This is a genomic window from Rothia sp. 11254D007BW (assembly GCF_053548195.1).
This window is the reverse complement of sequence record NZ_JBPWPK010000001.1, coordinates 1,376,626-1,434,030: the sequence shown is the minus strand read 5'-3', so window position 1 is coordinate 1,434,030 and position 57,405 is coordinate 1,376,626. Positions and strand designations below refer to the sequence as shown.

At 58.9% G+C, this 57,405-nt stretch carries 54 protein-coding genes and 1 tRNA gene (2 of these 55 cut by a window edge); 45 read left to right on the top strand and 10 right to left on the bottom strand.

The features are described 5' to 3' along the window. Both trpS and ACEE43_RS06430 read left to right on the top strand, forming a co-directional pair. A protein-coding gene (gene trpS / locus ACEE43_RS06435; protein WP_423817327.1) for a tryptophan--tRNA ligase crosses the window boundary here: on the top strand, window positions 1–927 show its 3' portion. It extends 141 nt beyond the left edge of the window; 927 of the gene's 1,068 nt are visible here — the last part of the coding sequence; its start codon lies beyond the left edge, outside the window; its stop codon occupies window positions 925–927. A gap of 19 nt (window positions 928–946) precedes the next feature. Continuing rightward, window positions 947–1,477, top strand: coding sequence for a 2'-5' RNA ligase family protein (locus ACEE43_RS06430; RefSeq protein ID WP_449108068.1), 531 nt, complete (start codon window positions 947–949; stop codon window positions 1,475–1,477). Between the two features lie 61 nt (window positions 1,478–1,538). Here the strand turns inward: ACEE43_RS06430 and ACEE43_RS06425 are convergent, their stop codons facing one another. Next, a complete protein-coding gene (locus tag ACEE43_RS06425) occupies window positions 1,539–2,879 on the bottom strand; it encodes a hypothetical protein (protein WP_449108069.1) in 1,341 nt (446 codons plus the stop codon). A gap of 100 nt (window positions 2,880–2,979) precedes the next feature. Further along, window positions 2,980–4,089 carry a mannose-1-phosphate guanylyltransferase gene (locus ACEE43_RS06420; RefSeq protein WP_237187243.1) on the bottom strand — a complete coding sequence of 370 codons (1,110 nt, stop codon included), beginning with the start codon at window positions 4,087–4,089 and terminating at the stop codon, window positions 2,980–2,982. 315 nt (window positions 4,090–4,404) lie between these two features. On the opposite strand from ACEE43_RS06420, the gene sdhC reads away from it, so the two are divergent. The 16 genes from sdhC (at window position 4,405) to ACEE43_RS06340 (ending at window position 23,337) form a co-directional block, all read left to right on the top strand. Then, entirely contained in the window at window positions 4,405–4,785 is a 381-nt protein-coding gene (gene sdhC / locus ACEE43_RS06415; RefSeq protein WP_237196975.1) for a succinate dehydrogenase, cytochrome b556 subunit, read from the top strand. Window positions 4,786–4,788: 3 nt separating this feature from the next. After that, a complete protein-coding gene (locus tag ACEE43_RS06410) occupies window positions 4,789–5,274 on the top strand; it encodes a succinate dehydrogenase hydrophobic membrane anchor subunit (protein ID WP_237196973.1) in 486 nt (161 codons plus the stop codon). 40 nt (window positions 5,275–5,314) lie between these two features. Further along, window positions 5,315–7,078: a succinate dehydrogenase flavoprotein subunit gene (sdhA, locus tag ACEE43_RS06405; RefSeq protein WP_135011169.1), complete on the top strand. Its 1,764-nt coding sequence runs from the start codon at window positions 5,315–5,317 to the stop codon at window positions 7,076–7,078. Window position 7,079: 1 nt separating this feature from the next. Next, window positions 7,080–7,865 carry a succinate dehydrogenase iron-sulfur subunit gene (locus ACEE43_RS06400; RefSeq protein ID WP_135011168.1) on the top strand — a complete coding sequence of 262 codons (786 nt, stop codon included), beginning with the start codon at window positions 7,080–7,082 and terminating at the stop codon, window positions 7,863–7,865. Between the two features lie 72 nt (window positions 7,866–7,937). Then, the gene (locus tag ACEE43_RS06395; RefSeq protein WP_449108070.1) at window positions 7,938–9,161 is read left to right on the top strand and encodes an amidohydrolase; all 1,224 of its coding nucleotides are present in this window, start codon (window positions 7,938–7,940) and stop codon (window positions 9,159–9,161) included. A 305-nt stretch (window positions 9,162–9,466) separates the two neighbouring features. Continuing rightward, complete coding sequence (locus ACEE43_RS06390; RefSeq protein WP_449108071.1) at window positions 9,467–10,564, top strand: BMP family lipoprotein; 1,098 nt, start codon at window positions 9,467–9,469, stop codon at window positions 10,562–10,564. A gap of 207 nt (window positions 10,565–10,771) precedes the next feature. Next, on the top strand, window positions 10,772–12,388 hold the full coding sequence (locus tag ACEE43_RS06385; protein WP_449108072.1) for an ABC transporter ATP-binding protein: 1,617 nt from the start codon (window positions 10,772–10,774) through the stop codon (window positions 12,386–12,388). Beyond that, entirely contained in the window at window positions 12,375–13,673 is a 1,299-nt protein-coding gene (locus tag ACEE43_RS06380; RefSeq protein ID WP_449108073.1) for an ABC transporter permease, read from the top strand. Before ACEE43_RS06385 ends, ACEE43_RS06380 begins: the two co-directional genes overlap by 14 nt. 2 nt (window positions 13,674–13,675) lie before the next feature. Continuing rightward, on the top strand, window positions 13,676–14,968 hold the full coding sequence (locus tag ACEE43_RS06375) for an ABC transporter permease (protein ID WP_449108074.1): 1,293 nt from the start codon (window positions 13,676–13,678) through the stop codon (window positions 14,966–14,968). A 287-nt stretch (window positions 14,969–15,255) separates the two neighbouring features. Beyond that, on the top strand, window positions 15,256–15,657 hold the full coding sequence (locus tag ACEE43_RS06370; RefSeq protein ID WP_449108075.1) for a cytidine deaminase: 402 nt from the start codon (window positions 15,256–15,258) through the stop codon (window positions 15,655–15,657). Between the two features lie 139 nt (window positions 15,658–15,796). Further along, complete coding sequence (locus ACEE43_RS06365) at window positions 15,797–17,095, top strand: thymidine phosphorylase (RefSeq protein WP_449108076.1); 1,299 nt, start codon at window positions 15,797–15,799, stop codon at window positions 17,093–17,095. Window positions 17,096–17,130: 35 nt separating this feature from the next. Beyond that, on the top strand, window positions 17,131–18,819 hold the full coding sequence (locus tag ACEE43_RS06360; protein ID WP_449108077.1) for a hypothetical protein: 1,689 nt from the start codon (window positions 17,131–17,133) through the stop codon (window positions 18,817–18,819). A gap of 86 nt (window positions 18,820–18,905) precedes the next feature. After that, complete coding sequence (locus tag ACEE43_RS06355) at window positions 18,906–20,135, top strand: adenosine deaminase (protein ID WP_449108078.1); 1,230 nt, start codon at window positions 18,906–18,908, stop codon at window positions 20,133–20,135. Beyond that, on the top strand, window positions 20,132–20,839 hold the full coding sequence (locus tag ACEE43_RS06350) for a MazG nucleotide pyrophosphohydrolase domain-containing protein (RefSeq protein WP_449108079.1): 708 nt from the start codon (window positions 20,132–20,134) through the stop codon (window positions 20,837–20,839). Before ACEE43_RS06355 ends, ACEE43_RS06350 begins: the two co-directional genes overlap by 4 nt. Before the next feature lie 225 nt (window positions 20,840–21,064). Continuing rightward, window positions 21,065–22,345 (top strand): phosphopyruvate hydratase, encoded by a 1,281-nt coding sequence (eno, locus tag ACEE43_RS06345; RefSeq protein WP_135013140.1) that lies wholly within the window; start codon window positions 21,065–21,067, stop codon window positions 22,343–22,345. A 566-nt stretch (window positions 22,346–22,911) separates the two neighbouring features. Beyond that, window positions 22,912–23,337 carry a lactococcin 972 family bacteriocin gene (locus ACEE43_RS06340; RefSeq protein WP_449122306.1) on the top strand — a complete coding sequence of 142 codons (426 nt, stop codon included), beginning with the start codon at window positions 22,912–22,914 and terminating at the stop codon, window positions 23,335–23,337. Here the strand turns inward: ACEE43_RS06340 and ACEE43_RS06335 are convergent. Next, on the bottom strand, window positions 23,241–24,017 hold the full coding sequence (locus tag ACEE43_RS06335; protein ID WP_449122295.1) for a transposase family protein: 777 nt from the start codon (window positions 24,015–24,017) through the stop codon (window positions 23,241–23,243). The two genes, ACEE43_RS06340 and ACEE43_RS06335, sit on opposite strands and share 97 nt — an antisense overlap. Before the next feature lie 293 nt (window positions 24,018–24,310). On the opposite strand from ACEE43_RS06335, the gene ACEE43_RS06330 reads away from it, so the two are divergent. The 14 genes from ACEE43_RS06330 (at window position 24,311) to ilvA (ending at window position 38,427) form a co-directional block, all read left to right on the top strand. Next, window positions 24,311–26,302, top strand: coding sequence for a hypothetical protein (locus ACEE43_RS06330; protein WP_449108256.1), 1,992 nt, complete (start codon window positions 24,311–24,313; stop codon window positions 26,300–26,302). Continuing rightward, window positions 26,299–26,925, top strand: a complete 627-nt coding sequence (locus ACEE43_RS06325) for an ABC transporter ATP-binding protein (protein WP_237205934.1) — start codon at window positions 26,299–26,301, stop codon at window positions 26,923–26,925. Before ACEE43_RS06330 ends, ACEE43_RS06325 begins: the two co-directional genes overlap by 4 nt. 195 nt (window positions 26,926–27,120) lie before the next feature. Continuing rightward, window positions 27,121–27,771, top strand: coding sequence for an FtsB family cell division protein (locus ACEE43_RS06320; protein ID WP_449108255.1), 651 nt, complete (start codon window positions 27,121–27,123; stop codon window positions 27,769–27,771). 43 nt (window positions 27,772–27,814) lie between these two features. Beyond that, window positions 27,815–28,396: a DUF501 domain-containing protein gene (locus ACEE43_RS06315; RefSeq protein WP_449108254.1), complete on the top strand. Its 582-nt coding sequence runs from the start codon at window positions 27,815–27,817 to the stop codon at window positions 28,394–28,396. A 64-nt stretch (window positions 28,397–28,460) separates the two neighbouring features. Then, entirely contained in the window at window positions 28,461–29,417 is a 957-nt protein-coding gene (locus ACEE43_RS06310) for a Ppx/GppA phosphatase family protein (RefSeq protein ID WP_449108253.1), read from the top strand. 9 nt (window positions 29,418–29,426) lie between these two features. Next, window positions 29,427–30,857 (top strand): S8 family peptidase, encoded by a 1,431-nt coding sequence (locus ACEE43_RS06305; RefSeq protein ID WP_449108252.1) that lies wholly within the window; start codon window positions 29,427–29,429, stop codon window positions 30,855–30,857. Window positions 30,858–31,048: 191 nt separating this feature from the next. Beyond that, window positions 31,049–32,434, top strand: a complete 1,386-nt coding sequence (locus ACEE43_RS06300) for an NAD(P)/FAD-dependent oxidoreductase (protein WP_237187226.1) — start codon at window positions 31,049–31,051, stop codon at window positions 32,432–32,434. Window positions 32,435–32,502: 68 nt separating this feature from the next. Then, window positions 32,503–32,576, top strand: a tRNA-Leu gene (locus ACEE43_RS06295). 220 nt (window positions 32,577–32,796) lie between these two features. Then, window positions 32,797–33,339, top strand: coding sequence for a DUF2975 domain-containing protein (locus ACEE43_RS06290; RefSeq protein ID WP_449108251.1), 543 nt, complete (start codon window positions 32,797–32,799; stop codon window positions 33,337–33,339). Next, complete coding sequence (locus tag ACEE43_RS06285; protein ID WP_237187224.1) at window positions 33,326–33,559, top strand: helix-turn-helix domain-containing protein; 234 nt, start codon at window positions 33,326–33,328, stop codon at window positions 33,557–33,559. The genes ACEE43_RS06290 and ACEE43_RS06285 overlap by 14 nt, the downstream gene beginning before the upstream one ends. 213 nt (window positions 33,560–33,772) lie before the next feature. Beyond that, complete coding sequence (locus tag ACEE43_RS06280; RefSeq protein ID WP_449108250.1) at window positions 33,773–34,651, top strand: HAD hydrolase family protein; 879 nt, start codon at window positions 33,773–33,775, stop codon at window positions 34,649–34,651. A 113-nt stretch (window positions 34,652–34,764) separates the two neighbouring features. Next, the gene (locus ACEE43_RS06275; RefSeq protein WP_449108249.1) at window positions 34,765–35,667 is read left to right on the top strand and encodes a Bax inhibitor-1/YccA family protein; all 903 of its coding nucleotides are present in this window, start codon (window positions 34,765–34,767) and stop codon (window positions 35,665–35,667) included. Window positions 35,668–35,894: 227 nt separating this feature from the next. Beyond that, window positions 35,895–37,148 (top strand): AI-2E family transporter, encoded by a 1,254-nt coding sequence (locus tag ACEE43_RS06270; RefSeq protein WP_449108248.1) that lies wholly within the window; start codon window positions 35,895–35,897, stop codon window positions 37,146–37,148. A 19-nt stretch (window positions 37,149–37,167) separates the two neighbouring features. Continuing rightward, window positions 37,168–38,427: a threonine ammonia-lyase gene (gene ilvA, locus ACEE43_RS06265; protein ID WP_449108247.1), complete on the top strand. Its 1,260-nt coding sequence runs from the start codon at window positions 37,168–37,170 to the stop codon at window positions 38,425–38,427. Between the two features lie 213 nt (window positions 38,428–38,640). Here the strand turns inward: ilvA and greA are convergent, their stop codons facing one another. Both greA and ACEE43_RS06255 read right to left on the bottom strand, forming a co-directional pair. Beyond that, window positions 38,641–39,141 carry a transcription elongation factor GreA gene (gene greA, locus ACEE43_RS06260; RefSeq protein ID WP_237199323.1) on the bottom strand — a complete coding sequence of 167 codons (501 nt, stop codon included), beginning with the start codon at window positions 39,139–39,141 and terminating at the stop codon, window positions 38,641–38,643. A 155-nt stretch (window positions 39,142–39,296) separates the two neighbouring features. Next, the gene (locus ACEE43_RS06255) at window positions 39,297–39,707 is read right to left on the bottom strand and encodes a DUF4307 domain-containing protein (RefSeq protein ID WP_449108246.1); all 411 of its coding nucleotides are present in this window, start codon (window positions 39,705–39,707) and stop codon (window positions 39,297–39,299) included. A gap of 151 nt (window positions 39,708–39,858) precedes the next feature. Between ACEE43_RS06255 and mca the strand changes: the two genes are divergently transcribed. Next, window positions 39,859–40,818 (top strand): mycothiol conjugate amidase Mca, encoded by a 960-nt coding sequence (gene mca, locus ACEE43_RS06250; RefSeq protein ID WP_449108245.1) that lies wholly within the window; start codon window positions 39,859–39,861, stop codon window positions 40,816–40,818. A 94-nt stretch (window positions 40,819–40,912) separates the two neighbouring features. Beyond that, entirely contained in the window at window positions 40,913–41,251 is a 339-nt protein-coding gene (locus ACEE43_RS06245) for a hypothetical protein (protein WP_449108244.1), read from the top strand. Window positions 41,252–41,331: 80 nt separating this feature from the next. On the opposite strand, the gene trhA is transcribed toward ACEE43_RS06245, so the two are convergent. Next, a complete protein-coding gene (gene trhA, locus ACEE43_RS06240; protein ID WP_449108243.1) occupies window positions 41,332–42,072 on the bottom strand; it encodes a PAQR family membrane homeostasis protein TrhA in 741 nt (246 codons plus the stop codon). 189 nt (window positions 42,073–42,261) lie between these two features. Between trhA and ACEE43_RS06235 the strand changes: the two genes are divergently transcribed. From ACEE43_RS06235 to ACEE43_RS06225, 3 genes are all read left to right on the top strand, one after another. Continuing rightward, window positions 42,262–43,023, top strand: a complete 762-nt coding sequence (locus ACEE43_RS06235; protein ID WP_449108257.1) for an isoprenyl transferase — start codon at window positions 42,262–42,264, stop codon at window positions 43,021–43,023. 17 nt (window positions 43,024–43,040) lie between these two features. Continuing rightward, entirely contained in the window at window positions 43,041–43,577 is a 537-nt protein-coding gene (locus tag ACEE43_RS06230) for a prepilin peptidase (protein WP_449108242.1), read from the top strand. A gap of 63 nt (window positions 43,578–43,640) precedes the next feature. Beyond that, a complete protein-coding gene (locus ACEE43_RS06225) occupies window positions 43,641–44,123 on the top strand; it encodes an NUDIX hydrolase (RefSeq protein ID WP_449108241.1) in 483 nt (160 codons plus the stop codon). Here ACEE43_RS06225 and ACEE43_RS06220 read toward each other — a convergent pair whose 3' ends face one another. Together ACEE43_RS06220 and ACEE43_RS06215 are read right to left on the bottom strand one after the other, a co-directional pair. Continuing rightward, window positions 44,124–44,627: a MarR family winged helix-turn-helix transcriptional regulator gene (locus ACEE43_RS06220; RefSeq protein ID WP_449108240.1), complete on the bottom strand. Its 504-nt coding sequence runs from the start codon at window positions 44,625–44,627 to the stop codon at window positions 44,124–44,126. It lies immediately after the preceding gene. A gap of 157 nt (window positions 44,628–44,784) precedes the next feature. Beyond that, window positions 44,785–46,374, bottom strand: a complete 1,590-nt coding sequence (locus ACEE43_RS06215) for a GntP family permease (protein WP_449108239.1) — start codon at window positions 46,372–46,374, stop codon at window positions 44,785–44,787. 445 nt (window positions 46,375–46,819) lie between these two features. On the opposite strand from ACEE43_RS06215, the gene ACEE43_RS06210 reads away from it, so the two are divergent. Genes ACEE43_RS06210 through ACEE43_RS06185 form a run of 6 tightly spaced genes read left to right on the top strand, consistent with a single transcriptional unit; the run spans window position 46,820 to window position 52,716 of the window. After that, window positions 46,820–48,031, top strand: a complete 1,212-nt coding sequence (locus ACEE43_RS06210; protein ID WP_237199333.1) for a homogentisate 1,2-dioxygenase — start codon at window positions 46,820–46,822, stop codon at window positions 48,029–48,031. Continuing rightward, complete coding sequence (locus ACEE43_RS06205; RefSeq protein WP_449108238.1) at window positions 48,031–48,888, top strand: hypothetical protein; 858 nt, start codon at window positions 48,031–48,033, stop codon at window positions 48,886–48,888. The genes ACEE43_RS06210 and ACEE43_RS06205 overlap by 1 nt, the downstream gene beginning before the upstream one ends. A 5-nt stretch (window positions 48,889–48,893) precedes the next feature. Further along, the gene (locus ACEE43_RS06200; RefSeq protein WP_237242403.1) at window positions 48,894–50,126 is read left to right on the top strand and encodes a fumarylacetoacetate hydrolase family protein; all 1,233 of its coding nucleotides are present in this window, start codon (window positions 48,894–48,896) and stop codon (window positions 50,124–50,126) included. 11 nt (window positions 50,127–50,137) lie between these two features. Continuing rightward, a complete protein-coding gene (locus tag ACEE43_RS06195; RefSeq protein WP_449108237.1) occupies window positions 50,138–50,875 on the top strand; it encodes a CoA transferase subunit A in 738 nt (245 codons plus the stop codon). 1 nt (window position 50,876) lies between these two features. Next, a complete protein-coding gene (locus tag ACEE43_RS06190; protein ID WP_449108236.1) occupies window positions 50,877–51,530 on the top strand; it encodes a CoA transferase subunit B in 654 nt (217 codons plus the stop codon). Further along, window positions 51,520–52,716 carry an acetyl-CoA C-acyltransferase gene (locus ACEE43_RS06185; protein WP_449108235.1) on the top strand — a complete coding sequence of 399 codons (1,197 nt, stop codon included), beginning with the start codon at window positions 51,520–51,522 and terminating at the stop codon, window positions 52,714–52,716. The genes ACEE43_RS06190 and ACEE43_RS06185 overlap by 11 nt, the downstream gene beginning before the upstream one ends. Before the next feature lie 86 nt (window positions 52,717–52,802). On the opposite strand, the gene ACEE43_RS06180 is transcribed toward ACEE43_RS06185, so the two are convergent. After that, the gene (locus ACEE43_RS06180) at window positions 52,803–54,557 is read right to left on the bottom strand and encodes a pyruvate dehydrogenase (protein ID WP_449108234.1); all 1,755 of its coding nucleotides are present in this window, start codon (window positions 54,555–54,557) and stop codon (window positions 52,803–52,805) included. Between the two features lie 205 nt (window positions 54,558–54,762). Continuing rightward, window positions 54,763–56,169, bottom strand: coding sequence for a class II fumarate hydratase (locus ACEE43_RS06175; protein WP_237187209.1), 1,407 nt, complete (start codon window positions 56,167–56,169; stop codon window positions 54,763–54,765). Between the two features lie 164 nt (window positions 56,170–56,333). Between ACEE43_RS06175 and ACEE43_RS06170 the strand changes: the two genes are divergently transcribed. Both ACEE43_RS06170 and ACEE43_RS06165 read left to right on the top strand, forming a co-directional pair. Beyond that, window positions 56,334–57,134: an SAR2788 family putative toxin gene (locus ACEE43_RS06170; RefSeq protein ID WP_449108233.1), complete on the top strand. Its 801-nt coding sequence runs from the start codon at window positions 56,334–56,336 to the stop codon at window positions 57,132–57,134. A 23-nt stretch (window positions 57,135–57,157) separates the two neighbouring features. Next, window positions 57,158–57,405, top strand: the 5' portion of a protein-coding gene (locus ACEE43_RS06165; RefSeq protein ID WP_449108232.1) for a hypothetical protein. The gene runs 148 nt beyond the window's last position; only the first 248 of its 396 coding nucleotides appear in the window; its start codon is at window positions 57,158–57,160; its stop codon lies beyond the right edge, outside the window.

Genomic DNA, 57,405 nt, shown 5'->3' with positions numbered 1-57,405 from the left:
AATAACTGGGTTGACCTGCAGAAAGACCACGAGTGCCTCTACTTTATTCCCGATATGCACTCGATTACCGTGCCCCAGGACCCTGCGGTTCTGCTGGAGCGCACCCGCAAGACCGCGGCCCAGTACATCGCAGCCGGTATCGACCCCGAGAAGACCCCGCTCTTCGTGCAGTCGCATGTGCCCGAGCACGCCCAGCTGGCCTGGGTGCTCAACTGCATTACCGGCTACGGTGAAGCTGCCCGTATGACCCAGTTCAAGGACAAGGCCGCCAAGCAGGGCACCGACAACGCCTCGGTGGGGCTTTTCACCTACCCCGTCCTTATGGCCGCAGATATCCTGCTCTACCAGGCCGATGTGGTGCCGGTGGGGGAAGACCAGCGCCAGCACCTGGAGCTGACCCGCAACCTGGCCCAGCGCTTCAACTCCCGCTTCGGTGATACCTTTGTGGTGCCTGAGCCGGTCATTCTCAAAGAGACTGCCAAGATTTACGACCTGCAGACTCCCGACTCCAAGATGAGCAAGTCAGCCACCACCGATAAGGGCATTATCTGGCTGCTTGATGACCCCAAGAAGACCGCCAAGAAGATTAAGTCGGCGGTAACTGACGCGGGCACTGATATCTCTTACGACCGCGAGAACAAGCCCGGTGTTTCTAACCTGCTGTCCATCTACTCGGCGGTGACAGGTAAGGCTATTGACGACATCGTCGCCGACTACGAGGGCAAGATGTACGGCCACCTCAAGGTAGACCTAGCTGAGATCGTGGTTGAGGAGCTGACCCCCATTCGGGAACGCGCCCTGGAACTCATGGACGACCCCGCTGAGCTCGACCGCCTGCTGGCCATCGGTGCCGGTAAGGCTCGTGAGATTGCTTCTGTGACCGTGAAGAATGTGTATGACGCGGTTGGCTTCCTGCCTGCCCTCTAAGAGTTAGACACCTGGCCCGGTGGTTTCTTCACCCACGATAGACCCCGACCGCAGGTACCTCAGCATTGTCGCTGAGGTACCTGCGGCGGTGGCCGAGCACCTGGTCTCTTGGCGGGCGAGCCAGGGGCTGGTGGGCCCCGCTGCTCAAAGCTGCCACATCACGATTTTGATTAGTGAGGACGCCGGCGGCGACCCCCTGCGCTCCATTGAGCAGGTGGTGGCCGGCATCGGCCCCGTGCAGGTGGATCTGGGCCCGGCCGCAACCTTTGAGCCGGTTACCCCCGTAACCTATCTCCCCGTTGTCGCCGGGGCAGATAGGCTCACTCTGATTCATGCAGCCTGCCAGCAGGCGGTAGGGGAGTCAGCGTCACCTTTTCCCTACGAGCCGCACCTCACCCTAGCCAACCATGCCCCGGCCCCTGCCCTGGCGACGTCCTTGCGCGATTTTGCGACCCTACCACCCGCGCTTGCCCATTTCACCGTGAACCGGCTGACAGTCTACCGATTCAGTGCAGGCAGCTGGCAGCAGCTGGGAACAGTAAAGCTATAGCAAAAGGCCCTGCTTCTCCGCTCATAGTGCGAAGAGGCAGGGCCTTTTGAGTGAGCTGTTTTTAGTGGTCAGAGTCCACTTCGGTGGTAGTGACCAGTTCGGCGGTGCGAGAGATACCGTTGATTTCGTTGGGTACCTCGGGCAGGTCGATGCTGGCAAATACCTCGGCGGTGCCGTCCGCAATCTTCGCCAGGGAAACAACGTGTAGCTTCTTGGTGACGGGGTCGGTGACGTAGGCGGTTTCGCCGTCAACCCAGATGGCGGGGCGGGGGTCCTGCCAGATTTCTGACTCGGTCCAGGAGTCCATGATATCTACGGAGCCCAGTTCGGTGCCGTCCTCAGCCCAGAAGCGGAGCTTGCCGTCGGTTGTTAGCAGCAGGTGGGAGCCTTCGGGGCCGCGGGCCAGTGAACGGAAGGTGTAGGAGACGCCTTCGGGTAGGGCGATTTTAGTGCGTTCCTTGGTGATGGTGTTGATGAGGGCGAACTGTTCGGGGCGTTCGAGCTCGGCGTCCTGGTCGGTTTTGTAGTCGGCAAGCACGATAGCTGAATCAGCTGAGCCGGCCTGGTTGCCGGAGCGGGAGTAGGGGTCTTCGGGGTTGGTTACCTTGGTAAAAGTGCCGTTTGCGTAGATAAGGGCGCCGTCCTGACAGCCGACGGTGAAGGTGTCGTTAGCGGCGATCGCTTCGCCGTGAATGCCGGGGCAGTCGAGGTTTTCGGTGACAACCGAGCCGTCTGCATTGATGACGGCTGCGCCGGTGCGGGCGTCCTCGGTGCCTACCGATACCAGGTACTGGTTGTTCTCGAGGGGGATGGCCAGGCCGTGGTGGGCATCGGGCAGGGTAATGGTTTCGGTGCTGACGCTGGTGGCGGTGTACTGGTCAGCACCTGTCAGGTCGGCGGGGGAGTAGACCTCGATGGTGCCGGTGTTGTCGGCGAACATGGCTGAGCGGCCGTAGTCGGTGATGACGTGGCCTGTGCCGTCCGCTGCGAAGGACAGGGAGGTGAGGGTGGGGGTGGTGGTGTAGTAGTGGTCGTGGTCGCCGTGGGCCTGGGTCCAGGCGCCCATGTCGAGCATGGTGTAGGAGGCGCCGTCGGCTACGACCAGGTGACGGTTGTCGCCAGCGGGCTGCAGGCGTAGGAAGCCTTCTTTTTCGATGGTTTCGATGACCTCAAAGGTCTTGCCATCCACAATCATGATTCCGCCGTCGTAGGTGAGGGCGATACGGGCTGAGGGGGTGGAGGCTTCGGTGATGGCTGCGCGTTCTGCGGTTGCGGTTGCGGTGGCGCTGGCCTGGTCGCTGCTTGAGGTGGCGGAGGGGGCGGACGCTGCCCCGCAGCCTGCAAGGGCAAGGGCGAGGGTGGCGCTGATGAGGGTGAAAAGAGGACGAGAGGTGTTGTGCATGCCCACCAGTCTAAACTAAATGAGAATCATTTGCATAACGTGAGTGTCAAAAAGGCCCGCACCGGGAAAACGGTGCGGGCCTTTGTGTAACTCTGATGGGCTAGAGCAGGTTGTCCTGGCCCAGTTCTTTCAGGGTGTTGACGGTGTTTTTCACGCTCTGGGCGTCGTCGCGCACGGTGACAAGCAGGGCATCTGCGGTGTCAACGATAACAACATCTTCGATACCGATGACCGAAATCTTACGGCCGGTGTTGTTGACGACGATACCGGTGGATTCTTCGCTGATGACGCTGGACTTGTCGCCCAGTACGAAGAGGTCGTCACCGCTCTTTTCGATGTTGAGGCGGGCTACGGCGTCAAAGTCGCCTACGTCGTCCCAGCTGAAACGACCGGGAACCATGGCTACGTCACCGGCTGCTGCGGCAGGCTCAGCTACTGCATAGTCGATGGCGGTCTTGGGTAGGGTCTCCCAGAGACGGTTCATGCAGGCTTCACGTGCGGGGGTATCCCAGGCGCGGGCGATTTCCATGATGCCGGCGTAGAGTTCCGGCTCGTTGGCTTCGAGGTGCTGCAGCATGAGGGCTGCAGGGGCCACGAACATGCCGGCGTTCCAGGTGTAGTCGCCGCTGGCTACGTACTCGGTTGCGGTGGCCTCATTGGGCTTTTCGACAAACTGTTCAACAGCAAGGACGCTGGGGGCGTCTTCCAGCCCCAGGTTCTGGGTGGCCTTGATGTAGCCGAAGGCGGTGGAAGGTTCGGTGGGTTCGATGCCGATGGTGACGATCTTGCCGGAGGCCGCGGCGTGTACGGCCTCGCGTACTACGGCCTGGAATTCTTCGACCGGGCTGATGATGTGGTCAGCGGCGAAGGAGCCAATGATGGCCTCGGGGTCGCGCTCGTGCAGAATAGCGCAGGCAAGGCCAATGGCTGCTGCGGAGTCGCGAGGTGAGGGTTCGAGTACCAAATCGGACCCGCGCAGCTCTGAGAGCTGCTGGGTGACGGCATTGGCGTGGGCCTGGCCGGTGACGACAAGGACGCCATCAGCTGCGAGGTCAACCAAGCGATCGTAGGTAGCACGAAGGAGGGAAGAACCTGTCCCGGTCAGGTCAAGCAGAAATTTAGGTTCTACGGCGCGAGAGAGAGGCCATAGGCGGGACCCTACGCCGCCGGCCGGAATGAGGGGGTAGAACCGTTCAAGTGGTGTTCTCATTGTTCCTACAGTGTACCGAGATTTGAAGTCATAATGATGAAATCTTTTCCTTAAGCTGTACGACGCCGGTCACTTTTGATGTAAAACTTTGCGGCGCCTTCCGCATGATAGCGCCGATAGCTGGCTTAAGGGCATTAAAATCTTCTCTATTTCCCGTGAATGAAGGCCTAAGAGATGGTGACACGGTGTAAGTAAGTGACCTCAAAACCTGATAATCTTGCTGTTGAGTAGAACACACAATACGTATGTTGCGTGGGCGCACAGATGGGCTCAATCTATCGGTGTGTCGTCTCGCATCACACAGGAGGTTATTCAGTGCCGAATACATCCAAGGGCACGCTGTACCGCGGCCGTGAAGGTATGTGGTCGTGGGTTGCCCACCGCATTACCGGTATCGCCATTTTCTTCTTCTTGCTGGTTCACGTGCTTGATACCGCCGTTGTCCGCGTCTCTCCCGAGGCCTACAACGCCGTCATGCACATCTACAAGAACCCCATCATGGGTCTGGGTGAAGCTGTTCTGGTAGCAGCTATTGTTTACCATGCCTTTAACGGTATCCGCATTATCCTGGTGGACTTCTGGAAGAACGGTGCCAAGAACCAGAAGGCTATGCTCTGGGGCGTCCTGGTGCTCTGGGCCGTCGTCATGGTTCCCTTCCTCGTCCGTCACTTCATGCTCGTCTTTGGGGGTCACTAAGACATGGCAACTCCTCTGAAAACCAAGATTTCGGTTCCCCGCAGCCGCGACAACACCGTATCGGGTGTCAAATACAACCGAGCCTCGTCCAAGCGCAACAACTTTGAGATGTTCGCCTGGCTTTACATGCGTGTCTCCGGTGTTCTGCTGGTCATTCTGATTTTCGGTCACCTCTTCGTCAACCTCATGATGGGCGAAGGCGTACACCGCATCGACTTCGGTTTTGTTGGCGGTAAGCTGGCTAACCCCTTCTGGCAGGTCTGGGATCTTCTGCTCCTGTGGCTGGCTATGCTGCACGGCGCTAACGGCATCCGCGTCATCATCGACGATTACGCAGAAAAGGATGGCGTGCGCTTCGCCCTGAAGGTAGCCCTCTTCCTTGCCACCGCTTTCGTGATTCTTCTGGGCACCCTGGTCATCTTCACCTTTGACCCCTGCCCCGCCGGTGCAGCCGCAGACCTTCTGCCTTCCTTCTGCACCGCCCCGTAAGCTATTGGCGCTCTAGATTTTAGAAAGAAGCATTCACACAATGCAGGTACATAAGTACGATGTCGTTATCATCGGCGCAGGCGGCGCAGGTATGCGAGCCGCTATCGAAGCTGGCCAGCGCGTCCGCACCGCTGTGCTCACCAAGCTCTACCCCACCCGCTCCCACACCGGTGCTGCCCAGGGCGGCATGTGTGCGGCTCTGGCTAACGTTGAAGAGGACAACTGGGAGTGGCATACCTTTGACACCATCAAGGGCGGCGACTACCTGGTAGACCAGGACTCAGCTGAGGTCATGGCTAAGGAAGCCATCGATGCCGTTCTCGATCTTGAGAAGATGGGTCTTCCCTTTAACCGCACTCCCGAGGGCCGTATTGACCAGCGCCGTTTCGGCGGCCACACCCGCGACCACGGTAAGGCTCCTGTACGCCGCGCCTGCTACGCAGCAGACCGCACCGGCCACATGATTCTGCAGACCCTCTACCAGAACTGCGTCAAGCACAACGTAGAGTTCTACAACGAGTACTACGTTCTTGATCTGGTTATGGTTGAGGACGAGGACGGCGTCCGCCGCCCCGCAGGTGTTGTCTCCTATGATCTGGCTACCGGCGACGTCCACGTCTTCCAGGCCAAGAGCGTTATCTTCGCCTCCGGCGGCTGTGGCAAGATCTTCAAGACCACCTCCAACGCCCACACCCTGACCGGTGACGGCATGGCAATTGCCCTGCGCAACGGTATTCCGCTGGAAGACATGGAGTTCGTGCAGTTCCACCCCACCGGCCTTGCAGGCCTGGGCATCCTGGTTTCTGAGGCTGCCCGCGGTGAAGGCGGTATTCTGCGTAACTCCGACGGTGAACGCTTCATGGAACGTTACGCCCCCACCATTAAAGACCTGGCCCCCCGCGATATTGTGGCCCGTTCCATGGCGAACGAGGTTCGTGAAGGCCGAGGCTGTGGCCCCAACAAGGACTACGTCCTTCTGGACCTCACCCACCTCGAACCCTCCCACATCGACGAGAAGCTCCCCGACATCACCGAGTTCGCTCGCACCTACCTGGGCGTTGAACCCTACACCGAGCCCGTCCCGGTTTTCCCCACCGCCCACTACGCCATGGGCGGCATCCCCACCAACATCAAGGCAGAGGTACACTCCAACTCCGAGGACATCATCCCCGGCCTCTACGCTGCCGGTGAGGTTGCCTGCGTATCGGTCCACGGCTCCAACCGTCTGGGTACCAACTCCCTGCTCGATATCAACGTCTTCGGTAAGCGCGCCGGTATCTACGCGGCAGAATACGCAGCCTCAGCTGATTTCCTGCCCGTCCCCGACGACGCCGCAGACGCCACCCTGGAACTGCTCAACCAGATCCGCAACGGCGAAGGCACCGAAAAGGTAGGCCAGCTGCGCAAGGAACTGCAGGACGTCATGGACGCCGACATGCAGGTGTTCCGCACCGAGGCAACCATCCACAACGCCGTCAACAAGATTGTTGAGCTCGAAGAGCGTTACAAGAACATCCAGATTCAGGACAAGGGCAAGCGCTTCAACCTCGACCTGCTTGAAGCGGTCGAGCTGGGCTTCCTGCTGGAACTGGCCAAGGTTATGTCTGTGGCTGCCCTGCACCGCAAGGAGTCCCGCGGCGGCCACTTCCGCGAAGACTACCCCGACCGCGACGACGCCAACTTCATGAAGCACTCAATGGTCTACCTCGATGAGAATGCCGAGATGGAAGGCATCAAGGGCCTGCGCTTCGACACCAAGCCCGTGACCTTCACCCGCTACGAACCGATGGAGCGTAAGTACTAAAATGGCTGATTTTGAAGCACGTGAACCCGAATCCAAGGTTGAGCTGAAGTCTGAGTCAGGCGAAGCGGGCGCTATTCCCACCTTCGACGTGACTGTGCAGGTTCGCCGCTACAACCCCGAAGAGTCAGCAGAAGCCCACTGGGACGAATTCAAGCTGACCATGTACGGCACCGACCGTGTGCTCGATGCCCTGCACAAGATCAAGTGGGAGATCGACGGCTCGCTGTCCTTCCGCCGCTCCTGTGCTCACGGTATCTGTGGCTCCGACGCTATGCGCATCAACGGCCGTAACCGCCTGGCCTGCAAGACCCTGCTCAAGGATCTTGACCTGTCCAAGCCCATCACCGTTGAGCCCATCAAGGGTCTGCCCTGCGAGAAGGACCTCATCGTAGACATGGAACCCTTCTTCCAGGCCTACCGTGAGATTATGCCCTTCCTGGTCAACGACACCCACGAGCCGGAGCGCGAGCGCTACCAGTCCCAGGAGGACCGCGCCCGCTTTGACGACACCACCAAATGCATCCTCTGCGCCGCGTGTACCTCGTCCTGCCCCGTCTTCTGGACCGACGGCCAGTACTTCGGCCCCGCAGCTATCGTCAACGCCCACCGCTTCATCTTCGACTCTCGCGATGACGCCGGTGACATGCGTCTTGAGATTCTCAACGACAAGGAAGGCGTCTGGCGCTGCCGCACCACCTTCAACTGCACCGAGGCTTGCCCCCGCGGTATTGAAATTACCAAGGCGATTGCCGAGGTCAAGCAGGCTATCCTGGCCCGCTCCCTCTAAAGGTCGGTAGAAAGTCGCGCTCCACATCCCCTGTGGAGCGCGACTTTTTGTATGAGGGGCTACTCTATATACATGTCGTCCTATTCTTTTGCTGCAAGCTCCTTGGATCTGAGCTCACCCTTGTTTGCCCAGCGTCTGCGCACCCTGGTGCCAGAACTCATAGCATTTCGCCGCGAGGTGCATCAGAACCCTGAGCTGTCGTACCTTGAGAACAAGACGACCGAGCGTATTTTCCGTACCCTCACCGAGGCTGGGCTGGCGCCCAAGCATTTGAAGGGTACCGGCTGCTATGTGGACGTGGGGTCTGGCCCGATGGCCGCTGCCCTGCGCGCCGATATCGATGCCCTGCCGATCCAGGAGGAAACCGACCTGCCCTACGCCTCGCAGGTCGATGGTGTCATGCACGCCTGCGGTCACGATATTCACCAGACCGTCATGCTGGGGGTTGCTATTGCCCTGCACCGCCTTCACCAGGAGCTTCCCCTGGGCGGCACAGTGCGTATTATCTTCCAGCCGGCTGAGGAGCAGCTGCCCGGCGGGGCCGTGGACGTTATTGCCCAGGGCATCCTCGAGGGCGTGCCCCGGGCCTTCGCCCTGCACTGCGAACCCAAGGTTGACGTGGGCAAAATCGGCACCCGCATCGGTGCCATTACTAGCGCCTCCGACACCATCAAAATCACTCTCAAGGGCCGCGGCGGCCACACCTCCCGCCCGCACCTGACCGAGGACGTTATTTACGCCCTCTCCCAAATCGCGATCAACGTGCCTGCTGTGCTCTCGCGCAAGACGGACGTCCGCTCCGGCGTGCTGGTTGCCTGGGGGCAGATTGAGGCGGGGGTAGCTCCCAATGCTATTCCGTCCACCGCTTTTTTGGCGGGTACCATGCGCTGTCTGGATGCGGACGTCTGGAAGCAGGCCGGTGCCATGCTCGATGAGGTGGTCGATCAGATCGCTGCCCCCTACAACGTAGAGGTTGAGCTTGAGCACTACCGGGGGGTTCCGCCGTCCGTCAATACCGAAGATGAGGTAGCCATGATTGAGGCGGCCTCCCGTGCGGAGCTGGGGGAGGACTCCGTGGTGCTGGTGGAGCAGTCCATGGGTGGGGAAGACTTCGCCTGGATGCTCCAGGAGGTTCCCGGTGCCCTGATTCGTCTGGGCACCCGCGTGCCCGGCGGGGTGACCTACGACCTGCACCGGGGGGATTACGTTCCGGACGAACGCGCGATTGAGTACGGGGTGCAGGTTATGGCCGCGACCGCGCTGCGGGCTATCCGCTCGGAGCTGCCTCGCAGCTAACCTCCGGGAAGTTACCGGCTGGTAACTTTTTTCAGAAAATTTTTTTGCGAGGGCAGGACGCCCGCTCCCGCTCCCGGGGGTGGCCTCCTGCCCTCTGTGATTAGCTCAAATACATATTCTGTGTGATTAAACAGCAGGAGCCTGTTGCGCGGTTCACGCTTTTTGAAGTAAATAGGGGGTGAATGGGAAGCTGAATCACACTAAGATGTGTTGTGTTACGCAAATTTTCTCTGAAAGCACCACTCACACACAGTTGGCGTAGACTATGCGCCGCCCGCTTTCAGGGCCGTACGAAAAGGACCTTCATGGCTTTCTCACGTAAGCACGTTGCATCCACCGGTTCCATCCTGGGTATCTCAGCCCTGCTGCTGTCAGCATGTGGCGCTGCCCCCGAAGAATCATCCTCAGCCTCCGGCGAGAGCAGCGACTACCTGGGCTGCATCGTTTCTGACTTCGGTGGCTTCCAGGACAAGTCCTTCAACCAGAACTCCTACAAGGGCCTGAAGGATGCTGTTGACGAATACGGCATCGAGTACAAGGAAGCTGAATCCACCACCGAAACCGAGTACGGCCCCAACCTCGACCAGATGGTTCAGTCAGGCTGCAACCTGACCATCACCGTGGGCTTCGGCCTGGCAGATGCTACCAAGGAAGTAGCAGAAGCTAACCCCGACATGCACTTCACCATCGTTGACGATAACTCCATCGAGCTCGACAACGTGCGCCCCATCGTCTTCGACACCGCTCAGGCTGCCTTCCAGGCAGGTTACCTGGCCGCTGCCCAGACCAAGACCGGTAAGGTTGCCACCTACGGCGGTATGGAATTCCCCACCGTTACCATCTTCATGGACGGCTTTGCTCAGGGCGTTGCCTACTACAACGAGCAGAAGGGTGCCAACGTTGAGGTACTCGGCTGGAACACCGAGAGCCAGTCAGGCACCTTCACCGGTGACTTCGAAGACGCCACCAAGGGCAAGACCAACACCCAGAACTTCCTGGACCAGGGCGCAGACATCATCCTGCCCGTAGCTGGCCCCGTAGGTTCCGGCACCCTCGAAGCTATCAAGGAATACAACGCCACCAGCCCCGAGAACCCCGCCTCTGTCATCTGGGTTGACTCCGATGGCGTTGAAACCAACCCCGAATTCCAGGACATCATCCTGACCTCCATCATGAAGAAGATGGACGCCGCTATCACCGAAACCATCAAGTCAGACATGGACGGTAACTTCACCTCCGACGCCTACATTGGCACCCTGGAGAACGACGGCGTTGGCCTGGCCCCCTTCCACAGCTTCGAATCAGCAGTCTCAGACGAGACCAAGGATGAGCTCGACAAGATCAAGGAAGACATCATCTCAGGTACCATCAAGGTCGAAACCGCAGGTACCCCCACCGCCTAATCAGGCAGGTTAGCCTCGGGCTACTCACAACGGCTCACACCCTCAGCAACGAGAGGTGTGAGCCGTTTGTCTGGCCAGCGGTCCCGCTCTTGCAGACAGCCTTTAGGGTAGGGGCCTAAACCGCTAAACTAGGCACAAACACTCCTTCACTCTGCAGCCTGCACCAGGCCGTAGTGTGCGTCCGGTTCTCACACAGAAAGCCACCCCATGAAACTCGAACTGCGCAAGGTCACTAAACGCTTCGGTGACTTTACCGCGAACGACAGCATCGACCTTGTGGTCCGCCCCGGCACAGTACACTGCTTGCTGGGTGAAAACGGCGCGGGTAAGTCCACCCTCATGAACGTCATCTTCGGTCTTTACCAGCCCACCGAAGGCCAGCTGTTCATCGACGACCAGCCGGTTGAGTTCTCAGGCCCCTCAGACGCCATGGCAGCAGGTATCGGCATGGTGCACCAGCACTTTATGCTGGTCCCCGTCTTCACCGTTGCCGAGAACGTGGCCCTGGGCTCCGAATCCCTCAAGGGCGGCACCCTTGATCTTGAGACCACCCGCCGTAAGATTCGTGAGATCTCAGACCGCTACGGTTTTGCGGTTGACCCCGACGCCATCGTTGAAGACCTGCCCGTTGGCGTGCAGCAGCGCGTTGAAATTATCAAGGCCCTGGTGCGCGACGCAGAGATTCTGATTCTTGATGAGCCCACCGCCGTGCTCACCCCGGCAGAAACCGACCAGCTGCTGGGCATCATGGACCAGCTCCGCAAGGACGGCAAGTCCCTGCTCTTCATTTCTCACAAGCTCCGCGAAGTCCGCGAAATTTCGGACGACATCACCGTCATCCGCCGCGGCAAGGTCGTGGGCCACGCTGACCCCTCCATGTCGACCACCGAACTGGCCTCCCTCATGGTCGGTAAGGCCGTGCAGCTGACCGTCGATAAGTCTGAGGCCCAGACCAACGACCAGACCTTCGCCGTCGAAAACCTCACCCTGGTTGCAGAGAACGGCGTGCCCCTGCTCAAGGACGTCACCTTCACCGTGCACGGCGGCGAAATTCTCGCCGTTGCCGGTGTGCAGGGCAACGGCCAGACCGAATTGGCAGAATCCATCATCGGTCTGCACCCCAAGGCCACCGGCTCCATGAAGCTCAACGGCACCGAGCTGCTGGGTATGACCACCAAGCAGGTCCTGCGCACCGGCGTCGGCTTCGTGCCCGAAGACCGTAGCAAGGACGGCCTCGTCGGCTCCTTCTCTATTTCAGAGAACCTGATCCTCGACCTTTTCGACACCAAAGATTTCTCATCGGCAGGCACCCTCAACCGTGCCAAGATTTCTGAAAACGCCGACCGGGCAGGTGCTGAGTTCGACATCCGCATGGGCTCCAAGGAACACGCAGCTTCCACCCTTTCCGGCGGTAACCAGCAGAAAATCGTTGTTGCCCGCGAACTCTCCCGCCCGCTAGAACTCTTTGTCGCCTCCCAGCCCACCCGCGGCGTCGACGTCGGCTCCATCGAGTTCATCCACAAGCGCATCGTCGAAGAACGCGACAAGGGCGTGCCCGTCATCATCGTCTCCACCGAACTCGACGAGGTTTACGGTCTAGCCGACCGCATCGCCGTCTTCTTCCACGGCGAGCTCATGGGCATTGTCCCGCCCAGCACACCCCGCTCTGTGCTTGGCCAGATGATGGCAGGAGCCACCTACGAAGAAGCCCTCGCAGCAGCTGCAGAACACGAAGAAGAAGCCCCCAGCGCTTCCCACGCCAAGCACATGGCCACCACCCCCGAGACCCCCTGGGCAGAAGGAGAAGAGAATGAGCGAGCATAAGCCCGCAACCCCGCAGGTAGACCCTGCCCTCGCTGCCGATACGGCAGTTAAAACCCCGCCCCAGGACGTCCCCTCCCAGCTGGTGGCAACCGAGAAGCCCTCAACCTTCGCCCGCATCGCAGGCGGCAACGTCGGCCTCTCCATCGGCGCAGCCCTGGCAGCCTTCATCGTCGGTGGCCTGCTGATTGCAGCAACCGACCCCGCCACCCAGAAAGCGGCCTCCTACTTCTTCGCCCGCCCCATGGACACCATCAGCGCGGGCTGGACTGCTGCCTACGAGTCCTACCTGGCCCTGCTACAAGGCGCTATCTACAACCCCAACGGTAAGAGCTTTGTTCAGCAGATTCGCCCCATCACCGAAACCCTCACCGTAGCCACCCCGCTCATCTTTGCGGGCCTGGCCGTAGCCCTCTCCTTCCGAGCAGGTCTCTTCAACATCGGTGCCCAGGGCCAGATTATTCTCGGTGCTATCGTCTCCGGCTGGGTTGCTCTCAACGCCGGCCTTCCCGCCATTATCGCCCTCCCCCTGGTAGTCCTCGGCGGCATCCTAGGCGGTGCAATCTGGGGCGGTATCATCGGTGTCCTCAAGGCTAAGACCGGTGCCCACGAAGTCATCCTGTCTATCATGATGAACTACATCGCGGCTAACCTGCTGGTCTACCTGCTCAAGACCCCCCTGCTCCAGCGCGAAGGCAGCTCCAACCCCATCTCCGAAAAGCTGCCCGAAAACGCAGTCTTCCCCCAGATTCTGGGCCCCTCCTTCCGCCTCCACCTGGGCTTCATCCTCGCCATCCTGGCCGTCCTCTTCATCAGCTGGCTCCTGAACCGGTCCACCATCGGCTTCCGCCTGCGTGCAGTTGGCGCTAACCCCAACGCCGCCCGCACCGCAGGTATCTCGGTTGCCTCCGGCTACATCATCGTCATGGCGATCTCCGGCGCCCTCGCAGGCCTCGGCGGCACCGCCCAGGTCGCAGGTACCGAAAAGGTGCTCACCACCGGCATCGCAGGTACCCTAGGCTTCGACGCCATCACCGTAGCACTGCTCGGACGCTCCACCCCCTGGGGTACCTTCTTCGCCGCCCTCCTCTTCGGCGCCTTCCGCGCAGGCGGCGTCTCCATGCAGGTCGCCACCGGCACCTCCATCGACATCGTCCTCGTGCTCCAGGCCCTCATCGTCCTCTTCATCGCCGCACCCCCGCTGGTTCGCGCCATGTTCCGCCTGCCCGACCCCACCGGCAAGCCCAAGAAAAAGAAGTCAGCTAAGAAGAAGGCCGTGGAGGCATAACCATGAGCGTCACCGCAACTCCCGAAACCACCGCCAGCACTTCAGAAGAAAAGCTGGTCGTCAAAAACTGGAAGAACCCCATCATCTACGGGGTACTCGCCGTCATCGGCACCCTGCTCATCGCCCTGCGCGCCCCCAAGAGCACCATCAGCATGAGCATCAGCGACGGCGTCAGCTGGTTCTCCGCCGAACCCCTGAACATCAACCCCCAGGTCTATGGCTGGGTAGCTTCCATCGTCATGCTGGCCCTTGCAGGCTACGCGCTGGTTGCCACCAACGCCGGCAAGACCCTGGGCCGCTGGGTAGCCCCCCTCTTCTGGTTCGCCTTTGCCTCCGGCCTACTCATTTGGGCCATCGGCTCTACCGCTAAGCCAGAACTCTCCCTGGTCTCCCTGCTCAACGGCGCCGTGCTGCTCTCCATCCCCATGATCTTCGGTTCCATGGGCGGCCTGCTCTGCGAGCGCTCCGGCATCGTCAACATCGCCATCGAAGGCCAGCTCCTGCTGGGCGCCTTCTCAGCCGTCCTGGTAGGTTCCATCACGAAGAACGCCTGGGCAGGCCTCCTTGCAGCCATGATTGGCGGCATGCTGGTCTCAGCCTTGCTGGCCCTCTTCTCTATCAAGTACCTAGTCGACCAGGTCATTGTGGGTGTCGTGGTCAACGTCCTGGTCTCAGGTCTCACCGGCTTCCTCTTCAGTCGCGTCCTTGAACCCAACGCGTCCACCCTCAACTCAGCTCCCAAGCTGCCGGCCTTTGCCATTCCCGGTCTCTCCGAGATCCCTGTTCTGGGCCCCGTCCTCTTCAACCAGAACGTACTGGTCTACCTTATGTACATCGTGGTAGCCGTCATCTGGTTCGCCCTCAACAAGACCCGCTGGGGCCTACGCACCCGCGCCGTCGGCGAACACCCCAAGGCCGCTGACACCCTGGGCGTCAACGTCAACCGCCTCCGCGCCACCAACGTGCTGCTGGCCGGTGCCGTAGCCGGTATGGGCGGCGCCTTCTTCACCCTGGTCTCCGTATCCTCCTTCAACTCCGATATGACCGCAGGCCAGGGTTACATCGCCCTCGCCGCCCTCATCTTCGGCCGCTGGACCCCCATCGGAGCCCTCTCCGCCGCCCTCCTCTTCGGCTTCTCCCTCAACCTGCAGTTCGTCCTCTCCATCCTGGGCACCAGCGTGCCCACCGAACTGCTCGCCATGCTGCCCTACCTGGTCACCATCTTCGCGGTAGCCGGTCTGGTCGGGCGCTCACGCGGCCCGGCTGCCGTCGGTACCCCCTACGTCAAGGAATAGGTCCGGACGGATGCAGGGAGATAAGTAGCGCCATCCGGGTATGCCGCCGCCGCGCAACCATTCTTTCTCCTCGCGCGGGGCGCTCGTCGAAATTCATCGCCAGGCCCGATCCACGCGCCGGCAGGCGGCATACCCTACCGGCGCTTGAGCTCCTTCTCCCCTAAGCCAGGTGGCCGCTACCTTCATGTAGGGTAGCGGCCACTGCTGTCTTAACGTTCTTAAATTTCGGCTGCTGGGGCGTCCACCTCCACCCCGTCCTTGCACAACATATACGAGGAAAGATACCAATGACTCCACACACCATTGACTGGGACCAGCTCACCGCTGCCGCCACCGCAGCCCTGGCGAACTCCTACTCGCCCTACTCCAACTTCGCGGTGGGGGCCGCAGCCCTGACCACCGACGGGCGTCTGATTACCGGCGCTAACATTGAAAACGCCTCCTACGGGATTACTCTCTGCGCCGAATGCTCCCTGATTTCCGAGCTCTTCCGCACCGGCGGCGGCAAGCTCGCAGCTTTCGCCTGTGTCGATAAGGACGGCAACGCCCTGATGCCCTGCGGCCGCTGCCGCCAGCTACTTTACGAACACAGCGCCCCCGGCATGCTCCTGCGCTCCACCAGCGGAGTGCTCACCATCGAGCAGATGCTGCCCGACGCCTTCGGCCCCGACCGCCTAGCTGCCCCCTAACGTCCTTATCTTTCCCGTTCACTGACCGCTTTGCTCAGGCCAAGCCCCGGCGCAAACTGGCATACTGGAAGAGACGCCCGAACAACACGACACAACAGGGCAGGGGAGCGAAGCTGCACCCTGCCGGGAAGGTGAGCGCTTGAGCACCGAAGCTTTCGACGCCGTAGACATTATCCGCACCAAACGCGACCAGGGAACCCTCACCAACGACCAGATCGACTGGGTCATCGACGCCTACACCCGCGGCGTTGTAGCCGACGAGCAGATGAGCGCCCTGGCCATGGCCATCTTCCTCAACGGCATGAACCGCGAAGAGATTGCCCGCTGGACCGACGCTATGATTCGCTCCGGCGAGCGCATGGACTTCTCATCCATCATTGGTCCCGGCAAAAAACTTGCCACCGCAGATAAGCACTCCACCGGTGGTGTGGGCGATAAAATCACCCTGCCTCTGGCCCCGCTGGTCGCCGTCTACAACGTAGCAGTACCCCAGCTCTCAGGCCGCGGCCTGGGCCATACCGGCGGTACCCTCGACAAGCTCGAAGCTATCCCCGGCTGGCAGGCCAACATTTCCAACGAAAAGACCCTCGACATTCTCGGTACCGTCGGTGCTGTTATCTCAGCCGCAGGCACCGGCCTGGCCCCCGCCGATAAGAAGCTCTACGCTCTGCGCGACACCACCTCCACCGTCGAGGCAATCCCGCTCATTGCATCGTCCATCATGAGCAAGAAAATCGCCGAAGGTACCGACTCCCTGGTGCTCGACGTCAAGGTCGGCTCCGGTGCCTTTATGAAGGACGCCGCGCGCGCCCGCGAGCTGGCAGAGGTCATGGTTGAGCTGGGCCAGGGCGCCGGCGTTAGAACCAGTGCCCTACTCACCAACATGGACACCCCCCTGGGCCTGGCCGTTGGCAACGCCAACGAGGTGGCAGAATCCGTTGAGGTGCTCGCCGGTGGTGGGCCCGCCGATATTGTCGAACTGACCGTCGAACTGGCCCGCGTTATGCTCAAAAACTCCGGCATCGATGCCGACCCCGCCGAGGCTCTTGCGGACGGCCGCGCCATGGACAAGTGGCGCGAAATGATTTCCGCCCAGGGCGGCGATCCCGATGCAGCCCTGCCCCAGGCCCGCGAAACCCACACCGTCTATGCCGACGAAAGCGGCACCCTAACCCGCCTGGACGCCCTGGCCGTGGGTGTGGCGTCCTGGCGCCTGGGCGCAGGCCGAGCCCGCAAGGAAGACGCCGTGCAGCTGGCAGCGGGTATCAACCTGCACGCCAAGCCCGGCGACACCGTCACCGCAGGCCAGCCCCTGATGACTCTGATGACCGACACCCCCGAACGCTTTGAACGAGCCCTGGAATCCCTCAAGGACGCCTGGACTATCGGAGGCGATTACACCCCCACCGACCTGATCCTGGATAGAATCAACGCGTAAACCTACCTTCGCCCCTGCAAGAAAAGAGAAGAACCGTGGGCCTATTTAGCCGCAAAAAAACTCAGGAACCTGCCCCTGTAGAGAGCTCCACTCAGCGGGACGTCCTGGCAACCAGCCTGGATGCCGAGCAGGCCGCTGCTACTCAGACTGCTGAAACAGCCGCTCCTGCCAGTGGCCAGTTTGCCCCCACCGGGCTGGGCGCAGGTGAGGGCCTCAAGGCCGTCGTGAAGCTCATGCGTGCCAAGGCAGAAGGCCAAGTGACCCTGAACCTGACCCAGAACGCCAACGACATGAAGTACACCCTCTACCAGCGTGGCCAGGAAGTTGAGTCTGGTCTGGTCACTCCCGGTAGCGAGTGGTTCCAGGCTGTGGCTGACCTCTATGTTGAGGAAGAGAAGAGCGAGCGCGGTGCCTGGAACCGCGCCCTGATTGTGGTCAACCCCGCCATTGGCAGCGATGCGGCTGTGCACGCTTCTTTCATGAACACCGCCACCAGCAAGACCCACAACCTCAACTATGCCCTGGATATGGGCGCTGCCCAGGCTCAGCATGCTGGTGAGGCTGAGCAGGCCGGTGAGGTCCAGCAGGTTGCTGAGGCTGAGCAGGGTAAGGACGCCGCCCCCGCCCCGGTCGCCGCAGGGCAGGGGGAAACCGCAGCCCAGGCTGAGGACCGCATGAGCCGTATCTCGGCCCGTCTGGCCCAGGAGAAGGCGGCGCAGGAGAAGACCGCCCAGGAGAAGGCTGATCAGAGCGAAGCGGAGACGGCAGAAAGCCCCGCTGAGGAAGCCTCCGATACCGCTGAAGAAGCGGCTGTAGAGCCTGCACAGGAAGAGACCCCCGTGGCAGAAGCAGGTAGCGCTGAAGAAGCTGCTGCGGAAGAAGCTGCCGCTGAGGAGACTCCCGAAGTAGATGCCGCTTACCAGCAGGGTGCCGTAACCGCTGCTGCCGCTGAGAACTACCCGGCGACTGCGAGCGTCCGCTCTGCAACTCCGGCAGAAGAAGCAGCGCCCGTCGAAGACGCCGCCCCGGCAGAAGGAACTACCGCAGCCGACGAGAATGACGCCCACCAGCTGCCCACCCACCTGGACGACAGCGAATTCGAAGCCGACGATCAGCCCCAGGCGTCCGCTGCCCCGGCCCAGGCCCGCAGCCTGCCCGCGTCCGCCCCGACCCTGGACGCCCCCATGACCGGCACCAGCGTCGATATCGCCCCCTCCTACGCCGAGCACAGCCAGCCCAAGCCCTCTGCCACCGAGAAGGCCAGCGGTAACCTGGTGCTGACCGAAGCCGAGGTTGTCTCCCGCTTTGCTCCGGCCTACGAGGCCCTGTTCGGGGCAGACGGTACCGCCCGCGATGTGTCCACCGTGCTCATCCGCGTGCGTACCCTGGGCTCCTACTACGACGCCCTGACCCATGTGCGCCGCAACGGCTTCTGGGAGCAGGTACGCACCTTCGACCTGATTCCCGAAGAGACTCTGGCGATTCTGCAGCTCAAGGCCGACTCCTACAAGGAAGGCCATGGCTCACCCCTGGCCATTAACATCCGCTTTACCCCCGGCACCCCGGTTGAGGCCTCCTTCGACTATGCCGATGAAGAAGCCTTCGTGCGCTACCCCGAGCACCTGCCCGCCCAGCAGTACGTTGAAGAGCTGCGCATGTTCCCCCGCACCGGCGAGAACATCCCGGCCCACATGAGCGAGGCCCTAGCCTCCTGGACCTTCTAGGCCCACTCACCCCTCACCTGATGCACCCGCCCCGAAAGAGCCCCGGCCTTTTCGGGGCGGGCCACTACTGAAAGAACCTTCTCCACATGACTGCACCCGCGCCCACCCTGACCTGGCTCCAGAAACTCCCCAAAGTCTGCCTGCACGACCACCTCGACGGTGGACTGCTTCCCGAGACCCTCATCGAGCTAGCCGACCGGGTAGGCCACACCCTGCCCACAACCGACCCGCAGGAACTGGGGGAGTGGTTCAAGCAGGCAGCGGACTCCCGCTCCCTGGCCCGCTACCTCGAAACCTTTGAGCACACGGTGGCCGTCATGCAGACCGAAGAAAACCTGCGACGAGTTGCCCACGAGCACGTGCTGACCTTGGCCGCCGACGGCGTCATCTACGGTGAGGTGCGCTGGGCCCCCGAGCTGCACCAGCGCGGCGGGCTCACCATGGCCCAGGCTGTTGAAGCGGTAGCCGACGGGCTCATGGACGGCATGGAACAGGTGGCTCAGGCAGGCGGACGCATACTGGTCAACCAGATTCTGTGCGCCATGCGTCACCAGAACAAGTCCCTAGAGGTCGTCAAAACTGCCCTGACCTACCGGGCCCTGGGTGTGGTGGGCTTCGACCTGGCCGGGCCTGAGGACGGCCACCCTACCTCATCCCATGCAGAAGCCCTGAACCTTGCCGCCGAGCATTTCCTGCCCGTCACCCTGCACGCCGGTGAAGCCTTCGGCCTGGCCTCTATCCGCGAGGCCCTGGTCACCGGCCGTGCCCTGCGTCTGGGCCACGGCGTCCGTATCACCGAAGACATTACCACCCGCACCCTGGCAGAGATCGACCCCGATGGCTCCCTCATGCCCGGGGCTGACCCGGCCCAGACCATCCTGCAACTGGGGGAGGTCGCCGAAGCAGTCAAAAACCGCCGTATCGTGCTCGAAACCTGCCCCTGCTCCAACCTGCAAACCGATGCCGCTGAAAAGGCCAGCAACGTGGGGCGAAAGAAAGACTTTGAACCGGCGCTCAGCCACGACGAGCACCCGGCAGCCCTGCTCCTGCAAGCAGGGTTCGCTGTGACCATCAACCCCGATAACCGCCTGATGAGCGCCACCAGCATGACCCGCGAATTTGCCGAGCTTGCCCAGCACCAGGGCTTTGGCCTGCCCGAATTCTTCGAGGTTACCTACAACGCTATCAACGGGGCCTTCTGCTCCTTCGACGAAAAACAGGCTCTGCTGACCAGCGTCCAGAACGCCTACGGGCAGTTAGCCCTCCAAGAGCAGGGCCAGGCAGGGGACAACCAGGAAGAGCAGCGCGGCGAATGAAGCAGCCGATAGAAGAACAGCCCGAGTCTGGCGCTGAACCCGGGAATCTCGGAGCCAGCTTTGAACACCTGATGGAGCTCATGCAGACCCTCCGCGGCCCCGGCGGCTGTGCTTGGACGTCCACCCAAACCCACGCGTCCATCATGCACTACCTCATCGAAGAAACCTACGAGGTCGCCGAAGCCGTTGAAGCTCCCGGCGGGGTCAACCTGCCCCTGCTACGCGAAGAGCTGGGGGACGTGCTGCTCAACGTCATCTTCCACGCCACTATGGCCGCTGAAACCCCTACCGAGCAGGGCGGCTTCACCGTGCAGGACGTCATCGACGGGCTCGCTGCCAAACTGGTACACCGCAACCCCCATGTCTTTGGTCCCCAGACCTCAGAAGGTGAAAAGCTCAGCGCCACCGAGATCTACGAGGCCTGGGACAGGCTCAAAAAAGCTGAAAAACCCGAACGCACCGGCCCCTTCGACGGGCTCCCACCGGCCCTGCCCGCGCTCGCTCTAGCCGCCAAGGTCGATGAAAAAGCAGAGGCTGCCGGGCTTAATCTCACCGGTGCGGACGCCGGTGAGCAGCTCCCTGCCTTCGCCAGTGAGCAGGAGCTGGGCGCCTACCTCTATGAGCTGGTAGTTTCTGCCCGCGTTGCCGGGCTTGATGCGGAACGGGCCCTGCGGACGTATGTGCAAGGGCTAATACACGACTGATACCCCACCAGCACCGCCATAAGGTAGTTGTGACCCGTTGGTCAGAATCCCACAAAACCTCAGAAGTGCTGAAGAAAACCGTTGGAAATGTTGAATTCCTGTGTGCTTATGTGGGTTTTTTGGTAGACTGGGGGCATAAACGCGCACGGGCTAAAATGCCCGATCAGCAACCGGCTGTAGCGCTATATAGCCATTTTCATTTCTCATCCTTCAAGGAGCATTTTCATGGCTTTGATTACCGCAGTTCACGCTCGTCAGATTCTTGACTCACGCGGCAACCCCACCGTTGAGGTAGAGGTTCTGCTCGAAGACGGCGCTTTTGGCCGTGCGGCAGTTCCCTCAGGCGCATCCACCGGTGAGTGGGAAGCCGTAGAGCGCCGCGACGGCGACAAGGCTGTTTACCTGGGCAAGGGCGTTCTCGGCGCTGTCTCTGCAGTGATTGAAGAAATCGCTGAAGAGGTTATCGGCATCGACGCAACCGACCAGCGCGCTGTTGACGCAGCCATGATTGCCCTGGACGGCACCAACAACAAGGGCAAGCTCGGCGCAAACGCTATCCTCGGCGTTTCCATGGCCGTTGCTAAGGCTGCAGCTGAGTCCTCAGACCTGCCCCTCTACAAGTACCTGGGCGGCCCCAACGCTCACGTCCTGCCCGTTCCCATGATGAACATCCTCAACGGTGGCTCACACGCTGACTCCAACGTTGACATCCAGGAATTCATGATCGCCCCCATCGGCTTCGACACCTTCTCCGCTGCCCTGCAGGCTGGCGTTGAGGTGTACCACGCTCTCAAGAGCGTTCTGCACGACCGTGGCCTGTCCACCGGTCTGGGCGACGAGGGTGGCTTCGCTCCCAACCTCGACTCCAACGCTGCAGCTCTTGACCTGATCATCGAGGCTATCGAGAAGGCCGGCTACAAGCCCGGTGAAGAAATCGCCCTGGCTCTCGACGTCGCTTCTTCTGAGTTCTACAACGACGGTGCCTACGACTTCGAAGGCCAGAAGAAGTCCGCAGCTGAAATGTCTGCCTACTACGCTGACCTGGTTGCTAAGTACCCCCTCGTTTCCATCGAGGACCCCCTGGACGAGAACGACTGGGACGGCTACAAGACCCTCACCGCCGAAATCGGCGACAAGGTTCAGATTGTTGGCGACGACCTCTTCGTGACCAACCCCGAGCGTCTGGCTCAGGGCATCGAGGGTGGCGCTGCTAACGCCCTGCTCGTGAAGGTAAACCAGATTGGTTCACTGACCGAGACTTTCGACGCTATGAGTATGGCTCAGCGCAACGAGTACCGCTGCATGGTTTCCCACCGTTCCGGTGAGACCGAGGACGTTACCATCGCTGACCTGGCTGTTGCCACCAACGCCGGCCAGATCAAGACCGGTGCTCCCGCCCGCTCCGAGCGCGTTGCTAAGTACAACCAGCTGCTGCGCATCGAGGAAGAGCTCGGCGATCAGGCTGTTTACGCAGGCAAGGGTGCTTTCCCCCGCTTCGCAAAGTAGTCTGCCCACTCTCTAAGGTAAGAGAGTAAGGACGCCCGTGCCCCGGCCAGGTTGCCCCTGGCCGGGGCTTTGCGTATTTAAGAGGCTTATTCATAAGGGGTTTCGCAGGCTCACACTGGATGGAGCCCAGCAGATTCTGAGCGCGCGAGGAAATAAATCTGCGGGCGGAATGGGCGGTAAGCCTGACCCTCACGCCCCGCCTTGCGGCGGATTCCGTTCGCTCTTGCGTGCTGTCGCACCCGCTCACTTCATCCGAGCCAGCAGCTTCGCTGTGAGCCTGCTCCACCTGCCCTAATGAATAAGCTTCTAAGAAGCTGATAGCTTTGATCGTATTTGCTGTACTACCTGGTGGTATCACCTAAAGATAAGGTTCTTCGTTTTTTTGTAGTTCCTGAGCAGTTTCAGGCCAGTAGAATTTGGTTAAAAACCTAAAAATGTATTGTATGTCACCAGGGGGGGTAATATGGCTATACACCTGTTAGGAGGGGTAAAGAAAAAGATGCATGGAAGGTGGTTGGGCCTACAATCCATGCATCACAGTGAATTATCACTAAGGAGAATATATCATGCGAACTGTAAGACTTGCATCTTCACTAGTAGTTGCGGTACTGACATTTGTAGCTATGGCACCTGCGTCAGCTGAAAACAATGATTCTGTAGCACCTGTCCCAGTTGCAGCGGCTGTAGGTGAAGATTTCGGTAGGGAGATAGCCCCTCTGTGGACAGCACTGGGTATGAAATCTCAGCACCCGGATGAAGGTGGTACCTGGGAGTATGGCTTTCAAAATGCAAAAGTTCGTTCTTACTACACTGTGAACAAGTGCCATGGCTCAACTGTGCGGGATGGGGCAGGTCGTGAATCACGTAGCGTTAATACTGCCTCAGGTCATGAGGCTTATTCAAAAGTCCCACCCGCAGCCAAAAACACCAACCCCCGCACCACCGCAAACACCCGCCCATACAACCCCAACGGCCGCCTAAACCCCGTATGAAGAATCCGCCAAGTCTTGATGTGAGCGATAACCCGCTCCACCACCGACCGCAGCCGATTCAGCACCCGATTATTCCGCCTCTGCTCCCGACTCAGCCGCTGACCCGGCTTGCGCCTGGCCGGGGTAGCCAACCCCAACCCGATATAGCCCTTATCAGCCACAGTGCTCTCATCAAGATATCTTTCCAAGCCATGATGTTTGAAGGCGTAAGCATCATGCCTGGCCCCGGGCACCGGGTCTGTGATAGCCAGCAACTTTCCATCCAAGGTGCAAATGACTTGGTGGTTGAATCCGGCTCGTTTGTGCTTTCCAGAGAAATTTGTTTTACCAAGTGAACGCCAATTCCACGTGGGTATCAGAGTCCCGTCAACTACTAAGGACCCGGGTGCTTTGAGGCTTTCTTTCAAAGGCTGAGTCAGCGGAGTGAGAATCTTCTCCAGGGCCTTTTCGATGATGTTGATAGCTCGTGAGACTGTCGATTGAGAGACAGCAAAAAGTTCTGCGAGGAGTTCTTCGGTGAGGTTGTGGCGGTGGTAGAGCAGGGTGATTTTGAGGGCTTGGGTGAGGGTTAGCGCTGGTGGTCTTCCGCCTGGTTTTGACCAGGTGAGGTGATGGGTGAGGGCTGTGTGTAGTGTGGCGAATTGCGTGGCTGTGAGGCCGGTTGTACGCTGGTGTAGCAACGGTCTTGTCCGGTATGGCTTGAGGTTATTTGTAGAGATTTAACGCTCATATTTTTGCCGCGGGTGGGGCCGTTGTCTAGTTGGTGGGTGTGGGGTGCGTGTCTACTTTTGAATAAGCCTCCATAAATCGATCGCAGAAATCTGGGCGATCAATTCTCCCAACCTTAATCCTAGCTACTACTACTGGATTTGTTAGTTGACGATAGCCTAGCTAGTGGTGAGAGGCTAATTTTGGGTTAGTCTCTCACCATAGTTAAAGTGTGAAAGGATGGGTGAAAGTGATACGGCGTTGTATGGCTTTTCTCAGTTTTCTAGCTGCAATTTTGATTGCCTTTTCGCTTTGGCAGGCCATGCAGAGTTTACAGTATTCTTACCCCGCTGGCAGTAATATCAGTTTTTCGCTCAACACAGCAGGTCAGCTTGAAAATAAACAGACTCTCACAAAGACTCTCAACGATTTAGCTCTTAAGCACGATACCAATATTTATAAAATAACCAGTGGGCAATCTGAAACCACTGAAACGCAACGCAACCTCGTAGTCTTTGGAAATCCTCAAAAAATTTCAGACCTGCATATTGCAGAGGGAAAAATTCAGTGGGCTGCGCCAGAGGTTTCAGGAACCCTCGTCACTTATGACAGGCTAGGAGAAATCCCTCTTAGTGGTGATTATGTACTCAAAAATAATCCTGAACTAATTAGGGATATACAAGAAACACTTGCTCAGGCCGGAGTAGACGTTGCAATAGGTAACGAACTGAATCCCCTTGTAAGAAACGCAAGCTTGGTCGCTCAAAGTGGTGCTGGTGCAGCTCTCATAGCAACAACCTTAGCCACTGCTCTACTTATGACAGGCTACTTTGCCCGTAAAATGCGAGGCCGTTCTATCCGGTATCTAGGCGGAATGACATACCGTCAAATCCATCGACAAGATATAGGTGCGACAGTGCCCCCGCTGGGAATAGGTGCTCTACTTGGGGTGGTTTTCTCAGCTGCGGGGCTTTACGCGATGACAAACGTTGCAACCCTGCATACATTGTTACCGTTTATAGCAGGAGCAGTGCTCTTCTACCTTGTAATTCTTTTTTTCCTTACCGGAGGAATCTCATGGGTTTGCAAACCGACGCTTCAAGCAGTGAGGGAACGCCGGGAAAATTATCGAAAAGTAACACTTTTGTTAGTACTTCTAGCGACTTTTGCTCTTGCGCTGACTACATTCACAACTGCGAATACTTTGGCGCTTAGTAAAGCTGCTTACAGAAGTCTGACACAAGCTAAAGAGCTTGAACTCCTTGGTGATGCCTATGCTCTTAATATCAACTCAAGTTATTTCGACAACCCAGAAAATTCCGACCAATTGGAGCTAACGCTCAATACCCTCGAGGCGCAGGGTAACCTCTACCTATCCCTCGCTTTCAGCACTGCTTTTGAAGGAATGGAAACTACGAGCGGGGACGCATTTGATGATATCTTCCTAGTTAATACTGAGTATTTGGAAGCAACCGGAACTACTCCAGGGCTAGAAATAAGAGAGCTGGATCAAGATATCCTTCAGGGGAGTTTCATCGACTTCTGGAAACCCCAACTAGAGATTCTGTTGAAGGACCCCTCAACCTTCAACCAGGCTTTCTCCTTCTATACTCCTACCGAAGATCACATGGTTCTGGGGCTGGGAACAAACTTTCACTATGGGGGAAAGACCGTCGAAAGTTCTGATGCTTTAGTAGTGCTAGTTCATAATCCTGTTCAATACTTGCAAGTGAATGGGGCTCTTATGCCTCTGATGACCACAGGGAATGTCTTCTTCGCTGATCCAGAAGAGACTCTGCAAATATTTGAAGCGGCCCCCTTTTATGCTCAAGGTGTTTACTCAGCGGACAGCATCAATGACAACTCTCTTACCAAAGCCCAAGGGTTTTGGCAGGAACTAGTCTTTTACCTACTATCAGGAATCTTGCTTGTAGTTTCACTGATAGCCTTGGTTTACACCAGAGCACTTACTTGGGCCCGGTCTCAACGCGAGAGTATCTTTATTCTTCGTTGTGCCGGTAAGCGTTACCAAAAAATCGTAAATAATCCTCTACGTATTCAGGTAGGGTACGGTGCTGGAGCTTTGCTACTTGGAGCAGTCCTTGCTATAAGCATCGGTTCCTATTCAACTGCTATAGATGGAATACAGTCCTTCATCCTTATGCTAGGGCTCTATCTACTGCTCCTGGTATCTTCCTATATCTTTGTTACCCGTCGTGAATTCAAATCTGCTGTACTGCGAGAGGAACAATCATGACCCACCTTGAGGCACAAAATATCACTGTAGTTATAAGAGAGAGAAAAATTATTCAGGAAGTTTCGCTTTCTGCTATGCCGGGGCAGATTACGGCGCTTACAGGAGTCAGCGGCAGCGGTAAAAGCACCCTACTAGCTACCCTCGGTCTTCTCGTAACACCAACATCGGGAAAAGTTACTATTGATGGCCATGACACAAGCCCATGGCCAGAGAAGAAACGGGCCCAGTTTTGGGCTCAGAAGGCAGCCTTCATATACCAGGATTACGGAACATTGACTGATGAAACAGTCGGCGCAAATGTAACCCTCTCAGACCGGGATTTTAAACGTAACCGCCAGACTGTCGAAGAGGCCCTAACCCAGGTAGGGCTGGAAGGGCGTAGTCTAGAACCCGCAACCGTACTTTCTGGAGGTGAAAAACAGCGACTAGGCATTGCCCGGGCCTTGTATAAAAGGGCTGATGTTCTCTACGCTGATGAGCCCACAGCTTCACTAGATCACCATAATAGCCAACTAATATATGACTTACTCAGACAAAGAGCAGACGCCGGTGCTACGGTACTTGTAGCAACTCACGATGACTGGCTCATCTCACGTTGCGATGCTGTCTACCAACTGCCGTAAACAAAGAAACAAGGTAGACAATATGCCTTGTCTGCCCACTCTCTAAGGTAAGAGAGTAAGGACGCCCGTGCCCCGGACAGGTTGCCCCTGGCCGGGGCACTGCCCTTTAAGGGCGAAGGCAGGAACCGTTCAGCGGGTGCCCAGTTCAGACGGTAAAATAGGAAAATCACGGACGAGAGGGCAGGAAGAGCACTTATGGCACGCACACCGGGTAAGAAACCCAACCCCATCGCAGCCTTTTTTGGCTTCGGCCTGGGGAAGCCGGCGTCCGCCCCCTCTCAGGAAAAGCAGGCCAAACCCCGCCGTGCCCGGGCAGCCAAGCCCCTGCGCACCGAGACCACCGCAGAAACCCCCTCGCAGGAGCTGGGCACCCCGGTAGCCGCCCACTCCTTCAGCGGGCACTTCATCACCTTCGCCATCGTGCTGGTGATTATCGCCCTGTCGGTCTACACCCCGCTGACCTCCTTCCTTCGCCAGCAAAACGAAATCAACGACGCCAAGGCCAGCATCGCCGCCCTGCAAGCCGAGCAGGACTCGCTGAACGCCCAGGTCAGCTGGTGGCAGGACGACAACTACGTCAAGCAACAGGCCCGCAGCCGTCTCTTCTACGTACAACCGGGGGAGACCCCCTACCTGGTGGTAGGCGTGGACTCCACCAGCGAGCTGGCGGACGACACCAGTGCGGCCGCTAAAACCGCCCCCGAAGACTCCTGGACCACCAAACTCTGGGGCTCCCTGCAGCTGGCCGCCGAAGACACCTCCGTCAGCAGCCCGGCCCCCGGCACCTCAAACAGCCCCAGCGCCAGCCCCTCAGCTAGCTCTAGCGCTACCGCCACCACCCGCTAGCGCCGGTAGACTAGAAAAACCAGCACCACCCTCTAAGGACACCATGACCACACCCGCAAACACCGAGCACCAGCCCCAGGGCTTCGGCGTCACCGCCGAAACCCTCACCCCCACCGAGCTTGACCTGAAAGTGCTCTCAGCCCAGCTAGGTCGCACCGTGCGCGATGTCGTAGAAATCCCGGCCCGTTGCGTCTGCGGCAACCCCCTGGTCGCTGCCACCGCCCCGCGCCTGGCCAACGGCTCGCCCTTCCCCACCACCTTCTACCTGGCCCACCCCGTCATCACCGCCGCAGCTTCCCGCCTTGAAGCAGAAGGTGCCATGTACGAGATGACCGATGAAGTCACCGACGACGAGAGCAAGGCTGCCGCCTACCGGGGAGCCCACGAGAACTACCTGGCAGAGCGCGAACGCATTCGTGTCAAGGCCGGCCTAGAAGAAGTGCCCGAAATTGAGGGCGTTTCAGCCGGTGGCATGCCCACCCGCGTCAAGTGCCTGCACGCTGTGCTCGGCCACACCCTAGCTGTTGGCCGCGGCATCAACCCCTACGGGGATGCAACCCTCGACCTGATTGCCGAGTGGTGGACCCCCGAAACCTGCCACTGCGACCCCGCCTGGCGTAACTAGTCGCCCACCGGCGTCCGCCCCCATACATCACCTATACCTGCCCTACGAGTCACCGGGAGTAACCATGCGCGTTGGCGCTATCGACTGCGGAACCAACTCAATTCGCCTGCTCATCGCCGAGGCCGAAGCCACCGAACACGGTTTTGTGCTCACCGACCTTGAGCGTCGCATGAAAATTGTGCGCCTGGGCAAGGGCGTGGACGCCACCGGCTGGCTGGCCAAAGAATCCCTGGAACGCACCTTTGCCGCGGCCCGCGAATACGCCGACCTGCTGCGCGAGTACGGGGTAGAGCACGTACGCTTTGCCGCCACCAGCGCCACCCGGGACGCGGGCAACCGCCAAATCTTTATCGACGGAATCCGCGAGATTCTTGGGGTAGAACCCGAGGTCATTACCGGCCGTGAAGAGGCCGAGCTTTCCTTTGCCGGGGCTGTCTCGTCCGTGGGCAATACCGAGGAGATGACTCTGGTAATTGACCTGGGGGGCGGCTCCACCGAGTTCGTGCTGGGAAACAAGGACGGCCTGGCCGCAGCCCGCTCGGTTGATATCGGCTGCGTGCGTATGACCGAACGCCATATTAGCTCCGACCCTGCCAACGTCACCCAGGTTTCCCGCGTCATTGCAGATACCGACCGGGCTATCGCAACCGCAAGTGCCTCCGTTGACCTTTCTGCCGCCCGCCGCGTTGTGGGCGTGGCGGGAACCGTCACCACCGTGGCAGCCCACGTGATGGGGCTTGACGCCTATGACCCCGAAAAAATCGACCGCGCCGAGATCGCCATCAAGGACATCTCCCGGGCCGCTGCCGATATGGTCGCTATGACCAGCGCCGAGCGCGCCGCCCTGCCCTACATGCACGAGGGACGGGTGGACGTCATTCCCGCAGGGTCGGTTGTCTGGGCCCGCATCGTTGAGCGCATCAGCGCTCTCACCGGGGGAACGGTCACCAGCGCTATCGCCTCAGAAAAAGACATCCTCGACGGTCTGGCCCTGTCGGTTGCCGAACGCGCCAGCCGCTAGGAGTCGCACATGGCCTTTCGGCGACTCCCCACCGGCACCGCCCTGCTCGCAAGCAGCCTGGCTCTAGCCACCGCCCTGGCGCTCGGCGTCCTCCCTGCCCGAGCCACCACGGCGAGCCCCTCGGCTAGCACCAGCGCCAGCCCCACAGCAAGTGCGTCAGCCAGCGCTACCTCAAAGGCCAGCACCAGCCCCAGCGCCCTGGCCTCGGTACCCACCATCGCTACCCCCAAGGGCGACTCAATCCGTGCCCGCCAGTACTGGCTGACCCAGTACGGCTTTACCGACCTGTGGAAGCAGACCACGGGTAAGGGGGTGACGGTGGCTGTGATCGATACCGGTGTGGACGGCACCCACCAGGACCTGGCCGGTAACGTAGAAAGCGGCTACGACGCCTCGACCGGAATGACCAAGAATAAGGGCTGGAAGGGCCTGGGCGTTGAACCCGAACACGGCACCCTGGTTGCCTCTGTGATTGCAGGCCACGGCCACGATGACGGCATCACTCCCGCTAATTCCGGCGAACCCGGCGAGTCAGCCGGCATGATCGGGGTAGCACCCGATGCCACCATTTTGCCTATTTCTCTAGAACTCGGTACCACCAGCGCCACTACCCGCTCGGTCGACGAGCAGATTCCGGACGCCGTGCGCTACGCCGTCGATAACGGGGCCGATATCATCAACCTGTCTGTGGGCTCCGACAAAACCAGCTGGCCCGAATCCTGGGACTCTGCCTTTGCCTACGCCGAAGAAAAGGGCATCATTATCATCGCCTCTGCCGGCAACCGCGGTGCCGGTCTCACCCAGGTCGGGGCACCTGCCACCATGCCCGGGGTACTCACCGTTGGCGGCGTCGATAAGAACAAGCAGGACTCCTGGTCCTCATCCTCGCAGGGCATCTCTATCGCGGTCTCAGCCCCCAGCGAGTCCATGATTGGCGCTATCCCCAACAACAAGTACGCCACCTGGTCAGGCACCTCAGCAGCCGCCCCCATCGTTGCCGGCCTTGCCGCCCTCATCATGGAAAAATACCCCGACCTGACCGGCAACCAGGTGATTCAGCGCATCATTGCTTCCAGCGATGACGCCGGAGCGGACGGACGCGATGCCCTCTACGGCTACGGCATCATCAACCCCAAAGCCGCCCTGGCCAGCTCCACCCCGGACGACACCGACACCAACCCGCTCGGCTCCATGAGCGACTGGATCAACGTCCACCGCAAAAACACCGCCTCAGCTGCGCCCAGTGCCAGCGAAACCCCCGTGCACCAGGTCGGCGAAACCATCACAGAAGCAGCCGCCCCCACTCCCGTCCGCCCCGTTGAAGACTCCGGCATCCTACCCTTCATCGTGCTCGCCGCCTTCGCCCTCTGGGTCGGCATCATCACCTTCGGCTCCATCCACCAGCTCACCAACATCATCAAACGCAGCCGTCGCCGCTAGCCCGAGCCCACCTCATCTATCCTTCATCAAATCTTCACCCCGCTCTGAAAGGCTAGACACCGGCAGGGGCAAGAAACGCTCACAGCAAATACACCGCCCAAAACTATGCTTAAACCCCGCAAAAGTGGCAATATAAGCATGGAGACTTTTTGCCGGAACACCGGCACTACACCAACAGGAAGTTAACTCGCATGGCATTCAACAAGATTGCACAGGACCGCCCCCGCGTCCTCATCGTCGGCGGCGGCTACGTCGGCTTCACCGTCGCAAAGAAGATCCAGAAGGTCATCAAGGAGTCCGGCGGCGTCGTCACCGTTGTCGACCCCAACCCCTACATGACCTACCAGCCCTTCCTCCCCGAAGTAGCTGCAGGTTCCATGGAAGGCCGCAACGCCACCGTACCCCTGCGCCAGCACCTGCGCGACTCAGAAATCATCGGCGGCCGCGTCGTAGCAATCAACCACGCTACCAAGACCGCAACCATCGAACCCATCAACGCCGGTGAAACCTTCGAACTGACCTACGACGAAATCGTCCTGGGCGCAGGCGCCGTCACCCGTGCCTTCCCCATTCCCGGCCTAGCCGAGGTTGCCATCGGCATGAAGACCGTTGAAGAAGCAGTCTCCGTCCGCAACTGGGTACTCGAGCGCATCGAAATCGCCTCCCTCACCACCGACGAGGACGAGCGCCGCCGCGCCCTCACCTTCGTCATCGTCGGCGGCGGTTTCGCAGGCGTCGAAACCATCTCCGAACTTGAAGACATGGCCCGCGAAGCCGTCAACCGCAACGACCGCCTGCGCATCTCAGACCTGCGCTTCGTCATGGTCGAAGCAGCCCCCCGCATCATGCCCGAGGTCCCCGCAGACCGCGCCGAAAAGGTTGTCGCTGAACTACGCGCCCGCGGCATCGAGGTCCTGCTTAACACCTCACTCTCCGACGCTACCGACGGTCACCTGCAGCTCATCAACATGGGCGACAAGTCACCCGCCGGTGAACTCGACACCGACACCCTGATCTGGACTGCCGGCGTAGCAGCGTCCCCCATGCTCAAGGACACCGACTTCCCCATCGACGAGCGCGGCCGCGTGCGTGTGCAGGCTGACCTGCGTGTTGCTGGCGATGAGGGCATCATCGAGGACGCCTGGGCAGCAGGCGACAACGCAGCTGTACCCGACCTCTCCGGTGGCGGCGTCGGCGGCTTCTGCGTACCTAACGCCCAGCACGCTTCCCGCCAGGCTCTCAAGCTGGCAGAAAACCTGCTGGCCAAGCGCCGCGGCGAAGCTCTGACCGACTACTACCACGAGACCATCGGCGTTGTCGCCGGCCTGGGCCTGTGGAAGGGTGTAGCTAACTTCAAGGGCAAGACCATTGGTGGCCCCCTGGCCTGGCTCATGCACCGTGGCTACCACGGTACCGCTATCCCCACCACCGAGCGTACCGCCCGTGTTATGGCCACCTGGGCCCTGAACCAGATCTTCGGCCGTGACACCTCATCGATCCGTCACCAGCGTTCACCCCGCCGTGCCTTCCAGCAGGCTACCGGCACCGCACCCGAGAAGACCAAGGCAAAGCTCTAGGAACTTTTCTGGTATAAATGTATAAGCGATAGCGCTCGCTGGGGTTCACCCGGCGGGCGCCCGCTCAAGGCCCTATAGCCCAATTGGCAGAGGCAGAGGACTTAAAATCCTTGTGTTCCGGGTTCGAGTCCCGGTGGGGCTACAAAAAAGAGAGTACGCCATAATGCGCGAAGCGCAGGCGTACTCTCTTTTTTTGTAGCCTAGGTGAACTGGGCGCCCCTGATTAATTCTGTTTAGGCGGAAGGCTTGCACGACATGTCGATAAACGATAACATCGATAAACGATAGTATTGAAAAACGATATGTAAACAGTTGAGAGAGTTCATGCGAACAATCATCAATTAGTCAGAAAGGAAGCGACTGTGTCTACAAGTCCCCTTAGAAAGAAAAGCTTCTGGTCGTTTGACGTTACTGCATTGGCTATGTTGTGCACCCTATTTCTTGTCACTTACGTACTGAATGTATTTGTCGATCAGAAATTTCATACTTTCCTGAGCCCGGCAGTTGAAGGTGGTGTCAGCTTTGACCTTGCAGCTGGCGGACCCTTTGCATACTTAATGGCAGGTTTTGTGCTCAAGTCGGCGAGCCTGCTAGTTGCCATTTGGGGGATGTGGTCCATGCTGAATCGCATTAAGAATGGTCAGCTGTACACCGAAGAGACATCACAACGTGCGGTTGTCGTTGCCTATGCGGTACTCGGCTGGCTGGTTGGCAGTGGCATTGAAGGCATGGGTAATAATTTCCTTGCGAACCGTCTTGGCTTAAACGACCAGTGGAGCGGTGGTCTACTCGCCAATACTTCAGTCATGGTTCTTGTCTTCCTGTTGCTTGCAATGCTCTACGTGCTGCAGCGGTCGATTCGTCAGGCTGTTGAGCTTCAGAAAGAGATCGATGACCTTGTCTGATTCGATTGAAAGTAGCGGTAAGTATATCCATTGCAATCTGGGTGTTTTGCTGGAGCAACGTTCTATGACGCTGCTTGAGCTATCAGACCGGGTTGGGGTGACAGTTGCTAATCTTTCTAAACTCAAAAACAATCGTGCGAAAGCGATACGGTTTAGTACGCTCCTTGCTATTTGTGATGTTCTAGAATGCTCGCCGGGCGACCTCTTGAGTATTGAATAGGGAACGACAGCGATTGTCACCCATCCCCCGAGAATGGGGGAGACTCTGGCTCACAAGCAAGATATTGTTTTGTTCACCCTATTCTTTCTCTCTTGACCCCGAGATAATCTATAGGGTCAAGAGAGAACGAGTAGGGTGAAGTTCTAGGTCCGGGAAAAGGACGCTGCGGCAGTAGTATCTGCGGCTCCTAGGGTTTTCGATAGAGTAGAAGCTATGAAGACACCTCATCTCTACGCTGTTGACCTCGATGGAACCCTGCTCACCGACCACAAAACCTACAAGCACGAGCAGCTGGACCGCGTCCTGACCCTGCTAGCTGAGCAGGGCTCATCCCTGGCGGTAGCAACGGGTAATCAGATGCCGAAAATTGAGCAGTACCTGGCCGGTCATGAGCATCACGAGAACCTCTACTACATTGCAGAGAACGGTGCCATTATCCATAACCAGGGCACTGATTTAGCCCTGTGGGGTTTTACCCCCGAACTGGTTCAACAGTGTCTGGCAGCCCTGGAAGGCTTCCCAGCCCTGGGTATTATTTTGTCCTGCCGCCACCACTCCTTTGTGCCCAGCGACCGCCTGGCAACTATTGCGGGGCGAGTGTATGAACAAGTGACCAAGGCGGGAATTGATTTACCCGGGTGGGACCCGCAGGATCCCATTACGGCCATCCGTCCTTTCTACCCCAATGTGGAAGCCATCAATGATCCGAGCACTATGACCGAAACCGTGGTGAAGATTGCCCTGAACGCTGACCCCGGTGAGGGTATCTATGAGACCATTGAGAAACTTCATGCCGCCCTGCCGGCAGGGGTTGCGGCAACCTCCAGTGGGTTTGGTGCTATCGACCTGATTATCGAGGGCAACCACAAGGGTCACGGCCTGGCCTGGTTGGCTGACCACCTGGGGTTGGTTGCTGAGCAGACCACAGCCTTTGGAGACTCTGGCAACGACCTTGAGATGTTTAGCTACGCCGGGCGCGCTATCGCCATGGAACACTCCGACCCGGTTCTCGCCCCGGTCACCGACCTAACCATCGGCTCGAATAACGATGGGGCAGTCCTTAACTTTCTTGAAGCCGAACTGACTGCCTAAACCGCAGCTACTCACGCCCTGAGAAAAACGGGCAGAAATACCGGCCAAGATTCGGTAGGGTAGAAGACAAGACATTTACCACGACTACTTATTACCACTAGGAGACAACAGCCGTGGCAGGTAACCCCCTGATTAACAACATGACGAAGCCCGCTGGCGATCCCCGCTTCGGACAGTTCGGTGCTGGCGGCACCACCACCGCCAACCCCTATGGCCAGCAGGCTCAGAGCCCCTACGGCACCTACCAGCAGGGTAGCTACACCCAGCAGGCTCCCTATGGCTACGAGAACCAGCAGGTATCGGCTGGCCAGCTCAACGACATGTACAACGCCGGTACCGCTGGCCCGGTTGATACCAACCGCATCACCATCAACGACATCATCATGAAGACCGGCCTGAACCTGGGTCTGGTTGTCGTGGGTGCTGTCCTTGCCTGGTACATGCCCGTCCTCATGTTCCTCGGTTTCATTGGCGGCCTGGTGCTGGGCTTCGTCAACGCCCTGAAGAAGAAGGTCTCACCTGCCCTGGTGATGACCTACTCGGTCATGGAAGGTCTGCTGGTTGGCGGTATCTCTCGAATGTTCGAGGCTTCCTACCCCGGTATCGTGGTTCAGGCTGTTCTGGCAACCGTCATCGTATTTGCAACCATCCTGGCGCTCTACAGCTCCGGTAAGGTGCGGGCAACTCCCAAACTGACCCGCTTCTTTATGATTGCAACGATTTCCTACGCCGTCTTCTGCCTAGTCAACCTCGTTGCCTCCTTCTTCTTCGACTTCAACGCCCGCGGTGTTGAGGTAATGGGCATTCCCCTGGGCCTCATCATCGGTCTCTTCGCAGTGCTGCTGGCTACTTACTCCCTGCTGCTGGACTTCACCCACGCTTCTGACGCCATCAAGATGGGCGCCCCCGAGCGGGAATCCTGGCGCATTGCCTTCGGCCTGATCGTGTCACTGGTCTGGCTCTACATCGAGATCCTGCGCGTTCTCTACTACGTACGCTCTATGGCCGATGACTAAAATCTAGGCTCTCTCCTGGCCCGCTAGGAAAGAAGCGCAGCCCGGGGTAGAAGCACCTCTGCTTCTGCCCCGGGCTTTTCTGTGCCGTGCCCCAGCTGCGGGGGAAGGGCATACGGCTCCGGCAGGACGCACCCGCCCGGCTTCATGGGGCGAGTTTGGTCACGCTTGTGCCCGGGATACGGGCGGGCATGGAGCGGAGAGCCGGGAAACGTGGGAAGATAGAAAGTATGAGTGTCATTATTCCTGAACCCCCTGCTCGGCAGAGTGAATCTGACCGTCAGGTGCCTTTTGCCTTGCAGACGGCAGCAGCCTGGTCTTGGCGTTTGATGATTGTAGGTATCGTAGCCGCAGCCCTCTACTGGATGCTGGCTAAGATTTCCCTCATCGTCATTTCAATCATGATTGCGGCCCTGCTGGCCGGTCTCATGTCACCGGTTGTCTACTTCCTCCGTCGCAACCGAATCCACGCCGGTATCGCTACTGCAATCACTGAACTGGGTCTTATCGCCGGCGTCATTGGTCTGCTAGCGCTGGTAGGCCAGCAGCTAACCGCCGGTTTCTCCTCCCTGTCTGACCAGGTTGTCGAGGGCTGGAACCAGATTGTTGCCATGCTTAACAACCTGCCCATCGACCTGGGGGCAGACAAGATTGACCAGTACATCAGCCAGCTGGTCACCACCTTGCAGGACAACACCTCCAGCATCCTCAACGGGGTAGCCAGCGTAGGTTCTACCGCAGCCGATATCGGTACCGGTATGATAATTGTTCTCTTCACCCTCATCTTCTTCCTCATGGAAGGTGAACGGATCTGGCTTTTCATCGTCAAGCTCTTCCCCCGCAACGCCCGCCGCGCTGTCAACGGTGCTGGCCGTCGCGGCTGGACCTCACTGGTTTCCTATGTGCGTGTGCAGGTCTTCGTGGCCGCCGTTGACGCCATCGGTATTGGCCTCTCCGCCTTCTTCCTGGGTGTCCCCCTGGCGCTGCCCCTGGGCGTCCTGGTCTTCCTGGGCTCCTTCATTCCCGTCGTCGGTGCGCTGCTGACCGGTGTTATCGCCGTCCTGCTAGCCCTGGTCGCTAACGGCCTGGTCAACGCTCTTATCATGTTGGCCATGGTTCTGATTGTGCAGCAGATTGAATCCAACATTCTTCAGCCTCTGGTTATGGGTAAGGCAGTTGCCCTGCACCCCCTGGCCGTCGTCATCGTTGTGGTCGCAGGCTCCATGCTCTACGGCATTGTCGGCGCCCTGTTCGCCGTGCCCGTCCTGGCCGTGGTCAACACCGTGATCCGCTACCTGGCCGGCCGCGAATGGGAGCACGATCCCCATATTCGCGAGGAGGAGTTCCTCTACCCCCACGAGATTAAACGCCGCGAGAAAAAGGCAATCGCCGAGAAGGTCAAGGAACGTCTCAACCGCATTAAAGAAGCCGAAAAGGCCGACGAAGATGCTCTAGAGGCCATGAACAACGGCGCCCAGAAATAAGAGACAAGACGAGGTAACGATGCAAGAAGCACCCGCCCCGGTTGAGCTCCCCGTGAGCCTAGGCCAGATTGAAGATGCCGCCCGCCTACTCGACGGCGTTATCGAACGCACCCCCATTGCTCACTCGCGTGCCCTAAGCGAGCAGATTGGCTCGGAGGTCTTCCTTAAGTGTGAGAACCTGCAGCGCTCTGGCTCCTTCAAGGTACGCGGTGCCTACGTGCGCATGGCTAAGCTCACCGAGGCCGAAAAGGCCGTGGGCGTGGTGGCAGCATCGGCAGGCAACCATGCCCAGGGCGTAGCCCTGGCCGCCTCTCGTCTTGGCATCGCAGCCCGTATCTACATGCCCCAGGGGGCAGCCCTGCCCAAGATCGCCGCTACCCGCAGCCACGGGGCTGAGGTTGTGCTACACGGTGTGAACGTAGACGAGGCCCTGGCCGAAGCTAAGCGCTACGCCGAAGAAACCGGCGCCGTCTTCGTACACCCCTTCGACAACGAAGACATCATCGCGGGCCAGGGCACCTTGGGTCTAGAGATTCTTGAGCAGGTTCCGGACGTCGACACCATCTTGGTGGGCGTTGGCGGCGGTGGCCTGCTGGCGGGGCTCTCTATCGCGGTGCGCTCGCTGGAAGAAAAGCTGGGGAAAAAGATCCGTATTATTGGTGTGCAGGCCGAGCACGCGGCAGCCTACCCGCCCTCCCTGGCAGCAGACGCCCTAGTGCCGTTGAAGAAGGTCTCCACCATCGCCGACGGTATTGCGGTGGGCCGCCCCGGCCAGCTGCCCTTCACCATCATCAAGAACCTGGTGGATGACGTCCACACCGTCTCCGAAGACGAAATCGCCCGCGCCCTCATCTTCCTGATGGAACGCAACAAGCTGGTCGTTGAACCGGCCGGTTCGGTCTCGGTGGCGGCGGTCATGAGCGGGTCCCTCAAGGAAAAGTATGGTGATTTGGGCACCACGGTCTGCCTGCTCTCAGGCGGCAACATCGACCCCATGCTCATGCTCAAGGTCATCCAGCGAGGCCTCTCAGCTGCGGGCCGTTACATGACCATCAAGCTCATGCTCAACGACCGCCCCGGCGAGCTCACCACCATCTCCCGCATCATCTCGGAGCATGACGCTAACGTCACCGGCGTAGACCACACCCGCCTGGGCGGCGCCCTTTCTATGGGCGATGTCTCCATCACCATCGATATGGAAACCAAGGGCGTAGAGCACTGCCAGGAGGTCATCGCAGCCCTGGAAGCTGAGGGCTACAAGCCGATTGTGGTTTACTAAGCACAGCAGTGTGCGGCAGGCATGCCGGGAGCCTGCTGGCCTGGGGCTGGCATGAATTGGCTAGTTCGCGAAGCGAACCGGCCAAGAGGGTCGCAGGCAGAGGCATGCCTGCCGCACTACTAACTACTGTGTGAAAGCAAACCGAAGCCCGGGCGTCCGCCCCTCGAAGGAGGGGAAGGACGCCCGGGCTTCGGTTTTATCTACCGGCGGGTTTTAGCCCTGGAAGGGCTTAGCAGAGACAATCTTGACGGGAATCTGCTTGCCGTTGGGGGCTTCGTAAGAAAGCTCGTCGCCTACCTTGTGGCCGTTGATAGCGGCGCCCATGGGGGACTTCTCGGAGAAGACCTGCAGGTCGGTGCCGCCGACCAGGGTGTCGGCTACTTCGCGGGAGCCGAGCAGGAAGGTCATGGTCTTGCCCGCGATGTTCGCTTCAACGACCATGCCGGGCTCAACCACGCCGTCGTCGGCTGCGGGCTTGTCTGAGACCTGGGCGGTTTCGAGCAGGTGCTGCAGCTGCTTGATGCGGCCCTCGTTCTTGCCCTGCTCTTCGCGGGCTGCGTGGTAGCCGCCGTTTTCTTTCAGGTCGCCTTCGTCGCGGGCTGCTGAGATACGGTCGATGATTTCCTGGCGGTAGGGGCCTGAGAGGTGCTCAAGCTCAGCCTTGAGCTTGTCGTAGGCTTCCTGGGTGAGCCATGCGCCTTCGTTTTCTGCCATGTGTTTACTCCTTGTAAGCAAGGCCCCGCAGCCGGTGCGGCTGGGGACCGTGGGTGCGGACGGAGCGGAACGCCCCGTGTAAAAGGTCAGTCGTGAGCCTAGTCTACCCATAGGCGGGGTAAGCTCCCTAACTTTACCCCTAGAGAGAAAGGGAGTTAGTCAACCTTCCAGCAGCTATCGACGGTGGCTGTGGTTGCTTCGCCCAGTACCCTGAACTGAACGGTCTGTACCGAAATGCCGTTGCCGTTTTCATCGGCGTAGGGGCCAATCGCGACTTCTTTCCAGCCGACGGGGGCACCCGAGGTGTTAAGGGCCTTAACCGCGCAGACCGCGGTATCTTCGGCCCGTTTACTGACCTCAAAGGTTATCGAGACTTCGTCGGCACTGGTCAGGGTAAAGCCAACGTCGCGGCCGGTAGGCTCGTCGCTGGAGTCAGCCTGCACCCAGAACACAAAAGCGCCCCCCACAAGTACCGCTACCAGGGCCAGCACATACCAGAACCACTGGGGCAGGGCCCGACGCTGGCGGACGGTGCCGTAACGGGCAGATAGGTCAGGGGCGGTCATCAAGCCCACACCTTTCATACGGGGTAATAGAGAAAACGAGGAGCCCCACCACGCCAGGTAGAATTGACCAGTGTCTTTGAATGCGGGTTCCTTCCTCATTTACGATACCCCAAACATTACTCGAGCCACCTTCGCACTAATGGAGTTTTGCATGAGCAACACTGAATCACCCGCATCCGGCTTTGACCCCTCCCTGCTAGCGCCGCTCAAGGACGACTACACCGGCCTGCGTATTCTGGCAGTCCACGCCCACCCCGATGATGAGTCCTCTAAAGGTGCCTCAACCATGGCAGCCTACGTGGCCCGCGGGGCCCGCGTCATGGTGGCATCGATGACCGGTGGCGAGCGCGGCGATATCCTCAACGAGGCAGTCAACAGCAACCCCGCCGCCCACCGCGACCTGGCGGGCGTCCGCCGCGCCGAAATGAAGCAGGCAGCTGAGGTTCTCGGTATTGAGCACCGCTGGATCGGTTTCGTTGATTCGGGCCTGCCCGAGGGCGACCCCCTGCCCCCGCTGCCCTACGGTTCCTTTGCCAGCCTGCCGCTTGAGCAGGCGTCCGCCCCGCTCGTGCGCCTGGTGCGTGACTTCAAGCCCCACGTCATCCTCACCTACGACGAAATCGGCGGCTACCCCCACCCCGACCACATCATGACCCACCGGGTCTCCGTAGAGGCATTTGAGAAGGCGGGGGACGCGGACGCCTACCCCGGCACCGGCGAGCCCTGGCAAGTGTCCAAAATCTACTACGACCGGGCCTTCAACTACGACCGCATGCTGGCCTTCCACCACTATCTCGAAGAAGCAGGCCTGGAGTCCCCCTTCGCCCAGTGGGTTGCTATGTCGATGGAAGAAGACATTGAGGGCCACCGTCCGCCGGTCTCCCGCCACCAGACCACCACCCGGATCTCATCGGCAGACTTCTTTGAAAAACGAGATGAGGCCCTGCACGCCCACCAGTCCCAGGTCGCCCCAGACTCAGCCTTCTTTGCCGTCTCTCCCGAGATGCAGCGTAAAATCTGGCCCTTCGAAGACTACGTGCTGGCCCACAGCCGGGTGAAGAGCGAGGTGCCGGAAACCTGCTTCTCCACCGGTATCGACTACCGCTCCTAAAGACAGGAAAGGCCCAGCCCCACCGCGTAGAATAGGGGTGACCGCCTAAAGGCGGCCCCTGCGCCCCAGACCCAGACCAGAGGAAACCTTGACAGTGTCAGCCCTAATCCCTGTATCACTTACGATTCTCGCAGCCGAAGCGACCCCCACCGTCATTACCACGGTCAACCCCGACGGGTCCTTCCGGGGCTCACCCGGCATCGTGGGCTTCATCGTCACCTTCTGCCTGGCCCTGGCTATCGTACTGCTGGGGCTTGACTTGACCCGTCGCGCTCGCCGTCTGCGCTACCGTAGCGAATACGCTATTGCCCGTGAGGCTGAGGAGCGGGCGGCTGCTGAGGCCGCGGCCCAGGGGAAAACCGAGGAGCCCGTACACGCCACCGTGCGCGATGAGGCCGTGGTGGCTCAGGATCATTTGCGCCGCCCCCACTAGGTTTTTAAGGGAAGAGAAAATAAGGACGCCGCACCCGGCCGGGTGCGGCGTTCTTGAGGTATGGGGGCTGTTGGCGCGGTCTAGAGGAAGATGCAGAACATCACGGCGATGTAGTGCTGGATAAAGCCGAGCACGGTAAAGACGTGGAAGAGCTCGTGGAAGCCGAAGATCTGCGGGGCCATGGCGGGGCGTTTGGTGCCGTAGAAGATGGCTCCGATGATGTAGCTGGCTCCGCCGGTGGCGATGAGAACGGTAGCGACGGGGGAGACCTGCCAGAAGTCGCCCAGGTAGAAGACCGCCATCAGGCCCATCACAACGTAGATGGGGGTGTAGAGCCAGCGGGGGGCTCCGGTCCAGAAGACCCTGAAGAGGGTGACTGAGAGGGCGCAGCCCCAGATGCTCCAGAGCAGGATGGCCTGCTGGGTGCCCTCAAGGAGGGTCAGAGCTACCGGGGTATAGGTGCCCGCGATGAGCAGGGTGATATTGGCGTGGTCGAGCCGTTTGAGGAGCATGCGGGCTCTGGCTGACCAGAAACCGCGGTGGTAAATACCCGAGATGCCAAAGAGCAGGACGCCGGTGAGGGCAAAAATAGCGCAGCCGACGCCGACAATCCCGCCGCCGGAGAGAGCGATGAGCACGATGCCGGCGATAAAGGCCACGGGCGCGAAACCCGCATGAATCCAGCCGCGGAGTAGGGGTTTGCCGTTTTCACGGTAGAAATCGATGGTTTCGCGTTGCACATCGGTCAGTCGGTCAAGCACGCCCTGGTGGGGTGCGGCTGATGAACCGGAGGTCTGGGAGCGGTGAACACGTGAAGCCATATATTTAGTATGGCAGGTCAAAATAAGCGCGGTCTAGGGGGTAGCTAGAAGCTGAAATAACGGGCAGGGAGCCGGGGCGCGGCGTCCGCCCACCTGCGCAGAGGAGGGCAGGGGCCTGCCCGAGCCCGCCTTGCAGGTAGAATGAGCAGGGTAAAGACCAACCTGCCACCCCACAACCAGGAGCAGCACATGAAGCTACCGCAGCCACTGTACACGGTGTATGAGCGGTCCCTGATTTCTGGGATTCCAGCGGAGAAACTGCCCCAGCATATCGGTGTGCTGGTTGATGGTAACCGCCGCTGGGCTGCTCTGCTGGGGGAGAGCACTAAGCACGGCCACGAGGCCGGTGCTGCCCGTATTATCGAATTTCTGGGCTGGTGTACGGAGCTTAAGATTCCGATGGTCACCCTCTATATGCTCTCGACCGAGAACCTCAAGCGTAGCAGTGATGAGCTCAATGATCTGGTTGAGGTTATTGAGGGGTTCGTGGGAAAGCTAGCTGCCAGCGGTCTAGCCCGCATTCGCCCGGTGGGCCAGCTCGAATCTCTACCTACCAGCCTGCGCTCTGCTTTCGAGGTGGCCGTTGAGCAAACAGCGGCTGTGAGCGGCTTACAGGTCAATATCGCTGTTGGCTACGGTGGGCGCCAGGAGATTACGGACGCCGTGCGAGGCCTCCTGCGCGAGGCGGCAGCTTCCGGCCGGAGTCTTGAAGAACTCGCTTCAAGTCTGACCAGTGACGATATTTCCCGCCATCTCTACACCAGCGGTATGCCCGACCCGGACCTGCTGATCCGGACCTCGGGGGAACAGCGCCTTTCTGGTTTTATGACCTGGCAGTCGGCCTACTCCGAGTTTTATTTCTGCGAGGCCCTGTGGCCTGACTTCCGCCGGGTTGATTTCTTGCGAGCCCTGCGTGATTACGCCCAGCGTCAGCGCCGGTTCGGTTCCTAAGGATAGCCGGGGCTGCTATGCTCGAACAGATATATAGCCTAGCGGCAGAAGGGCTAGACGGACGCTGGCAGGCGGCCTTAGCTGCCCTGCTGTTGGCCTGGGTGCTGGTGTGCTACCTGGTGGCAGCGGCTCGGCTGTGGGTTATTGATGTGCGCGAACACCGCCTGCCCGACCGTATCGTTTTACCGCTGTATGCCCTGGTGGGCCTACCTCTTTTTGGAGCCATCGTGCTGGTGGCCCCCGACCCCTTTGCCCAGGCGCGGCAGACTGCCTACGGGGCAGCGATGATGTTTGGCTTGTATGCGCTCATGCGCCTGGCATCTCGCGGGGCGCTAGGCCTGGGGGATGTGAAACTGGCCGGAGTTCTAGGTCTTTTGCTCGCCTATTTCTCGCCCCTGAACCTGCTCTGGGGCAACCTGCTCATTTTTCTGACCGGCGGCCTATATTCTCTTATGCTTATACTGGCTCGTCGGGCTACAGGCCGCACCCACATAGCTTTTGGTCCCTTCATGCTTCTTGGCACCACTGTTGCCCTGCTCTTTCCCGCAACCTAGCGCACCTTGTGCGCCTGCTCCCTTGGGGCGTCCGCACCGGGTGCCTGCCCACGAAAGGAAAATATGCCTACCCCACAATTTATTACCGACCTGCGAGCCAAGATTGGCTCCGACATGCTCTGGCTCTCTGGCGCTACAGCTGTGATTCAGAGGGACAACGGCGATATTCTGCTGGTTCGTCGCAGCGATACCGGGGCCTGGACGCCGGTCACCGGCATTGTCGACCCCGGTGAGAACCCCGCCCTGACCTGCCTGCGGGAGGCCGAAGAAGAGGCCGGGGTAGTTATCGAAGTCGTGGGCTTTGCCCAGTTGAAAGCCGACCCGCCCATGACCTTCGATAACGGGGACCGTTGCCAGTTCCTCGATCACACCTTTTACTGCCGCTACATCTCGGGGCGAGCCCGGGTCAACGACGAGGAATCGAGCCAGGTGCGCTGGGTACCGGTGGACCAGCTGCCTGACTACTGTAGCGAGCGCATGCTCGATAGAATCGACGCCGCCCTGCACTGGCAGAACGGCGCCCGATTCGATTTAGAAGCCAGATAATTAGGCCTCGGCTGAGAGCTTACGCAGGAGCTCAACCAGCACAGTGCGTTCAACCGGTGTGAGCTTCTCCGCCCACCGAGCTTCTACCGCATTCTGCTGGCTAAATATACTTTCGATAAAGCTGGTGCCTCGGTCCGTGAGTTCTAAGAGGGTGCCACGCCCGTCATCGGGGTCTTTGGCCTTAGTGATTAATCCTTTTGTTTCTAGGGGCTTACTGATATTAGAGACAGCAGCCCTCGTCATCCCGGTGATATTCGCAAGACTACTAGCCGAAGTCGAGCCAAGGTTCCACAGGGCAAAGAGCACCCGATAGGCTGCCCAAGAGCTACCAACCGGTCGGTGAACGGTGGACTCAAAGTCGTGGGTGATAGCAACCGAAGCGCGGTTGAGTGACATAGCTAGGAGCGTAGCGTCAGCGTTGACGGGCTCCTCTAGCTCACCGAGGTTCTCGGTAACCTGGTCGATAAAAGACCAGTAGGTGTGGTTACGGGGTGATGGTTCCATTCTTTAAGATTACTCGTTCTCTGGTTTAGCGATGAAACATTTCGACCTCTATAAGCCAGTACTTACACGATAAACCTACAGTATTCGCTTAAAACATGACATAAAAGAAGCGGGGTAGAACATCATCAGCCCTACCCTGCTTCAACTACCTATAGTGTTAGAAGACACCCGGCAGAGCTAGGCTCAGACCCAGTACGGTCAGGACACCGGCAAAGGGAACAAGCACCGTGACTACACCGATATCTTTGTAGCCCTGACGGTGGGTCATACCGCAGACCAATAGCAGGGTCACAATAGCGCCGTTGTGGGGCAGCGAATCAAAGCTCACCGAACTCATTGCAATGACGCGGTGCATGACCTCAGCGCTGATACCCGAAGATGATGCTAGCTGGGCTAGCTGCTCTCCAAATGACTGCATCGTAATCGAGAGACCGCCTGACGAGGAGCCGGTAATACCCGAGATTACAGCAGTTGCAATCACGCCGATGATGAGCGGGTTGTCGCTGACGTTGAAGAGAGAATCCTTGAGCAGAGCGAAGACTGCCAGCGAAGCAATTACCGCACCATAGCCCACCTCACTAGCGGTGGTGAAGGCGGGAAGGACTGCATTCCGCGCACCTTCGTTGAGGGAGTTAATGTAGTCCTTAGCTTTAGACGGCTGCAGAGCAAAGATTAGAATTCCAGCAACCACCAGAGCTACAGTCACCGACCATACACCCAGCACAGCTTGGAGAGTGGTTGCACCAAACTTTTCCTCTGCAAGGTAGGACGTATCGAGACGGGGCGCAATGAGGTAAACAAAAGCAGCGTTGACACCAACTACCACCAGCACAGGCAGTAGCCCTAGCAGGCCGCGTGATGCCAGTGAACCGCGCTCGCTGGCAGCGCCGCCGATGAGCGGGGCGGGGCGTCCTTGCATCGACATACGGGCAGAGACGCTGGTGGCGGTGGCAATAGCGGCATCTGCGCTGGCTGCTGTTCCGGACGCCTGCGCATCGGGTGTGGTGGCTCCCGCAGCTACCGGAACATGGGCTCCATATTTCACATCGGCGTCATTGTCGATGTCTGCGGTACGGTCAGGGCTGTCGTTGGTTGCAGAAAAATCGATAAAGCCTTCGCCTGCTTTTTGCAGCTGGCGCTGGCGCCAGGTGAGCCAGGCTAGGCCGAGGGAAAAAGTTACGGCTGCGCCGATAATGCCAAGCAGCGGAGCGGCAAACGTTGTGGTGCCAAAGACACGGGTGGGGATGGCGTTGTGAATTTGGGGTGAGCCGGGAAGGGCCGCTGTGGCGAAGGTGAAGATTCCAAGGGCGATGGCAGCTGGCATGAGGCGCATCGAAATATTGGCGTGCTTAAAGAGCGGCTTAGCGATGGGAACAATGGTGAAGGCGATCACCCACGCACTGACACCGCCGTAGGTGAGTAGCGCGGTGACAACGGTGGTGACCAGAATTGCTCGCTTGGGGCCGAAGATTGTCGGGATCCAACGGGCGATGTCTTCAGCGTAGCCCGAGACGGTCATGAGCCGACCGAAAATAGCTCCGGCGAGAAAGAGCGGAAAGAAGTTGATGAGGAAGGTGCCGAGCGCTGGCATGAAAATTTGGGTGTAGGACGCCAGTAGTGGGGCACCTGAAAAAAGGACGGCGATGAGCGCAGCGATGGGGGCAAGCGCGATGACAGAGTGGCCGCGATAGGCCAGCCAGATGAGACAGACAAGGGAGAGAATAACCCCGATGAAACCCAAGAGCATAGCAATCTCCTAGCTGATGTAAGGGTGGAAGTGGGAGGTAGAAAGGGCGGGAGCTGAGTGATCTCTTGTAGGAATAACAGCCCTTATTTGTAAAGTGTTTAACTAAATCTGCTTGTGATTTGTCTCATCATACAGCATGGTGCGAGGGGTGTAAATCACAGTTTGGCTAAAATTTGTGGCGGTTGCCTGTTTTGAATATGTCGCCTTTGCGCACATAAAGCCCTTGTTGCAGCGACTATGAATCTGCTTGCTTTTTCCCATCTCAGATGTCGCCCTCCCTGTCAATGATGCACCCAGGTGAGCGTTTATTTTGATGTGAAAATATTTTTGATTCATTGCTTGACAAACTTTTAGGGTGTTGACTAGGGTGATGTACACCATAGAAAACTGGATCGGACGTCTCAACGATGAGATCTGTCGGCTCCCATGAAAAAGGATTATGCTCATGCCTTTCTACACACAGGTAGGTGAACTCCCTAAGCACCGCCACACCGCCTTCCGCGACGCAGACGGCAAGCTCTACTATGAAGAGCTCATTGGCGAAGAAGGCTTCTCCCTTGATTCATCTCTGGCTTACCACAAGCACATCCCCTCAGCCCTGGTGGACGTTCGCCCCTGGGAGCTGCCCGATCAGTCACTGACACCCAATGACCCCCTGCTGCCGCTTCACCTGAAGCTGCACGATCTCACCTTTGAGGGGCAAGACGGCAAGGTTGACGCAGTGCGCCACCGTCGCCTAGTGATGGGTAACAGCGACGTACGACTTTCGTACGCACTGGTCAACGCCACCAGCCCCCTCTATAAAAACGGTGTAGGCGATGAATGCGTGTACGTAGAACGCGGTTCTGCCCTGGTAGAGACCATGTTCGGTGCTCTCGAAGTGTCTCAGGGTGACTACATCATCATTCCCCGTGCAACGATTCACCGCTGGGTACTCCGTGATGGCGAAGAAGCTCGTCTCTACTTCATCGAAGCCAACTCCCATATTGCTCCCCCCAAGCGCTACCTTTCGCGCTACGGCCAGCTCCTGGAACACGCTCCTTTCTTCGAGCGTAACTACCGCATCCCCACTGAACCCCTGCTGGCTGAAGGTCAGGACGTAGAAGTCTACATTAAGCACCGCGGCCACGGACCGTCCGGTATCTCAGGATCAGTACACGTGCTCCCCGAGCACCCCTTCGACATCGTGGGTTGGGACGGCTGCCTCTACCCCTTCGTCTTTAGCGTCTACGATTACGCTCCCATTACCGGCAAGCTGCACCAGCCGCCGCCGTCCCACCAGGTCTTTGAGGGTCACAACTTTGTGATTTGCAACTTTGTACCCCGCAAGGTGGACTACGCTGAAGGGGCCATCCCGGTTCCCTACTATCACTCCAACGTTGACTCAGACGAAGTCATGTTCTACGTTGAGGGCAATTACGAAGCTCGTAAGGGATCGGGTATCAAGGAGGGATCAATCTCCGTACACCCGGCAGCCCACCCCCACGGCCCCCAGCCCGGGGCTATGGAAAGTTCAATCGGCACCGAGTACTTCGATGAACTCGCCGTCATGGTCGATACCTTCCAGCCCCTTCTGCTCGGTGAAGCTGGTTTAGCTGCTAACGACCCGGCCTATAAGTCGTCCTGGACCGGCGGTCGTTGGATTGGCGAGAAGTAATGACCGAAGCCATCTTCCACAAGTTCTTCGATGATGCCGCTGTTTTCCCTCCCGGGCTCGCTCCTCTGGACCGGGCAGTACAGGAACATATACAGCGCGCACACGACGCTGTGGCGGATCGGTTTGTGGGCCCGCTGGTTTTGCCCTTCAGCTCTATCGCTGAAGCTGCGGAGTTGGCGGGCTCCGAGCCCATCGACATCAGTGCGGTGGGCGCAGCCGATCAGCTACAGGAATTACACCAGCTTCTGGCTCAAGGAATTGCGCCCTCGACAATTGTTGGTGCAGAGCTAAAAACCGGTGGGCTATCTGCCAAAGACGCTCTGGCCGAAGTCGCGGCACTCAAGCGAGAGCACCCCGACCTGGACCTTTACCTTGAACTGTCGTACGAGCAGGTAACCGACCAGATGCTGAGTTCGCTGGCAGATCAGGGGATCAGCCTCAAGTTCCGCACAGGCGGGGTAACCGCTGACCTTTTCCCGAGCAGTGAGCAGGTTGTTGACGTCATGGCTCTGGCTCTTGAGCACGGAGTACCCTTCAAGTTCACCGCTGGTCTACACCGGGCTATGCGTTATACCGATGAAGTTACCGGCTTCCAACACTTTGGGTTTGCCAATATCGCAGCAGCTATAGATACCATCCAGCGGGGAGGCGACAAGCAGGCGGCACTTGCGGTGCTGGAAAGCGATGATCAGGACGCCGTGGGGCAACACATCACCGCCCCCGATACGACCTGGCGAGAGGCCTTCCAATCATTTGGTACCTGCTCGGTACCTGAACCCACCGAGACACTGCATCATATGGGGCTGATGAGCCCTGAAACCGTACAACGACTGACCATTACACCGGAAGGAAAGTAACCGCTATGAGCTACGCCCAGACACATTCAACGCAGGGGTTTGGCCTTGAGAACCTGCCCTACGGCTCATTTTCCGCTGACGGAGGGAAGACCTTTCATCTGGGGGCGCGACTGGGTGACCGGGTACTTAACCTGGGTGAGCTCTCAGTCGCTACCGGAAACCTCTCAGAGGCAGCAGCAACGGCAGTAGCCTCGTCTAATCTCGATGCCCTGCTCCAGCAGGACGCTAGCGTATGGGCCGAGGTGCGCTCCTGGCTCGTCGACACTCTGACCGAAGCCGATGAGCAGACCGTCCACGCTACCAGCTTTGCGGTAGACGAGGTCACCTACCAGCTAGCTTTCACCCCGGCAGACTACGTCGATTACTACGCTTCTGAACACCACGCAACTAACCTGGGGCATATGTTCCGCCCCCAGGAAGAGCCGCTGAAACCCAATTGGAAGCATCTTCCGGTGGGATATCACGGGCGCTCCGGTAGCATCCGCGTATCGGGCTCTGACATTGTTCGCCCCAAGGGTTTGCGCCCGCCTCAGGACGGAGGGCTGCCATCCTACGGCCCCGAACAGCGTCTGGACATCGAAGCCGAATTGGGTTTTGTGTTGGGTGGGTCAGCCCCTAAGGGCGAAGTAGACCTAAAAACCGCAGCTGACTCCCACCTCTTTGGGGTTTTTCTCTTCAACGACTGGTCAGCACGCGGAATTCAGAACTACGAGTACGTTCCCCTGGGCCCCTACCTGGGCAAATCTTTTGCCTCAACGGTCGGTACCTGGGTCGTTCCTTGGGCCGCCCTGCAGGAAGCTCGCGTTGCCACTCCTGAGCGCACCTACCCCCTGGCGTCCTACCTCGATGACTCTGAGGCGGAACCCTACGGCCTCGATATCACCTTCGGCGTTACCGTCAACGGCGAAGTGGTCTCGCGCCCGCCCTATAAGTACATGTACTGGTCAGCCCCTCAGATGGTGGCGCACATGACCGTCAACGGAGCCCCCCTACGCCCCGGCGACATGTTTGCCTCGGGTACGATTTCCGGCCCTGAAAAGGACGAACGCGGCTCCTTTATCGAGCTGTCCTGGGGAGGCAAAGAACCCCTCACCCTGGCTGATGGGCATGAGATGACCTTCTTAGAGGACGGTCAGCTCATTGGCCTCACCGCTACCGCACCCGGCCCCGAGGGGAGCGTCATTGACTTTGGCGACTGCCTGGGCACCATCGTCCCGGCAACCGGTGACCTGAAGTAAAGGAAGCAGCTATGAGTGAGCAGAACACCAAGGTTTACGAAGGCAGCCTCACCGAGCTGATGGCTGAGCTCATCAAGGACGGCGACACCCTCGCCGTGGGTGGGTTTGGCCTTTCGGGTAACCCCTTCGACCTTATCGATGCGGTACGAGACTCCGGGCGAACCAATCTCACCGTAGTGTCAAATAACATGGGTGTGGATGGGCAAGGCCTCGGTGTTCTGCTGGAGGGTCGACAGGTATCAAAGGTGCTTTCGTCGTACGTGGGGGAGAACAAGCTCTTTGCGCAGCTCTACCTCTCGGGCGAACTCGATGTTGAGTTCAACCCCCAGGGTACTCTCGCAGAGCGGCTACGAGCGGGCGGCGCAGGTATTCCCGCTTTCTACACCGCAACCGGTGTCGGAACCGTGGTTGCAGAGGGGAAGCCTACGGCTGAGTTTGACGGTAAAACTTACGTCTTAGAGCGCGGCATTGTTGCCGATGTTGCCCTGGTACACGCCGCGATTGGCGATATCTCTGGCAACCTGCGCTACCGCCGAACAGCCCGTAATTTCAACCCCCAGTGCGCAGAGTCAGGGCGGATCACTGTAGCCGAGGTCGAGACCATCGTCCCTCTGGGCGAGCTAGACCCCGATGATGTGATGACACCGGGTGTGCACGTTGACTACATTGTGCAGGCCTCACCCCGCAAGAAACCGATTGAACAGCGCACTGTTCGCCCCCGGACCGAGCGCCCAGCGAAGGGAGAATAAGATGCCCTGGACACGCGATGAGATGGCAGCCCGAGCTGCCCTCGAACTTCCGAACGGTTCCTACGTCAACCTGGGTATTGGTATTCCCACCCTGGTAGCTAACCACCTGCCAGACGGCGTACGTGTGATGCTGCAGTCAGAGAACGGAATTCTGGGAATGGGTCCCTTCCCCTATGAGGGGGAGGAGGACGCTGACCTCATCAATGCGGGTAAGCAGACTGTGACCCTGGTGCCGGGTGCCGCTATTTTTGACTCCGCTACCAGTTTTTCCATGATTCGCGGCGGTAAGGTTGCCACCGCCATCTTGGGAGCCATGGAGGTTTCTGAAACGGGTGACCTTGCCAACTGGATGATTCCCGGCAAGATGGTTAAGGGTATGGGTGGAGCTATGGATCTGGTTGCCGGTACTCCGCGCGTGATTGTACTGACCGACCATGTGGCAAAAGACGGTTCTCCCAAGCTCAAAAAGCGGTGCGACCTGCCGTTGACCGGTGTGGGAGTGGTAAATCGTATCATTACCGACCTTGCTGATTTTGATGTTACTGAAACCGGTCTGGTCTTGACGGACATGGCACCTGGCGTTACCCTCGAAGAAATTTATGAGAAAACTGACGCGACCTTTACCGTTGCAGAAGGACTTGACCATGCAAACTAGCAACAAAGACGTTGTCATTATCGGCGCTGCCCGTACACCCCAGGGCAAGATTATGGGAGCTATTTCCTCGCTGACCGCCGTAGAGCTGGGGTCAATTGCCCTAGACCGTGCCCTGCAGGGGGCAGGCATTACCCCTGAGCAGGTAGATGCCGTGGTCTTTGGTCAGGTGGTGCAGGCGGGTGCGGGGCAGAACCCTGCCAAGCAGACCGCCCGCGCTAGCGGCGTCCCTGTATCCACCCCGGCGGTGACGGTGAACAGTGTGTGCCTTTCGGGGCTACGCGCGGTGATGGATGCTGCCCGCCTCATTCGTGCTGGAGAAGCAACCGTTGCTGTAGCGGGCGGTCAGGAGTCTATGTCTCAGGCTCCCTTCCTGCTGCCGGACTTCCGATCCGGTAGGGTTTTTGGAGCAGCGGGAGTGCTCGATGCTGTTGAACGAGATGCACTGACCGACGCTCAGAGTGGGGAATCTATGGGCCTGCTCACCGAGGGCGCTAACGCTGATTTTGAGCTGACCCGCGAGCAGCAAGATGAAATCGCCGCTGCATCCCACCAGCGATCCCACGCTGCTGCTGTCGCGGGACTTTTCGAGGCTGAAATTGCACCTGTGCAGGTGAAAGGACGCCGCGGGCAGGTCACCGAGGTCACCGTCGACGAAGGGGTGCGTGGGGGAACCACGGTGGAGATCCTTGCAAAGCTGCGCCCCGCGTTTGATGAGGCCGGCACTATCACTGCGGGGAACGCCTCCCCGCTGTCTGATGGTGCAGCTGCCCTGGTGCTTTCCACCCGAGAATTTGCCGAAGCGAACGGAATCAAGCCGCTTGCAACCGTCCTCGCCTGGGCTAATACTGCAGGCCCTGAGAACGTGCTGCACTACCAGCCTTCCCGCGCTATTGCAGCTGCCCTCAAGAAGGCAGGGCTTACGGCAGCTGACCTTGATCATGTTGAGATCAATGAGGCATTTGCTGCGGTATCGGCTGTATCTATCCGTGAGCTGGGGCTGGATGCAGAGAAGGTTAACCCCCATGGCGGAGCTATTGCCTTAGGGCATCCGGTGGGAGCGTCAGGTGCTCGCCTGGTTGTGCACGCGGCTCACGCCCTGAACCAAACCCCCGAAGCCACCTATGCGGCGGTAGCTCTCTGCGGAGGCGGTGGACAGGGTGATGCTCTGATCCTTCGCGCAGGCTAACCCCTCTTCTCAAAGAAAACCACATCAGGGTGGTGCCCGGTTGGGCACCACCCTGATGTTGACTTGGGCTCGTGGGCAGCTGCTGTTTAGGTCAGCTGACGCCAGGCGCTAGCGTTACGCAGATTAGAACGAGCCATCGCTACAGCTTCACCGGCACCGCGATTGAGAGCAATCTTTGAAAGAGAGGTAGCAAAACCAATAATCTGTGAAGCCTCCACCTCGGGAGGCATGGAGAGCGCATTGGGGTCGGTAATGACCTCAACGAGGGACGGTCCCCGATGGGCTAGGGCATGAGAGAGCGCCTTTTCGAGTTTCTTGGGGTCGGTAACGCGTTCTGCTTCAAAGCCCATTGCGGTAGCGATAGCGGCGTAGTTGGTGTCGGGCACATCGACCCCGTAGTCCTCGAAGCCCTGAACTAACTGTTCGAGCTTAACCATGCCGAGGGTCGAGTTGTTGTAGACCACTACGGTCAGGGGCAGATTATACATACGGGCGGTCAGCAGGTCACCCAAGAGCATGGAGAGCCCGCCATCACCCGATACCGAGATTACCTGGCGATCAGGGGCGGCAACCTGAGCGCCAATGGCGTGGGGGAGGGCGTTGGCCATGGATCCGTGCAGGAAGGAGCCGAGCAGTTCGCGCTTGCCGTTGGGGGTGATGTAGCGGGCTGTCCATACGTTGCACATGCCGGTATCTGCCGTGAAAATTGCATCATCAGCGGCTAACTCATCGAGCAGGGCTGTGACGTACTCGGGATGAATGGGCCCCTTCTTTGAGGGCTTCTTGGTGTAGGCGCCCACGACCTTGGTCATGATTTTTTCGTTTTTCTTCAGCAGCTGCTCAAGGAAGGACCGGTCTTTCTTGCGCTTAATGAGGGGCAGTACCGCGCGAAGTGTAGCTGCTACATCGGCCTCAACCAGTAGGCTCACATTGGTGCGACGCCCCAGTACCTGGGCGGAACGATCAATCTGGATAGTGTCTGTATCGGGTAGGAACTGATCGTAGGGAAAATCGGTGCCGAGCAGGAGCATCAGGTCTGCGTCTTTAAGGCCCTCAGCAGCCTCGCCGTAGCCCAGAAGCCCGGTCATGCCCACATCGAAGGGGTTGTCGTACTGGACGTACATTTTGCCCCGCATGGAGTGACCCACCGGCGCGGCGGCGGCATCGGCCAGGGCAACCAGCTCATCGTGGGCTCCCTTAGCCCCGATACCTGCAAAGATAGCGACCTTGTCTGCGGCATTGATGCGGTCGGCGATGTCGTGGACGGTTGCCTGGTCCGGGGTCATGGTGCCGCGGCGCATATCGCCCCAAGCAGGTACGTAGTCCACGGCGTCCTCGGCAGCAATATCACCGGGAATTGAGACAACAGCAACGCCGCGGTTGGCAACCGCGTGACGCATGGCAGAGTTCATGATGCGCAGAGTCTGAGCGGGGTTAATGGCCATCTCTGAGTAGCTGGAGCACTCGGCAAAGAGGCGGTCAGGGTGGGTTTCTTGGAAGTAGCTGGTGCCGATTTGTGCTGAGGGGATGTGGGAGGCGATGGCGAGGACAGGCGCGCCAGAGCGGTGCGCGTCGTAGAGACCGTTAATGAGATGGGTGTTGCCGGGGCCGCAGGACCCTGCACAGACGGCGAGTTTACCGGTAACCTGTGCTTCTGCGGCTGCGGCAAAAGCCGCGACCTCTTCGTGGCGTACGTGAATCCAGTCGATACCGCCCTTAGCGGAGCCGCCGCTGGCGCGGACTGCATCAACGATGGGGTTGAGGGAGTCTCCCACCACGCCGTAGATGCGCTCTACGCCGGCGTCTATGAGTTGCTGGATGAGTTGATCAGCGAGTTTCACGGGGCAACCTTTCAATAATCTGTACCCTTACTTTTCTATAGTCTACTCCTAACGGTCTTACTTTTGTTTATTCTTGAACTATCTATGTAGTCACGCGCCCCTGAGTGCTAGTTCACAAGAGAGGCGCACAAAGGGCGGGCTTCCCATAGAGGGAAACCCGCCCTTTGCGTGCTCGGACGCTCGGAGCGTCCTTCGCTCGGTAGCTTTAGAAGTTACCCAGCATCTTGGTGACGTCCAGAGCCTCATCAAGCTGGGCCTCGGTGACTTCACCGCGCTCAACGTAACCCAGGGCGATGACGGCCTCGCGCACGGTGGTCTTGTTGGCCACCGAGTACTTGGCGATCTTGGCTGCTGCCTCGTAGCCAATTAGCTTGTTCATGGGGGTGACGGTTGAGGGGGAGGCCTCAGCCAGGAAGCGGGCACGCTCCACGTTGGCCTCCAGGCCGTCAATCATCTTGTCGGCCATCACGCGGGAGGTGTTGGCCAGCAGGCGGATAGACTGCAGCAGGTTGGCGGCCATAACCGGGATACCCACATTCAGCTCGAAGGCACCGTTGGTGGAGGACAGGGCGATGGTGGTGTCGTTACCGATGACCTGGGCGCAGACCATAATGGCTGCTTCACAAATCACGGGGTTGACCTTGCCGGGCATAATCGATGAGCCGGGCTGCAGGTCGGGAATGTGCAGCTCACCCAGACCGGTATTGGGGCCTGAGCCCATCCAGCGAATATCATTGTTGATCTTCATGAAGGAGTAGGCGATATTGCGTAGCTGGCCGGAGGCCTCAATCAGGCCGTCGCGGTTGGCCTGGGCCTCAAAGTGGTTGCGGGCCTCGGTCAGGGGCAGGCCGGTTTCTTCAGCCAGCAGTTCGATGACGCGGGCGGAGAAGCCGTCGGGGGTGTTGATGCCGGTGCCAACCGCGGTGCCGCCCAGGGGAACCTCAGCCACGCGCGGCAGGGAAGCGTGGATACGCTCAACACCGTAGCGCACCTGGGCTGCGTAGCCGGAGAACTCCTGGCCCAGGGTCACGGGGGTGGCGTCCATCAGGTGGGTGCGGCCGGACTTGACGACGTCCTTGAACTCCACAGCCTTGCGCTCCAGGGACTCGGCCAGGTATTCCAGGGCCGGGACCAGGTCCTTGAGCAGAGCCTCGGTAGCGGCCACGTGCACGGAGGTAGGGAAGACGTCGTTAGAGGACTGGGAGGCGTTCACATGGTCGTTGGGGTGGACCTCGACGTCCTGCCCCTCCAGGGCCTGGTTGGCCAGGGTCGCCAGCACCTCGTTGGTGTTCATGTTGGAGGAGGTGCCGGAGCCGGTCTGGAAGACGTCGATGGGGAAGTGCTCATCGTAGTCACCGGCAGCTACCTTATCTGCAGCATCGCGGATAGCGGCGGCGCGGGTTGCGTCCAGGACGCCGAGCTCTTCGTTGGCGCTGGCGGCGGCCTTCTTGATGAGGGCGAGGGCGCGGATGTGGGCAGACTCCAGTGTCTGGCCTGAGATGGGGAAGTTTTCGACGGCACGCTGGGTCTGGGCGCGGTAGAGGGCATCTACGGGTACGCGGACCTCACCCATGGTGTCGTGTTCAATGCGGTATTCAGTGTTTTCTGCCATACCGACTAGTCTAATACGCCGCCGTGACGGCTGTCGCATTGGAGCCAGAAGATGACGGACCACCAGATATCGTGTGTGGTAGGCGTTCAAATGATGGAGGTTAGCTGTGAGCTACAGTAATGTTTCATGTGAATATGAAACTTTTGAGTTTATGGAGGCTTGACTTGACCTTTCGCTTCAATCTAAAAATAATCGCAGCGGCTACAGCCCTTTCCTTGTGTGCCACCACCTTAAATGGGGTTACTGCTCAGGCCAGTACTTTTGAGGGGCGCACGCTAGAAGACCGTGCTACTCAAAACGTAGATTTATCATCTTTTGGGGGTGAGGATCCTGGTGATGTTCTCGTTGAAGATTCAGGTAACACTATTAACTACGTAGTTGATGAAGAAGGGCTTAGCGCGAACGTGGTGACTCGTTTGCTGGATGATGGTTCACTTACTGTTGAAGTGCATGGCAAGTGGGATGGGCAGGAAGTATTTGAGGTCTTTGATGTTGAAAGTTTAACCTTTACAGGCAATTCGGATGAGGACTTCGTGGTGACCCTTGAGGGGCAACATACCCATCAAGAGATAGTTTTAGATAGTGAGGCTGCAACGACGCAGGCTATTCCAGCGATTGTTGTATTGGGATTTCTTGCTAGAGTGGGGCTTCGTGTTGCTCTCAACAAATTTGGTAAATCTCAGATAAAGAAAGCAGCGAAGTCTTATATCTTAAAACAGAATGCCAATAAGTGGAGTCATATCATGGCTCCGAAGCATTGCTGGGGTAAGGTGGGAGCCCGCTCTAAGGAGCAAGTTGCAGACTTGATGGGAAGGGCTATGGCTGAGGGGAATCATATGCCGTACAAACGTGGATCAAAAAAAGCTGTTCTAGCTTATAAGGGTAGGCAGGTTGTTGTAACCTATGCCGAAAATGGTGGATATATAAGTGATGGCTGGGTTGAACAAATTAGGGGAAAGTGCTGATGAAAATTAGTGAATTGAGATCTGTGATCGATTCTCTAGAGCATGGTGAGAAAGAACTAGCTATAACATTATTTTCTCAATTTTCTGGGCCTGAGTGGCTTGGGGAGCCTTATGAGTGGAAGCAGGAAAATGCTTTAAGGATGAGTGATTTTATCCAGAATATTGTTAAAATTTTACCAAAAGATACACCATCAATTAAGGTTGAGTATCTTGTGGAGAATTATCTTCTTGCCCTTGTTGATTTACCCAATTCAATAGATCTCGCAGCGAC

Bases quoted from the DNA above. Each gene is read 5' to 3' on its own strand.
- ACEE43_RS06425 (WP_449108069.1), bottom strand. From the start codon at position 2,879: ATGCACAACACCTCTCGTCCTCTTTTCACCCTCATCAGCGCCACCCTC.
- ACEE43_RS06420 (WP_237187243.1), bottom strand. From the start codon at position 4,089: ATGAGAACACCACTTGAACGGTTCTACCCCCTCATTCCGGCCGGCGGC.
- ACEE43_RS06410 (WP_237196973.1), top strand. From the start codon at position 4,789: ATGGCAACTCCTCTGAAAACCAAGATTTCGGTTCCCCGCAGCCGCGAC.
- sdhA (WP_135011169.1), top strand. From the start codon at position 5,315: ATGCAGGTACATAAGTACGATGTCGTTATCATCGGCGCAGGCGGCGCA.
- ACEE43_RS06400 (WP_135011168.1), top strand. From the start codon at position 7,080: ATGGCTGATTTTGAAGCACGTGAACCCGAATCCAAGGTTGAGCTGAAG.
- ACEE43_RS06395 (WP_449108070.1), top strand. From the start codon at position 7,938: ATGTCGTCCTATTCTTTTGCTGCAAGCTCCTTGGATCTGAGCTCACCC.
- ACEE43_RS06390 (WP_449108071.1), top strand. From the start codon at position 9,467: ATGGCTTTCTCACGTAAGCACGTTGCATCCACCGGTTCCATCCTGGGT.
- ACEE43_RS06385 (WP_449108072.1), top strand. From the start codon at position 10,772: ATGAAACTCGAACTGCGCAAGGTCACTAAACGCTTCGGTGACTTTACC.
- ACEE43_RS06380 (WP_449108073.1), top strand. From the start codon at position 12,375: ATGAGCGAGCATAAGCCCGCAACCCCGCAGGTAGACCCTGCCCTCGCT.
- ACEE43_RS06375 (WP_449108074.1), top strand. From the start codon at position 13,676: ATGAGCGTCACCGCAACTCCCGAAACCACCGCCAGCACTTCAGAAGAA.
- ACEE43_RS06370 (WP_449108075.1), top strand. From the start codon at position 15,256: ATGACTCCACACACCATTGACTGGGACCAGCTCACCGCTGCCGCCACC.
- ACEE43_RS06355 (WP_449108078.1), top strand. From the start codon at position 18,906: ATGACTGCACCCGCGCCCACCCTGACCTGGCTCCAGAAACTCCCCAAA.
- ACEE43_RS06350 (WP_449108079.1), top strand. From the start codon at position 20,132: ATGAAGCAGCCGATAGAAGAACAGCCCGAGTCTGGCGCTGAACCCGGG.
- eno (WP_135013140.1), top strand. From the start codon at position 21,065: ATGGCTTTGATTACCGCAGTTCACGCTCGTCAGATTCTTGACTCACGC.
- ACEE43_RS06340 (WP_449122306.1), top strand. From the start codon at position 22,912: ATGCGAACTGTAAGACTTGCATCTTCACTAGTAGTTGCGGTACTGACA.
- ACEE43_RS06330 (WP_449108256.1), top strand. From the start codon at position 24,311: ATGGCTTTTCTCAGTTTTCTAGCTGCAATTTTGATTGCCTTTTCGCTT.
- ACEE43_RS06325 (WP_237205934.1), top strand. From the start codon at position 26,299: ATGACCCACCTTGAGGCACAAAATATCACTGTAGTTATAAGAGAGAGA.
- ACEE43_RS06320 (WP_449108255.1), top strand. From the start codon at position 27,121: ATGGCACGCACACCGGGTAAGAAACCCAACCCCATCGCAGCCTTTTTT.
- ACEE43_RS06315 (WP_449108254.1), top strand. From the start codon at position 27,815: ATGACCACACCCGCAAACACCGAGCACCAGCCCCAGGGCTTCGGCGTC.
- ACEE43_RS06310 (WP_449108253.1), top strand. From the start codon at position 28,461: ATGCGCGTTGGCGCTATCGACTGCGGAACCAACTCAATTCGCCTGCTC.
- ACEE43_RS06305 (WP_449108252.1), top strand. From the start codon at position 29,427: ATGGCCTTTCGGCGACTCCCCACCGGCACCGCCCTGCTCGCAAGCAGC.
- ACEE43_RS06300 (WP_237187226.1), top strand. From the start codon at position 31,049: ATGGCATTCAACAAGATTGCACAGGACCGCCCCCGCGTCCTCATCGTC.
- ACEE43_RS06285 (WP_237187224.1), top strand. From the start codon at position 33,326: ATGACCTTGTCTGATTCGATTGAAAGTAGCGGTAAGTATATCCATTGC.
- ACEE43_RS06280 (WP_449108250.1), top strand. From the start codon at position 33,773: ATGAAGACACCTCATCTCTACGCTGTTGACCTCGATGGAACCCTGCTC.
- ACEE43_RS06270 (WP_449108248.1), top strand. From the start codon at position 35,895: ATGAGTGTCATTATTCCTGAACCCCCTGCTCGGCAGAGTGAATCTGAC.
- ilvA (WP_449108247.1), top strand. From the start codon at position 37,168: ATGCAAGAAGCACCCGCCCCGGTTGAGCTCCCCGTGAGCCTAGGCCAG.
- greA (WP_237199323.1), bottom strand. From the start codon at position 39,141: ATGGCAGAAAACGAAGGCGCATGGCTCACCCAGGAAGCCTACGACAAG.
- ACEE43_RS06255 (WP_449108246.1), bottom strand. From the start codon at position 39,707: ATGACCGCCCCTGACCTATCTGCCCGTTACGGCACCGTCCGCCAGCGT.
- mca (WP_449108245.1), top strand. From the start codon at position 39,859: ATGAGCAACACTGAATCACCCGCATCCGGCTTTGACCCCTCCCTGCTA.
- trhA (WP_449108243.1), bottom strand. From the start codon at position 42,072: ATGGCTTCACGTGTTCACCGCTCCCAGACCTCCGGTTCATCAGCCGCA.
- ACEE43_RS06235 (WP_449108257.1), top strand. From the start codon at position 42,262: ATGAAGCTACCGCAGCCACTGTACACGGTGTATGAGCGGTCCCTGATT.
- ACEE43_RS06230 (WP_449108242.1), top strand. From the start codon at position 43,041: ATGCTCGAACAGATATATAGCCTAGCGGCAGAAGGGCTAGACGGACGC.
- ACEE43_RS06225 (WP_449108241.1), top strand. From the start codon at position 43,641: ATGCCTACCCCACAATTTATTACCGACCTGCGAGCCAAGATTGGCTCC.
- ACEE43_RS06220 (WP_449108240.1), bottom strand. From the start codon at position 44,627: ATGGAACCATCACCCCGTAACCACACCTACTGGTCTTTTATCGACCAG.
- ACEE43_RS06215 (WP_449108239.1), bottom strand. From the start codon at position 46,374: ATGCTCTTGGGTTTCATCGGGGTTATTCTCTCCCTTGTCTGTCTCATC.
- ACEE43_RS06210 (WP_237199333.1), top strand. From the start codon at position 46,820: ATGCCTTTCTACACACAGGTAGGTGAACTCCCTAAGCACCGCCACACC.
- ACEE43_RS06205 (WP_449108238.1), top strand. From the start codon at position 48,031: ATGACCGAAGCCATCTTCCACAAGTTCTTCGATGATGCCGCTGTTTTC.
- ACEE43_RS06200 (WP_237242403.1), top strand. From the start codon at position 48,894: ATGAGCTACGCCCAGACACATTCAACGCAGGGGTTTGGCCTTGAGAAC.
- ACEE43_RS06195 (WP_449108237.1), top strand. From the start codon at position 50,138: ATGAGTGAGCAGAACACCAAGGTTTACGAAGGCAGCCTCACCGAGCTG.
- ACEE43_RS06190 (WP_449108236.1), top strand. From the start codon at position 50,877: ATGCCCTGGACACGCGATGAGATGGCAGCCCGAGCTGCCCTCGAACTT.
- ACEE43_RS06185 (WP_449108235.1), top strand. From the start codon at position 51,520: ATGCAAACTAGCAACAAAGACGTTGTCATTATCGGCGCTGCCCGTACA.
- ACEE43_RS06175 (WP_237187209.1), bottom strand. From the start codon at position 56,169: ATGGCAGAAAACACTGAATACCGCATTGAACACGACACCATGGGTGAG.